The sequence below is a fragment of the Pseudomonas sp. NFPP02 genome (assembly GCF_900119355.1).
GTDB classification, from domain to species: Bacteria; Pseudomonadota; Gammaproteobacteria; order Pseudomonadales; family Pseudomonadaceae; genus Aquipseudomonas; species Aquipseudomonas paracarnis.
On the sequence record NZ_FPJI01000001.1, the window covers coordinates 57672 to 114989 of the forward strand.

Here is a 57318-nt window from a genome sequence, read left to right on the forward strand (position 1 = left end):
GAACCGCATCGAGTTGGACGCCAGCTTCACCATCCCGGCCTGCCCCAACCTGCGCTTCACCCCGCTGCCGTTGCGCAGCGCCGCACCGCCCTATTCGCCGCACCGTTTCGACCCGCACCCCGGTGACAACATTGGCCTGATCGTCGAAGACCTGCGCACCGGCGGCAAATTGTTCTACGCCCCGGGCCTGGGCAAGGTCGACGCACCGCTGCTGGACATCATGGCCGGCAGTGACTGCCTGCTGGTGGACGGCACGATGTGGGACGACGATGAAATGCAGCGCCGTGGCGTCGGCACCCGCACCGGGCGTGAGATGGGCCACCTGGCACAGAACGGCCCCGGCGGCATGCTTGAAGTGCTCGAGCAACTGCCCAAACAGCGCAAAGTGCTTATCCACATCAACAACACCAACCCGATCCTCGATGAAGACTCCCCCGAGCGAGCGGAGCTGGTGCGGCGCAATGTCGAAGTGGCTTACGACGGCATGAGCATTGAATTGTAGGAGCGATCGAAATGACCGACACACCGTTGAGCAAGGCTGAGTTCGAAGCCGCCCTGCGCGCCAAGGGCGCCTTCTACCATATCCATCACCCCTACCATGTGGCGATGTACGAAGGCCGCGCCAGCCGTGAGCAGATCCAGGGCTGGGTCGCCAATCGCTTCTACTATCAAGTGAATATCCCGCTGAAAGACGCGGCGATCCTGGCCAACTGCCCAGACCGTGAAATCCGTCGCGAATGGATCCAGCGCCTGCTCGACCATGACGGCGCGCCCGGTGAAGACGGCGGTATCGAAGCCTGGCTGCGCCTGGGCCAGGCCGTGGGCCTGGACCCCGATCAACTGCGCTCCCAGGAGTTGGTGCTGCCCGGCGTACGCTTCGCCGTGGACGCCTATGTCAACTTCGCCCGCCGCGCCAGCTGGCAGGAAGCCGCCAGCAGCTCGCTGACCGAGCTGTTCGCGCCGCAAATCCACCAGTCGCGCCTCGACAGTTGGCCCCAGCATTACCCGTGGATCGACCCGGCCGGTTACGAATACTTCCGCACACGCCTGGGCCAAGCCCGTCGCGATGTGGAACACGGCTTGGCGATCACCCTGCAGCACTACACCACCCGCGAGGGGCAGGAGCGCATGCTGGAAATTCTCCAGTTCAAACTGGACATCCTCTGGAGCATGCTGGACGCCATGAGCATGGCCTACGAACTCAAACGCCCGCCGTATCACAGCGTGACCGAACAGCGGGTATGGCATAAAGGGATCACCCTATGAGCTTTGATCGCAGCAAAAAACCGACCTGGCGCCAGGGCTATCGCTACCAGTACGAGCCTGCTCAGAAAGGCCACGTATTGCTCTACCCCGAAGGCATGATCAAGCTCAACGATAGCGCCGCATTGATCGGTGGCCTGATCGACGGCGAGCGCGACGTTGCGGCAATCATTGCCGAGCTGGATAAGCAGTTCCCCGGTGTGCCAGAGCTGAGTGACGACATCGAGCAATTCATGGAGGTCGCCCGTGCTGAGCACTGGATCACCCTTGCCTGAAAAGCCAGCCATAGGCCTGCCTCTGTGGCTGCTGGCCGAGCTGACCTATCGCTGCCCGCTGCAGTGCCCGTATTGCTCCAACCCGCTGGATTTCGCCGAGCAGGGCAAAGAGCTGAGCACCGAACAATGGATCAAGGTATTTCGCGAAGCCCGTGAAATGGGTGCTGCGCAGTTGGGTTTTTCCGGCGGTGAGCCGCTGGTGCGCCAGGACTTGGCCGAGCTGATCGGCGAGGCGCGCAAGCTGGGTTTCTACACCAACCTGATCACCTCTGGCATCGGCCTCACCGAACAAAAAATCAGCGACTTCAAGAAAGCCGGCCTGGACCATATCCAGATCAGCTTCCAGGCCAGTGACGAACAGGTGAACAACCTGCTGGCCGGCTCCAAAAAAGCCTTCGCGCAAAAACTGGAAATGGCCCGAGCGGTGAAAGCCCACGGCTACCCGATGGTGCTGAACTTCGTCACCCATCGCCACAATATCGACAAGATCGACCGCATCATCGAGCTGTGCATTGCGCTGGAAGCAGATTTCGTCGAGCTCGCCACTTGCCAGTTCTACGGCTGGGCACAACTCAATCGCGTGGGTTTGCTGCCCACACGCGAGCAGTTGGTGCGCGCCGAACGGATCACCAATGAATACCGCGCCAAACTGGAAGCCGAAGGCCACCCCTGCAAGCTGATCTTCGTGACACCGGATTATTACGAGGAGCGCCCCAAAGCCTGCATGAATGGCTGGGGCAGCATCTTCCTGACAGTCACACCCGACGGCACCGCACTGCCCTGTCACGGCGCGAGGCAAATGCCCGTGCAGTTTCCCAATGTGCGCGACCACAGCATGCAGCACATCTGGTACGACTCGTTTGGCTTCAATCGCTTTCGTGGCTACGACTGGATGCCTGAGCCATGCCGTTCATGCGACGAAAAAGAAAAGGACTTCGGCGGCTGCCGTTGCCAGGCCTTCATGCTCACTGGTGACGCCAGCAATGCCGACCCTGTATGCAGCAAGTCCGAGCAGCACGGCATCATCCTGCAAGCGCGGGAAGAGGCCGAACATGCCACCCAGACCATCGAGCAACTTGCCTTTCGCAATGAGCGCAACTCAAGGCTCATTGCAAAAGGCTGAGGGCCTCAACGCTTGGCGATGATGTACACCGCGTGGATGATGCCAGGGAAGTAACCGCACAGGGTCAGCAGGATATTCAGCCAGAATGCACCGCCGAAACCTACTTGCAGGAACACACCCAATGGCGGCAGCAGAATGGCGATGATGATACGAATGATGTCCATGGGTCAGCTCCAGAAAATCGGCTCGTGTGAGCCGTGTAGCTAATCGACCTTGGCGGTTCGTGAGGGTTCAGTGGATTCTGGCATTGGGCCATCTCATGCCAGATCTCCAGCCATCTTTTCAAACTACAAATTAACCAGACAAAAAAACGCCCCCAGCCAAAAGAGTCAGGCTGGAGGCGCCGCGTATGCCGCGAGACGGTTCAGGAAACTGGGGTCACACCGCGATGCCCTTGCGGCATTGCACTTGAGCGGTACGCACCCTAGAAAAGGCGCGGGCAAGCCGAAGAAGCATTTCGTCGATATGGGTTTTGCTGATGTTCAGCGCAGGGGTAAAGCGCAGGCAGTCAGGTTGCGCGGCAGTGAGAATCAAGCCTTCGTGCAGCGCGGCCTTGACCACTGCAGCGGCGCAATCGTCCGACAGTGTCAGGCCCCAAAGCAGCCCGTTGCCACGCAAGGGGCCATGGCCGTAACGGTAGGCCAGGCGGGCAAGGCCTTCTGCCAGGTACAAGCCCGATTCACGTAGGTGCTCCAGAAAGCCGTTCTCCAATAGAGCGTCGAGTACTGCGATACCCGCAGATGCCATCAGTGCATTGCCATGATGTGTACCGTCCAGCTCGCCCGGTTCGAAGCAACAGGCAGTGCCACGCGCCAGCAGCGCCGCCAGGGGCACACCGCCGCCCAGGCCTTTGCCCAGGGCAATGATGTCGGCGCGCACGCCGTATTGCTGTTCGGCGAGCAAGCTGCCGCAGCGGCCGATACCGGTTTGCACTTCGTCGAAGATCAGCAGGATCCCCAGCTCACGACACAGGCGTTCGACGCCCTTGAGGTAATGTTCTGTCGCAGGGAGGACACCGCCGCCGCTTTGTATCGGCTCCAGCATGATGGCGACGGTCTGCGCATCGACCGCTGCATGCAGGGCCGGCAGATCGTTAAACGGCACTTGGCTGAAACCTGGCAACTGCGGTTCGAATCGGTTTTCGCAGGCCACAGCCGACGCCGACATCGCCCCCAGGCTCCGCCCATGACAGCCACTGTTTACGGTGATGATGTGGTAAGCGCCACCGCGATGCAGTTGGCCCCACTTGCGTGCCAACTTGATGGCCGCTTCACAGGCTTCGGCACCGCTGTTGAGCAAATAGGCCTGGTCGCTGCAGGTGTGGTGGCACAGACGATCGACAAGATCCAGTTGCGCGCGGTTGTGCAAACCCAGGCCAGGGTTGATCACGGTGTGCATCTGTTGGGCAATGGCGTCGCGTACGGCCTGGGGACTGTGACCCAGGCTGTTGGCCCCACCGCCTTGACTGAAATCCAGATAAGCGCGGTCGTCAGCGTCCGAAAGCCAGGAACCCTGCCCCTGTACAAACACCTGGGGCGGGCGCGCCACAGTGGGCATCAGGCACTGGCTGGAAACATCTGCACGCGGGGCATGCACAACCAGGTCATCCAGACTCGGCGCGCAGCGACGGAACAAGTTCACACTTCACCCCCGCTGGCAACCTGACCTTGGTCGATGCCACCTGCCAATGAGGCCTTCAGATTTTTTGCCTTGCCTATGTAAACGCTATCAACAAAAACGCTGTTCATTGTCCGATCCGGCCCTGTAAGCCCTGCGAATAGGCGCTAGACTAGGCGCCTCGGGGGCCAGCGGCCATTTCGATTTTCCAGCTTTTTCGATAAGCAAACCTTATGGATTTCAAGCAACTGCGTTATTTCGTCGCGGTGTATGAGGAAGGCCACGTAGGTCGCGCCGCGGAGCGTCTGTCGATCTCCCAGCCAGCGCTGTCGCAACAGGTTCGCCAACTGGAACAGAACCTCGACGTCAGCCTGTTCGAACGCAGCAGCAAGCGTCTGTTGCCGACCTTGGCGGCCCACACCTTATACAACCACGCATTACCGCTCATTGATGGTATGCAGCAAGCCGTCGAGGCACTGCGCAATTTCAAGGGCCAGGCCATGCGCAGCCTGGCCATCGGCGTGCTGCAAACCGTGCACACCAGCCTGGTACCGCAGATGCTTGAGCGCGTGCGCAAGGCCCAGCCCCATCTGGTGGTGCAGATTTACGAGCTGACCGGGCTTGAGATTGAGCGGCGGTTGCTCAATGGCTCACTCGATATTGGCATCAGCTACCTGCCACCCCGTCAGCCGGGCCTGCATGGCGTGCTGCTGTATGAAGACGAGTTGAAGGTGGTGATACCCGAAGATCATCCGTTGCGCGAGTTCAAGAAAGTCTCGCTCAAACAAGCCGCCGAATTACCGATGTTGCTGCTGGGGGAAGAGTTTCAGGTTAGGCAGATCTGGCAAGGCCAACTGTCCAACCTCGGGCGGCGTCCGCAAGTGCAGGCGGAACTCAATACCATGGTGGGCATTCTCGACAGCCTGCCTCACACCCGCTTGGCGACCGTGCTGCCTGGGCGGTCCCAGGATGAACACAACAGCAAGGCGCTGCTGTGGAAACCCTTGAGCGAGCCCAGGGTACCGCTGAAAGTAGGATTGGTATGCCGCGATGTGCAACGCCAGCAGGCGACGGTGGCGTTGCTGCGTACCCTGCTGGAAGACGTGATGAATGCCCCGCCGGCAACCGCCTGACTTTTTCGCGGGCAAAAGAAAACCCCGCCGAAGCGGGGCTTTGCAGACTGTTTCCCTGACATCCATTTCACTCCGCCGTCCTGGCAGAATCCTACGTGTCCGTGTTGTTGCTTTGCGCTTCCTGCGCGACGTCCATGTGAAGTAGATTAGCCGTGGATCCAATGTGGCGATAGAGGACGATTAGCAGCACGTCATGTAAGAGAATGCTTACACGCCCTCTTCCCCCTTAAAACAGGGCTTCATCCATCAGGAACAGTGATTCGCTACCGGCTTTTACCGATGCACTCAACGAGTGGATACGCGGCAACAGGCGGGCAAAGTAGAAACGCGCAGTCCCCAGTTTGCTGGCGTAGAAATCCTCTTCGCCCTCCTTGCCTAACGCCGCCTTGGCCATGCGCGCCCACATATAGGCATAGGCCATGTAGCCGAACGCATGCAGGTATTCCACCGAGGCTGCGCCGATTTCATTAGGATTGCTCTTGGCGCGGTCCAGCACCCAGGCCGTCAGCTCATCCAGGTTACCTACTGCCACACCCAGCGGCTTGGTGAACTCGGCCAACTCAGGGCCCGATGCGGCGATGAACTGGCGGATCTCATCGGCGAACAAGGTATAGAACGCACCGCCGCTGCCGACGATCTTGCGCCCCATCAGATCCAGGGCCTGAATGCCGTTGGTACCTTCGTAGATCTGGGTGATGCGCACGTCACGCACCAATTGCTCCTGGCCCCACTCGCGGATGTAACCGTGACCACCAAACACCTGCTGGCCGAGTACGGTGGTTTCCAGGCCCAGGTCGGTGAGGAACGCCTTGGCAACTGGCGTCAACAACGCCACCAGGTTATCGGCACGCTCGCGCGCCTGCGCATCGTCGCTGAACTTGGCGATGTCCAGCTGCGTCGCCACGTAGGTGGAAAACGCCCGGCCGCCTTCGTTCGCCGCCTTCATGGTCAGCAACATGCGACGCACATCCGGATGCACGATGATCGGGTCTGCCGGCTTGTCCTTGGCCTGCGCGCCTAGCGGGGAACGGCTCTGCAGACGGTCACGGGCATATTCAATCGCGTTCTGATAGGACCGCTCGCCAGAAGCCAAGCCCTGGATACCGACGCCCAGGCGCTCATAGTTCATCATGGTGAACATCGCAGCCAAGCCACGGTTGGGCTCACCGACCAGGTAACCCACGGCTTCGTCGAAGTTCATCACACAGGTGGCGGAGGCCTGGATGCCCATCTTGTGTTCAATGGAGCCGCAGTTCACCGGGTTACGCGCGCCCAGGCTGCCATCGGCATTTACCAGGAACTTCGGTACCAGGAACAGCGAGATGCCCTTGGGCCCGGCCGGTGCGTCAGGCAGTTTGGCCAGCACCAGGTGGATGATATTTTCAGTGAGGTCATGCTCGCCACCGGTAATGAAGATCTTGGTGCCGCTGACCTTGTAGGAGCCGTCCGCCTGAGGCTCGGCCTTGGTGCGGATCATCCCCAGGTCGGTACCGGCATGGGCTTCCGTCAGGCACATGGAACCGGCCCACTCACCCGAATACATCTTCGGCAGGTAGGTGGCCTTGAGCTCTTCACTGGCATGGGTGTTGATCGATACACAGGCACCGGAGGTCAACATCGGGTACAGGCCGAAAGCCAGGCTCGACGAGTTGATCATCTCTTCAACCTGCGCCGACACCGCCTTGGGCATGCCCATGCCGCCGTAGGTCGGGTCGCCGCCCACGCCTACCCAGCCGCCTTCGGCGTAGGTGCTGTAGGCCTGGGGAAAACCGTCGGGAGTGGTCACGGCGCCGTCCGCCCAGTGGCAGCCTTGCTCATCGCCGCCGCGGCTGAGCGGGGCAATGGATTTGGCGGTGACCTTGCCGGCCTCTTCCAGGATCGCTTCGACGGTTTCGGCGTCAACGCTGTCTGCCAATGCCGGTAACTGGGCCCAAGTATTAGCGACCTCAAACACTTCGTTGAGGACGAAGCGCATATCACGCAACGGCGCTTTGTAATCAGCCATGGCAAACCTCGTGAGAACGTGAAAAGTGATTCGATAGGATCGGTTTTACAGACGTCGAGTGTACCCGAACAACTTTTCAGACACATAGGGTCCGTTCGTGACCATTAAGTATTTATAAGTCACACAAGGAAGCTTTCCTGTAGGAGCGAGCTTGCTCGCGAAAAACTCACAGGCGCCGCGTTCATTCAGCAAGCACGCGTTATCGTTGACGTTCTTCGCGAGCAAGCTCGCTCCTACAGGGAGAAAGCGTCAGCTGGGAGACTCATCAGGCATTCGCTCCCTGCCTCTACCGCAGCACGGTGCATGGCCGTACGCGGCAACAAGCGCTTGAAATAAAAGTCGCAGGTCGCAAGCTTCGCCTGGGCAAACCCTTGGTCGTCCTGGCCGTGCGCCGCGATCGCCATACGCAACCACAGGTAGGCGAGGATGATGTAACCGCTGTACATCAGGTAATCCATGGCCGCCGCGCCCACTTCATCAGGGTTTTTCATCGCCGCCGTGCCGACCTTCAAGGTCAGTTCGCCCCATTGCTGGTTCAGTTCATTGAGTTGCACCACATGGGCCTTGAGTTGCGCATGCTCGGCATTGGCCGCGCAGAACTTATGCACAATTTTGGTAAACCCACGCAGCAACTTGCCCTGGCTGCCCAGCACCTTGCGCCCGAGCAGGTCCAGGGCCTGGATGCCGTTGGTGCCTTCATAGATCGGCGCAATCCGTGCGTCACGGGCCAGTTGCTCCATGCCCCACTCGCGAATATAGCCATGGCCACCGAATACCTGCATGCCGTGGTTGGTCACCTCCAGGCCGGTTTCGGTCATGAAGGCTTTACAGATCGGCGTGAGGAAGGCCAACAGGTCCTCGGCTTCCTGGCGTTGGCCAGCGTCACTGCCAAGGTGCGCGGTATCGATCAGTTGCGCGGTGAAATAGGTCAACGCGCGGTTGCCCTCGTTGAAAGCCTTCATGGTCAGCAGCATGCGGCGTACATCGGCGTGCACGATGATCGGGTCAGCGGCTTTCTCCGGCGCCTTGGCACCGGTCAGCGAGCGCATCTGCAAGCGGTCGTTGGCGTACTTGATCGCGCCCTGGAAGCTCGCTTCACCGTTGCACAGGCCCTGCATTCCCGTGCCCAGGCGGGCGTGGTTCATCATCGTGAACATGCAGTTGAGGCCCTTGTTCGCCTCGCCAATCAAATAGCCTTTGGCGCCATCGAAGTTCAACACGCAGGTGGCAGAGGCCTTGATGCCCATCTTGTGTTCGATGGAGCCGCAGTGCACCGCATTGCGCTCGCCGGAGTCGGCATGGAACTTGGGCACGATAAACAACGAGATGCCCTTGGTACCCGCCGGCGCGTCCGGCAGCTTGGCCAGCACCAGGTGGATGATATTGGCGCTCATGTCGTGCTCGCCGGCCGAGATGAAGATCTTGCTGCCGGTGACCGCGTAACTGCCGTCCGCCTGCGGCACGGCGCGGGTCTTGATCAAGCCCAGGTCGGTGCCGCAGTGGGCTTCGGTCAGGCACATGGTGCCGGTCCATTCGCCAGCGGTGAGCTTGCTCAGGTAGGTGGCTTTCTGTTCGTCGGTGCCGTGGGCGTGGATGGCCGACATCGCACCGTGGGTCAGGCCCGGGTACATGCCCCAGGAGGTGTTGCTGGAGCCGATCATCTCGCTCAACACCAGGCCGAGGGAATGGGGCAGGCCCTGGCCACCGTAGGCCGGGTCTGCCGCCACGCCGTGCCAGCCGCCTTCCACATACTGGGCAAAGGCTTGCTTGAAGCCTTTGGGAGTGGTCACCACGCCATTATCGAAATGGCAGCCCTCTTCATCGCCGCTGCGATTGAGCGGCGCGAGTACGTTTTCGCAGAACCTGGCGCCTTCTTCGAGGATCGCACTGACCATGTCCGGGCTGGCATCCGTGGCGCCCAGGGCCGCGTAGTGGCCGTGGAAATCGAATACGGTGTCGATCAGAAAGCGCATGTCGCGCAAGGGAGCTTTGTACTCAGGCATGGCAATGTCTCCGGCAGCAGATAGGGTTAACCTACTGCCGGCTCTGGCCGCGGACAATCACTGTAGCGCTGCTGAATACAGCGCCATTACTCAACCGGCAGCGCTCTCCATGCGCACCGCGCCACGGCGGGTTTGCCCGGCTGCGACCACACAATTACGCCCCGCCCCCTTGGCGGTGTAAAGCGCCTGGTCGGCGGATTTGAGCACCTCGTCGGGGCTGCGTTGCTCGGCCTGGCGCTCGGCCACGCCGATGCTTACCGTCACCGACACACTGGACGCGCCGCTGCCCGCACGGCGCTGGCGGCCTTGATGATCGTCCTGGGGGCGGTCCGGGTTGCGCAACTTGATGTCGTAGCTGGCGATGATCTCGCGGATTTCCTCCAGGTGGGGCATGCACTCATCCAGGGTCTTGCCGGCAAACACCACGGCAAACTCTTCACCGCCGTAACGATAGGCCCGCCCGCCGCCATTGACCTTGGACAGCTTGCTCGCCACCAGGCGCAGCACCTGGTCGCCCACATCGTGGCCGTGGGTGTCATTGAAACGCTTGAAGTGATCGACGTCGCTCATCGCCAATACATAGTTGCGCCCCAACCGCTGCATGCGCTCGTTGAGGGCACGGCGCCCCGGCAAACCAGTGAGCTCATCACGAAACGCCATTTGATACGCCTCGTGCGCCACCCCCGCAGCGATCATCAGCATCACCTGGCTGCACATGATGTTGAGGGTGAACGGCAGGATGAAGGTTTGCGGCAACATCCAGAACATGCCCAGCAACCCCACCAGTTGTGCGGCGTGCAGCGGGCGCGGCTGGTACCAGTATTGGGCGGCCAGGGTGAGAAAGCCGATCAGGAACATCGGATAGGAAAGTTGGATCAGGCTCATCCAGGCGCCATGCAGCATCGGCCAACGGATCTCCGCCAACCAGCCCAGCAAGGCCTGGGGAAAACTCTGCTCCAGGGCCAGCGCCACACTGCCCACCGCCAGCAGCACCGCACAGCGGGCGACGAAGTCGCGGAACAGATGGGTCTTTTCCTGCCACAGCGCATAAATGCTGAACAGCAAGGGCAACAGCAGGCAGCACAGGTGGAACACCACCGCAGCGTCTTCACGCACGCGACCATTGTCGCGGTAGAAGTCGGTCTGGGTATCCAGCAGGAAATAGGTGACGTAAACCGTGACCATCAGGAACAGTTCACGCTGGCGTCGATACACCGCGCAGTAGGCGCCGCCGAGCAACAGGACCAGGGTGGGCAGCACGTTGAACAGCGAGGTGAAGAAGACGCTGAGGTCCTTGACGTACGCAGCCGAGAGCCCGGCCAGCAACAGCAGCAGCGAAGGGAGAAAATGGCTGAAACGTACAGCGGACACGCGTGACAAGGGTAAAGCTCCGACCCGCTAACAAATAATGGCACTGTGCCTCTAAGCGATCAGTTAAGCACAACCGACCGGCCATGTATCACATTGCCATCACTGTAACGGCAGCTCATCGCAATCCCTGAGCGCATTACTGCGGTTTTTTAGACTCGCTCCTACACACGTACAAAAAAACCGCCGCGTCCCGAAGGAGGCGGCGGTTTTCAGAAGGATCCGGTAAGGCTTAGTAAGCCAGGCCGAAATCTTCTTCTTTCATGTCCATCAGGTTGTTGGCGCCCGACAGCATGGTTGCCACGTGGGTGCGGGTACGCGGCAGGATGCGCTGGAAGTAGAAGCGCGCAGTCTGCAACTTGGCGGTGTAGAACGCCTCTTCGCTGGTACCGGCGGCCAGTTTCTCGGCGGCCAGGCGTGCCATGTCGGCCCAGAAGTAAGCCAGGCAGGCGTAGCCGGAGTACATCAGGTAGTCCACCGAGGCAGCACCGACTTCTTCACGGTCTTTCATCGCGGCCATGCCGACCTTCATGGTCAACTCGCCCCACTCTTTGTTCAGTGCCGCCAGCGGTGCAACGAACTCTTTAACCGCGTCGTTACCTTCGTTGGCCTGGCAGAACTTGTGCACGATCTTGGTGAAGCCCTTGAGCGCTTCGCCTTGGGTCATCAGCACTTTACGGCCGAGCAGGTCCAGCGCCTGGATGCCGGTGGTGCCTTCGTACAGCATAGAAATGCGGCTGTCGCGAACGTTCTGCTCCATGCCCCACTCAGCGATAAAGCCGTGGCCACCGTAGATCTGCACGCCGTGGTTGGCCGATTCAAAACCGACTTCGGTCATGAATGCCTTGGCGATCGGGGTCATGAAGGCCAGCAGGGCATCTGCCTGTTTCTTGGCTTCGTCGTCGGTGCCGTACTTGACGATGTCCACTTGCTTGGCGGTGAAGTACACCATCGCACGGTTACCTTCGGCGAAGGCTTTCATGGTCAGCAACATGCGGCGTACGTCAGGGTGCACGATGATCGGGTCAGCGGCTTTGTCCGGCGCTTTCGGGCCGGTCAGGGAGCGCATTTGCAGGCGATCACGCGCATATTTCAAGCCGCCCTGGAAACCGATCTCGGCGTGAGCCAGGCCTTGCAGCGCAGTGCCCAGGCGAGCGGTGTTCATGAAGGTGAACATGCAGTTCAGGCCTTTGTTCGCCGGGCCGATCAGGAAACCGGTGGCCGCGTCGAAGTTCATCACGCAGGTGGCGTTGCCGTGGATGCCCATCTTGTGTTCCAGGGAACCACAGGTGACCGCGTTGCGCTCGCCCACAGAGCCATCGGCATTGGGCAGGAACTTGGGCACGATAAACAGCGAGATGCCTTTGGTGCCAGCCGGTGCATCCGGCAGGCGGGCCAGTACGATGTGGACGATGTTGTCGGCCATGTCGTGTTCACCGGCCGAGATGAAGATCTTGGTACCGGAGACTTTGTAGGAACCGTCAGCCTGAGGCTCGGCCTTGGTGCGCAGCATGCCCAGGTCGGTGCCGCAGTGTGGCTCGGTCAGGCACATGGTGCCGGTCCATTCGCCCGACACCAGCTTGGTCAGGTAAGCGTCTTGCTGCTCGGGAGTGCCGTGCTCGGAAATGGTATTCATCGCGCCATGGGACAGGCCAGGGTACATGCCCCACGACCAGTTGGCTTCGCCGACCATTTCACTCACAGCCAGGCCCAGGGATTCCGGCAGGCCTTGGCCACCGTGCTCCACGTCGTGGGCCAGGCTTGGCCAGCCGCCTTCGACGAATTGTTTGTAGGCCTCTTTGAAACCCGCAGGGGTCTTAACGCCTGACTCACTCCAGGTACACCCTTCGATGTCGCCCACGCGGTTCAACGGTGCCAGTACTTGCTCACAGAACTTGGCGCCTTCTTCGAGGATGGCGTCGACCATGTCCGGGGTAGCGTCCTGGCAAGCCGGCAGGCTCTGATAGTGCGCTTCATAATCGAGCAGTTCGTCACGAACGAAGCGAATATCACGCAAGGGGGCCTTGTAGTCAGGCATAGCGATAAACCTCTGCTGATGTAACTGGGATGAACAACCGCGTGGATTTGTTATGGCGGTCAAACAGGTGTTTGAAACATACGTTTACCACCCAGGGTTGTCAAGCGTCGGCCAGATGCCGTTTGTCTTGACGCGGGTCAGCCAGGCACGGCGAGGCCTGCGGCGGGATGCCTCATGATTTAAAGAAAGCAGAATGTCGCGGAACGACTGTGGGAGCGGGCTTGCCTGCGATGCAGACGCCAGGGTGTATCAGGCAGTACGCGTTGATGCTATCGCAGGCAAGCCAGCTCCCACAGAGAGGAGCGGGCAAGCGATAGAGAAGTTAAGCGTAGGTATCGATCAAGGTACCGAGCATTTCGTCCGAAGCCTTGGCGACTTTCGCCCCCAGCTCGACTTGAAACTTGCCCTGGGCCATTTCCACCATGTTGCTCGCCGAATTGGACGCTTGGGCGCGGTCATTGGCTTGCAGACGGTCGCTTTGCGCGGCCGATGGCTGGGTGGTCGCGGCGCTGGCAATCTTGCCGGCCGCCTGGTCGACACGGTTCTGTCCGGTCTGAATAGTGCTCAGGCCCGAATAAAACGCGCTGCTTCCAGAGATGTCCATGGCGTAAGCCTGCCTTTAGAGAATCGTGAAGCCCGATTGAACCAGACATCTTGGCAAAAGGCTCGTCAAAAACACTAATGGCATATTGCCTTAGCGATAGCCAAAATCAGTCAAGCAGGTCCAGTTCCAAGTACTCGGCCACCGCGCCAGCCCCGGCGTGCTTGAGTTTCGGCACTCGCCCCAGGCAAGGCGCGGGCAGGCGCTCAGCCAGGGTGGCGAGGTTTTCTTCCAGACGAGAGGTCTTGGGGTCGATGATATTTGCCACCCAGCCCGCCAGCGGCAAGCCATCCCGTGCGATGGCTTCGGCGGTGAGCAACGCGTGGCTGATGCACCCAAGGCGCACGCCTACCACCAGGATCACCGGCAGTTTGAGCGCCATGGCCAGGTCCGACAGGTTGGCCTGGTCGGCCAAGGGCACGCGCCAACCGCCTGCCCCTTCGATCAAGGTGAAGTCCGCGCCCCGTGCCAGGATCTGCTGCATCGGCTTGAGCAGCGATTGCACCGTGAGCCCGACGCCCGCCTCCCGCGCTGCCAGATGCGGCGCGATAGCTGGCTCGAAGGCCACCGGGTTGACCTCGGCATAACTGAGCGGTACGGAACACTCGGCCAGCAACGCCAATGCATCGGCATTGCGCAGGCCCTGGGCCGTCAGTTGGCAGCCCGACGCCACCGGCTTTCCGGCGGCCGTGCTTTTGCCGGAGAGCCTGGCGGCATGCAACAGGCCAGCGGCGATGGTGGTTTTGCCAACATCGGTGTCTGTACCGGTGATGAAGTAAGCGGCGCTCATAACGGTTTCTCCAGTACGGCATACACCACTTGGTACGTGGCGGGCAGGCCCTGGGCCTGGCGGAACTGCTCGTAGGCCTCTACCAGCGCGACAATCCGCGCACGGCCCGTCAACCCTCCCGGGCGGCCTGGGTTGAGGTTGTGGGCGCCCAATGCCTTGAGTTCATGGGTCAGGCTGCGCACATCGGGGTAATGCAATACGTGGGGCTGTCGCTCCAGGCTGATCACGCGCAAGCCACTGGCCGCACACCGTTGCTGATAAACCTCGAAGGTGCGGAAGCGATTGACGTGGACCAGGCCGTCCGCCGCCCGCCAACTCTCTCGAAGCTCATCCAGGGTGCCTACGCACAGGCTGGCAAAGGCCAGCACGCCACCTGGTCGCAGCACACGCCGGGCTTCGCTGAGCACCGCATCAAAATGGGCACACCACTGTACCGCGAGGCTGGAGAAGAGCAGCTCAACGCTGTCAGCTATAAGCGGCAAGCGTTCTGCATCACCGGCTATAAAGTGCACGGCGCCACCCAGCGGACGCGCGTGGTTGAGCATGCCCTCGGCAATGTCCAGCGCCACACCTTGGCTACCGGGCAAACGCTCGCCCAGTACGCGACTGAAGTAGCCCGTGCCGCAGCCCATGTCCAGCCAACGCTGTGGCGCCAGGCCGTGCGGCAAACGGCTGAGCAGTTCATGGCCGACCGCACGCTGCAACTCGGCCACACTGTCGTAACTGGCCGCCGCACGGGAGAACGAGGCCGCAACCTGGCGCTTGTCCGGCAAGCCCCCTGGCAAGGGCGGGTGGGATAGGTCAGTCATCAACACACTCATGCAAAAAAGCCTGGATGGCCCCGGCAACTCCGTGAGGGTCTTCCAGAAGAAACGCGTGACCGGCCTGTTCAATCAGGCCGATTTCTACATCGGGGAGCAAGGCCAGCAGGTCACTGGCGGCTTCAGCAGGCACCAGCCCATCCAGGCCGGCAAACAGGTGCAACTGCGGCCCACGAAAGGCCTGCAAGGCCGCCCGCGTATCCAGTTGGGCCAACAGCTCCAGGCCGGGCATCAAGACGCTGGGAGAGGTATTCGGCGCACCGCTGACCAACAACCGCGACAAGCCACGCGGGTCTTCGGCACCCTTGGCACACAACAGCCCAAAGCGCTTGAGCGTGACCTGGGAATCGGCATGGCAGCCGGCCAGAAATGCGTCGAAGGTTTCCGTAGGCATCCCATGGGGCCAACCGTCATGGGCGACGAAACACGGGTTGCTCGCCAGGGTCAGCAAGCCACAGCACCGCTCGCCACGGCGTGCCGCCAACTCGGACGCGAGCATGCCGCCCAGCGACCAGCCCCCGAGCCAGGCATTGTCCGGCAGCGTCGCATCGAGCTCATCGAGCCATTCACCGAGTTCGCTGGCCTGCAGCGCCGGCAAGGGTTCGATCTGTACCTGTAAATGCTCGTTCAGGCCGTGCAGCGCAGCGGCCAACGGTTCCAGCGGTGACACACCCAGGCCCCAGCCCGGTAGCAGGATCAGTCGATTACGCATAGCCGGGCTCCGAGGCGTCTAACAAGCGAAAACACGCTTGCAACCCGTCTAACAATAGCTGCACCTGCGCTTCGCTGTGGGCCGCCGTCAATGTCACCCGTAGACGAGCACTGCCGGCGGGCACGGTCGGTGGGCGAATGGCAGTCACCATCAGGCCGCGCTCGCGCAGCATCTGCGAGAGGCGCAGTGCCCGGACGCTGTCGCCAATCAGGATCGGTTGGATCGGCGTAAAGCTGTCCATCAACGCCAGGCCTATCTGCTCGGCGCCGCGACGGAACTGGCGGATCAACGCGTTGAGGTGCTCGCGTCGCCAATGTTCGCTGCGCAGCAGTTCCAGGCTTTTGAGGGTGGCGCAGGCCAGTGCCGGTGGTTGGCTGGTGGTGTAGATATACGGGCGTGCGAATTGGATCAGGCTCTCGATCAAGTCCTCACTGCCGGCCACGAAGGCCCCGGCGGTGCCGAACGCTTTGCCCAAGGTGCCAACCAGCACGGGCACGTCGTCCTGGCTCAAGCTGAAATGTTCGACGATGCCGCCGCCATTGGCGCCCAGCGGGCCGAAGCCATGGGCGTCATCCACCATCAGCCAGGCACCTTTGGCCTTGGTTTCACGGGCCAGCGCGGGCAGGTCGGCGAGGTCGCCGTCCATGCTGAACACACCGTCGGTGACTACCAAGGTATTGCCGGTGGCTTTCTCCAGGCGCTTGGCCAGGCTGCCCGCGTCGTTATGCAGATAGCGGTTGAAACGCGCACCGGACAGCAAACCGGCATCCAGCAAGGACGCGTGGTTAAGCCGGTCTTCCAGTACCGTATCGCCCTGCCCCACCAGCGCCGTGACCGCGCCGAGGTTGGCCATGTAGCCAGTGGTGAACAGCAAGGCACGCGGGCGACCGGTCAAATCAGCCAGGGCTTCTTCCAGCTCATGGTGCGGTGTGGCGTGGCCCACCACCAAGTGCGAAGCGCCACCGCCCACGCCCCAGCGGGACGCACCGGCGCGCCAGGCTTCGATCACTTGCGGGTGATTGGCCAGGCCGAGGTAATCGTTATTGCAGAAGGCCAACAACGGTTGCCCGTCCACCACCACGTGCGGGCCTTGGGGGCTCTGCAGCAAGGGGCGCTGGCGGTAAAGATGGTCGGCACGGCGGGCAGCGAGGCGCGCGGCGAGATCGAAAGACATGCTGGCCTCGATTTAACAGGTTCAACTCAATCCGATGGGGGAGCTGGCTTGCCTGCGATAGCGGTCCTTCTGACACTTCAATACTGAAAGTGCCGCCGCCATCGCAGGCAAGCCAGCTCCCACACTGGAATGCATTCCAAAGGTGGTTACACCACAGCGTTGTAGAACTGCTCGCTGCTCTTTTGCTCCACCAGCGCCTGCTCGATCGCCGCCTGATGCACTTCATCGGCATGCTCTTCACGGGCTTCGGGCAGGATGCCCAGGCGTGCGAACAGTTGCATATCCTTGTCCGCCTGGGGGTTGGCGGTGGTCAGCAGTTTGTCGCCGTAGAAGATCGAGTTGGCGCCGGCAAAAAAGGCCAGGGCCTGCATCTGCTCATTCATGGCTTCGCGGCCAGCCGACAGGCGCACGTGGGACTGCGGCATCAGGATGCGCGCCACCGCCAGCATGCGGATGAAATCGAAGGGGTCGATGTCATCGGCGTTTTCCAACGGCGTGCCCGCCACTTTCACCAGCATGTTGATCGGCACCGACTCCGGATGCTCCGGCAGGTTGGCCAACTGGATCAGCAAGTTGGCGCGGTCGTCGAGAGACTCGCCCATGCCAAGGATGCCGCCCGAACAGATCTTCATCCCCGAGTCACGCACGTACGCCAGGGTTTGCAGGCGCTCGCTGTAGGTGCGGGTGGTGATGATCGAGCCGTAGAACTCCGGCGAGGTGTCGAGGTTGTGGTTGTAGTAGTCCAGGCCGGCCTGGGCCAGGGCTTCGGTCTGGTCCTGGTCAAGGCGACCGAGAGTCATGCAGGTTTCCAGGCCCATGGCCTTCACGCCTTTGACCATTTCCAGCACATAGGGCATGTCTTTGGCCGACGGATGTTTCCATGCCGCGCCCATGCAGAAACGCGTCGAGCCGATGGCCTTGGCACGTGCGGCCTCTTCGAGGACCTTCTGCACCTCCATCAGCTTCTCTTTTTCCAGGCCAGTGTTGTAGTGGCCCGACTGCGGACAATATTTGCAATCTTCCGGGCAGGCGCCGGTCTTGATCGACAGCAGCGTCGACACTTGCACGCGGTTGGCGTCGAAATGCGCGCGGTGCACGGTCTGCGCCTGGAACAACAGGTCGTTGAAGGGCTGCACGAACAGGGCTTTGACTTCAGCTAAAGACCAATCGTGACGCAGGGTGGCAGAGGTGCTGGCGCTCATGGGCGATTCCTTGATTATGCTTTGGCAAGCGCTGCGGGAAAGGCAATACCCACAGGCACGACACGGATGCTCGGCATATTTAAGGAAGATTCATGCACTGTCAACCTGAGCACAAACACCAAGTTTACATCTGGTTAAAAAGCATACAGACCTGTTTGATCTGCGATGAGTGCATCGAATCAGACGAGCCCCTGTGCAGCGCCTGCGAAACAGAATTGCCATGGCTGATGGAACAGTGCGAACGCTGCGCACTGCCCTTACCCATGGACGGACTGCTCTGCGGCCAGTGCCAAAAACAGCCACCGGCCTTTCACCAGGTGGTCGCGCCATGGACCTACAGTTTTCCCGTGGACACCTTGATCAGCCGCTTCAAGCATCAGGCGCGTTGGCCGCTAGGGCACTTGCTGGCGCGCCTGCTGGGGCAGCACTTGCAACATCGCTTCGATAACGCCGAACTGGAGCGCCCCGACTGCCTGCTACCGGTGCCCATGGCGCGCAAACGCCTGCGCGAACGCGGCTTTAATCAAGCGTTGATGCTGGCCCGCTGGCTCAATCACACCCTCGACATTCCCTTTGATGAACACGCGCTCTTACGCCCCCATGAAACCGTGGCGCAGCAAGACCTCGATGCCAAGACGCGCAAACGCAACCTGCTCAACGCCTTCGCACTGGCCCCCGGCATCCAGGTTGCAGGGCAACATCTGGCGCTGGTAGACGACGTCCTCACCACCGGCGCCACGGCCCACAGCCTGGCGCGCTTGTTGATAAACGCCGGCGCGCGCCAGGTGGATGTGTATTGCCTGGCCCGTACGCCCAAACCCGGCAGCTGACTTGACTCCCCTGCGCCAGCGCGGCAACGTCGGCGCATCTCACCCAAGCGTATCTGCCATGTCTGTGCCCAGCCCTCTCAGCCAACACATCATCCGCCGCCCCCAGCGTATTGCCTTGCTGGGGCATATCGCCGAGCAGGGCTCCATCACCCGTGCGGCCAAGAGTGCCGGGTTGAGTTACAAGGCCGCCTGGGACGCCATTGATGAACTGAACAACCTGGCGCAAAAACCGCTGGTGCAACGCAGCATCGGTGGCAAGGGCGGTGGCGGCGCCAAACTGACTCAGGAAGGCGAACGGGTGCTGCGCCTCTATCAGCGCCTGCAACTGCTTCAGGCCGAGATCCTTGGCTCGGACGAAGCGGCCAGCGACTTCAACCTGCTGGGCCGCTTGATGCTGCGCACCAGCGCGCGCAACCAATTGCACGGCCAGGTCAGCACCATAGAGAGCCATGGCCACAACGACATGATCCGCCTGCAATTGGCCGGCGGCCTGCACCTCGACGCACAGATCACCCACGACAGCACCCTGCGCCTGGAGCTGCAGACCGGTGTGGAAGTAGTGGCCCTGATCAAGGCCGGGTGGCTTGAATTACTGGCGGACGGACAAGCTGAAACACTTGGACACAATTGCCTGGAAGGCAGGATCGAGACCATTCTCGCCGCCGACGACGGCCCCAGCGAGGTGCGTATTGCCCTAGCCAACGGCCAAGTGTTGTGCGCGCTGGCGCCGCCCGTCGCACTCAAGGCCATTAATGCAGCGCAGGGCCAGCCAATCCGCGTGCAGTTTGCACCCAGCCATGTATTGCTTGGCACCCCGGTGTAACGGGCGCGCGTCTTCAAGCTGCAACAATTCGGTCACAAGCGCTGCTTAAGGTGTCTGCAAAAACCTTAAGGAGCCTGTGATGAGCCTATTAGAAGAAAACCAAGCCACCGACCTTGAACAGATGGTGGGCCTGACCCGCCGTCGCTTTATCGGCGCAGGCGCCCTGTGCGGCGCCGCGATGTTCCTCGGCGGCAACCTGCTGAGCCGCAGCGCCCTGGCCGTGAATGCCGCTACCGCCAGCCCGTTGCTGGGGTTCACCAGCATCGCCGCCGCCACCAGCGACACCATCACCCTGCCACCGGGCTACAGTGCTTCGGTGTTGATCAGTTGGGGCCAGCCCCTGCACAAGAACGCCCCGGCTTTCGACCCGTCCGGCCATGGCACCGCCAAGGCTCAGGAACAACAGTTCGGCGACAACAACGACGGCATGAGCCTGTTTCCATTCCCCGGTGACGACAACCGCGCGCTGATGGCGATCAACAACGAATACACCAACTATCGCTACCTCTACGCCCACGGCGGCGCGCCACAATCTGCCGAAGACGTGCGCAAGGCCCTGGCCAGCGAAGGCGTGTCGGTGATCGAAGTGCGCCGCAAGGGTGACACCTGGCAGTTCGTCCAGGATTCGCGCTACAACCGGCGCATCCACGGCAATTCACCGATTCGTTTGAGTGGCCCTGCCGCCGGCCATGACTGGCTGAAAACCGGCGCCGACAAGAGCGGCAAAAAAGTCCTCGGCACGTTCCAGAACTGCGCCAACGGCAAGACGCCGTGGGGCACCTACCTGACCTGCGAAGAAAACTTCACCGACTGCTTCGGCAGCAGCAACCCGCAGCAAACCTTCGACGCAGGGCAGAAGCGCTACGGCGTGGTGGCCGCCAGCAAAGACATCAACTGGCATCAGCACGACCCGCGCTTTGACATGGCTAAGAACCCCAACGAACTCAATCGCCATGGTTGGGTGGTGGAAATCGACCCGTTCGATCCGCAATCCACGCCAGTCAAACGCACGGCCCTGGGGCGCTTCAAACACGAAAACGCGGCCCTCGCCGAAACCCGTGACGGTCGCGCCGTGGTGTACATGGGCGACGATGAACGCGGTGAATTCATCTACAAGTTCATCAGCCGCGATCAGATCAACCACAACAACCCTAAGGCCAACAAAGACCTGCTCGACCACGGCACCTTGTACGTGGCGATCTTCGACGCAGGCGACGGTGATGCCGACCACCCCAAGGGCAAAGGCCAGTGGGTTGAACTCACCCATGGCAAAAACGGCATCGACGCCAGCAGCGGTTTCGCCAACCAGGCCGAGGTGCTGATTCATGCGCGCCTGGCCGCCAGCGTGGTGAAAGCCACGCGCATGGACCGCCCGGAATGGATCGTGGTAAGCCCTACCGATGGCCAGGTCTATTGCACCCTGACCAACAACGCCAAACGCGGCGAAGAGGGCCAGCCGGTGGGCGGCCCCAATCCACGGGAGAAGAACGTATACGGCCAGATCCTGCGCTGGAAAGCCGACGCCGATAACCACGGTGCCACGGACTTCACCTGGGACCTGTTCGTGGTGGCCGGCAACCCCGGCGTGCATGCCGGCAACCCCAAGGGCGGCTCGTCCAACATCAACCCGCAAAACATGTTCAACAGCCCCGACGGCCTGGGCTTCGACAAAGCCGGGCGCCTGTGGATCCTGACCGATGGCGACTACAGCAACGCCGGCGACTTTGCGGGCATGGGCAATAACCAGATGCTGTGCGCCGACCCGAGCACTGGAGAAATCCGTCGCTTCATGGTGGGGCCGGTGGCGTGTGAAGTGACGGGGATCAGCTTTTCGCCGGACCAGAAAACATTGTTCGTGGGCATTCAGCACCCAGGGGAAACCGGTGGCTCGACCTGGCCGGAACACCTGCCCAATGGCAAACCGCGGTCGTCGGTGATGGCGATTCGGCGGGATGATGGCGGGATCGTAGGCGCCTGATAGACCGCTATCGCAGGCAAGCCAGCTCCCACATCTCGATGTGTAAATACATGCCAGTGTGGGAGCTGGCTTGCCTGCGAAGGCGTCCGCACAGCCACCGCCTATCTATGCTGTTACCATACCCGGCCGGACGCGGCGCCCTGCTGCGCGCAGGAGTTCGCATGGCCCACCCGTTTGAAACACTCACCCCAGACCTGGTGCTCGACGCCGTCGAAAGCATCGGTTTCCTCAGCGACGCGCGGGTTCTGGCGCTCAACAGCTACGAAAACCGCGTGTACCAAGTGGGCATCGAAGACGCCGAACCGCTGATCGCCAAGTTCTATCGCCCCCAGCGCTGGACAAACGAGGCGATCCTCGAAGAACACCGCTTCACCTTCGAACTGGCCGAGTGCGATGTACCGGTGGTCGCCCCATTGATCCACAACGGCGAGAGCCTGTTCGAACACGCAGGTTTCCGCTTCACCCTGTTTCCGCGCCGTGGCGGCCGCGCGCCGGAGCCGGGCAACCTCGATCAGCTTTACCGGCTCGGGCAACTGCTGGGGCGTTTGCACGCGGTGGGCTCCACCCGCCCGTTCGAACACCGCGAAGCCCTGGGGGTGAAGAATTTCGGTCACGACTCCCTCACCACCTTGCTTGAAGGCAACTTCATTCCCAAAAGCCTGTTGCCGGCCTACGAGTCCGTGGCCCGCGACCTGCTCAAGCGTGTGGAAGAGGTTTACAAGGCCACGCCGCACAAGAACATCCGCATGCACGGTGACTGCCACCCCGGCAACATGATGTGCCGCGACGAGATGTTCCATATCGTCGACCTGGATGACTGCCGCATGGGCCCGGCGGTGCAAGACCTGTGGATGATGCTGGCTGGCGACCGCCAGGAATGCCTCGGCCAGCTCTCGGAACTGATGGACGGCTATCAGGAATTCCACGACTTCGACCCGCGCGAACTGGCGCTGATCGAGCCGCTGCGCGCCCTGCGCCTGATGCACTACAGTGCCTGGCTCGCACGACGCTGGGACGACCCGGCGTTTCCCCATAGCTTTCCGTGGTTTGGCAGCGAGCGGTATTGGGGCGACCAGGTGCTGGCGTTGCGTGAGCAACTGTCGGCGCTCAATGAAGAGCCGCTAAAACTCTTCTGAACGCGTTCCATCATCGCGCCCACGCTCTGCATGGGCGCGCATCCTGTGACGCTCCGCGTCACGATTTAAGAGCAGACGCAGAGCGTCCAAGGCGGCGTTACCACGCAGAGCGTGGGAACGAGCGTTGTCTGACAAATATCCTTACAATTGCGCTTTGTTAGCTGCCTGAGCAAGGATTCTGCAATGCAAGCCGCCAACCCCCGCAAGGGGTACATCCTGGGCCTGAGCGCCTATGTCATCTGGGGTCTATTCCCGCTCTACTTCAAAGCCATCGCCAGCGTGCCCGCCGCCGAGATCATTGTGCACCGCGTATTGTGGTCGGCACTGTTCGGTGGGCTGTTGCTGATGGTGTGGAAACATCCCGGCTGGTTTCGCGAACTGCGCGACAACCCCAAGCGCCTGGCGATCCTGGCTCTCAGCGGTTCGTTGATCGCCGCTAACTGGCTGACTTATGTGTGGTCGGTGAACACCGGGCGCATGCTCGAAGCGAGCCTGGGTTACTACATCAATCCGCTGGTGAATGTGCTGCTGGGCATGCTGATCCTCGGCGAGCGACTGCGCCGTTTGCAATGGGTGGCGGTGGGGTTGGCAGCGGTAGGTGTGGCGCAGCAGGTGTGGCAAGTCGGTAGCCTGCCGTGGGTGTCGCTGGCGCTGGCGTTGACGTTCGGCTTCTACGGTTTGATCCGCAAGCAGGCGCCGGTCAAGGCGCTGCCAGGCCTGGTGGTGGAAACCTGGATGCTGGTACCCATTGCCGTCGCCTGGTTGCTGTTCAACCCGACCGCCCACAGCGCGCAACTGGCGTTCTGGAGCACCTCCGAGGCCTGGTGGCTGGTGGCCGCAGGCCCGGTGACGCTGATTCCCCTGGTGTGCTTCAACGCCGCTGCACGGCACTTGCCCTACACCGCCCTGGGCTTTTTGCAGTATGTGGCGCCGACGCTGGTGTTGCTCGAAGCCGTGCTGTTGTTCGGTGAACACCTGGCGCCGAGCACCCTGATCGCCTTCGCCTTCATCTGGGCCGGGTTGGTGGTGTACAGCCTGGATGCCTGGCTGACCGTGCGCAAACGCTGATCAAATAACGTACAAACCTCTGCAAGCCACGGCTTTCGTGGCTTGCAGCGTTCCACCCAAAGGTTATCCACAACCTGATCCCCGCCATTTGTGCACAAGCCCTTGAAACTGCTCGTTTTTTGCTCAACTTACGCAGAAGGCCGGCGGGCGTGGCCTGGCGTCGGGTCTCTACAGGTTATCCACAGGCCCATGCAAGATTTCCCTGCATAACCTTGTGGATCGTTATTCCTCCTGACGCAACTCCACCATCAAATCATCGGCCAAGGTTTCCAAAGCCTCTTGCAGGGTTTCCAGCGACAGCGTGGCCGGCACTTGCAACAACGCCTCGGCATTGAACAGCGGATCACCGCTCATGGGCGCCGGGCGCACATCGGTGCTCAGGCGTTCCAGGTTGACGCCCTGCTGGCTCAGCAGCGCGGTGATCTCACGCACGATGCCCGAGCGGTCATTGCCCACCAGGGTCATCAGGATCGGCTTGGACGCCGATGCCTGCCCGCTGCTGCCCTCACCCACCAACACGCGAATGCCATGGGTGGATAAATCCTCCAATGCCCCCACCAATGCCTGTCGCTGCTCGCTCGGCACGCTCACCCGCAGGATCCCGGCAAACTGCCCGGCCATGTGCGCCATGCGGCTTTCTAGCCAGTTACCACCATGACTGGCAATGTTCTGCGCGATGCGTTCAACCAGGCCGGGTTTGTCGGCGGCGATAATAGTGAGTACAAGATGGTCCATGGCGCAGTCCCTCGGTTGGTTGATCCTCGATTATAGACATGCCGCGTATATCCAGAAGGTACGCGTGATCGTTAACGTCCATCCCAGGCAAGCCAGCTCTCACAGACAAATCGTGTACCATTTTGATATTTATCTGGAACAATCCAATAGTTTTTTGAGAACATCCTGTTCTCCGCTGTGACCGTACGACCAAAGTGGGTCGCTAAACGACGTATTTAGTCTAATTTTCACAACCGCAAGTCATCATGTAGTATGCCCAACCGTGCACTACATAATGAAAATCTGAAAAAGCGCATAAGCTCCGCAGAGTGAGGCAAGCAATGACTGAACACGTTCAAGTCGGTGGCCTGCAGGTCGCCAAAGTCCTGTTCGACTTCGTGAACAACGAAGCCATTCCCGGTACCGGCATCACTGCCGACCAGTTCTGGGCCGGTGCCGACAAGGTCATCCATGACCTGGCCCCGAAGAACAAAGCCCTACTCGCCAAACGCGACGACTTCCAGGCGCGGATCGATACCTGGCACCAGACCCACGCCGGCCAGGCCCATGACCCGGTGGCCTACAAAGCCTTCCTGCAAGACATCGGCTACCTGTTGCCAGAAGCCGCAGACTTTGAGGCCTCGACCCAAAACGTCGATGATGAGATCGCACGCATGGCCGGCCCACAGCTGGTCGTGCCGGTGATGAACGCCCGCTTCGCCCTCAATGCCTCGAATGCGCGCTGGGGCTCGCTGTACGACGCGCTCTATGGCACCGACGCCATCAGCGAAGCCAACGGCGCCGAGAAAGGCAAGGGCTATAACAAAGTGCGTGGCGACAAGGTCATTGCCTTCGCCCGCGCTTTCCTCGACGAGGCCGCACCGCTCAGCGCCGGCAGCCATGTCGATTCCACCGGCTACAAAATCGTCGATGGCAAGCTGATCGTCAGCCTCAAAGGCGGTAGCAACAGCGGCCTGCGTGACGATGCCCAGTTGATCGGTTTCCAGGGCCCTGCGGCCGAGCCGATTGCGATCCTGCTCAAGCACAATGGCCTGCACTTCGAAATCCAGATCGACGCCAGCACCCCAGTCGGCCAGACCGACGCTGCCGGCGTCAAAGACGTGCTGATGGAAGCTGCGCTGACCACCATCATGGACTGCGAAGACTCCGTCGCCGCCGTCGACGCCGATGACAAAGTGGTGATCTACCGCAACTGGCTCGGCCTGATGAAGGGCGACCTGGCCGAAGAAGTGGCCAAGGGCGGCCAGACCTTCACCCGCACCATGAACCCTGACCGCGTCTACACCGGCGTGGATGGCAGCGACGTGACCCTGCACGGCCGTTCGCTGTTGTTCGTGCGCAACGTTGGCCACTTGATGACCATCGACGCGATCCTCGATAAAGACGGCAACGAAGTACCCGAAGGCATCCTCGACGGCCTGATCACCAGCCTGGCGGCGATCCACAGCCTCAACGGCAACAACACCCGCAAGAACAGCCGCACCGGTTCCGTATACATCGTGAAACCGAAGATGCACGGCCCGGAAGAAGCCGCGTTCACCAACGAACTGTTCGGTCGCATCGAAGAGGTGCTGAACCTGGCGCGCAACACCCTCAAGGTCGGGATCATGGACGAGGAGCGCCGCACCACGGTCAACCTCAAGGCCTGCATCAAGGCGGCCAGTGAGCGCGTGGTGTTTATCAACACCGGTTTCCTCGACCGCACTGGCGATGAAATCCACACCTCCATGGAAGCCGGCGCGATGGTGCGCAAGGCGGCCATGAAGGCAGAAAAGTGGATCGGCGCCTATGAGAACTGGAACGTCGATATCGGCCTGAGCACCGGCCTGCAAGGTCGTGCACAGATCGGTAAAGGCATGTGGGCCATGCCCGACCTGATGGCGGCGATGCTCGAGCAGAAAATCGCCCACCCGTTGGCCGGTGCCAACACCGCCTGGGTACCGTCGCCGACCGCCGCAGCCCTGCATGCGTTGCACTACCACAAGGTTGATGTGTTCGCCCGTCAGGCCGAGCTGGCCAAACGCGAGCGCGCTTCGGTGGACGATATCCTCACCATTCCTCTGGCCAGCAACACCGATTGGTCCGAGGAAGAGATCCGCAACGAGCTGGACAACAACGCCCAGGGCATCCTCGGCTATGTGGTGCGTTGGATCGACCAGGGTGTGGGCTGCTCCAAGGTGCCGGACATCAACGATGTCGGCCTGATGGAAGACCGCGCCACCCTGCGTATTTCCAGCCAGCACATCGCCAACTGGCTGCGCCACGGCATTGTCAACGAAGACCAGGTGATGGAAAGCCTCAAGCGCATGGCGCCCGTGGTAGACCGCCAGAATGCCGGGGATGCGTTGTACCGCCCACTGGCTCCGGACTTCGACAGCAACATCGCATTCCAGGCAGCGGTGGAGTTGGTGATTGAAGGGACCAAGCAGCCTAATGGCTATACCGAGCCGGTGTTGCACCGCAGGCGTCGGGAGTTCAAGGCCAAGAACGGCCTGTAATGGAAAAAGCCCTGATCGAAAGATCAGGGCTTTTTTATCAGTGTCAGTTAGACCGCGTTGCCTGAATCGCAGGCAAGCCAGCTCCCACAGGGGAATGCATTTCAAATGTGGGAGCCGGGCTTGCCCGCGAAGAGGCCAGGCCAGTCACCTCACACTCAGGGCACCATCCCCAACTCCCGCTTTACCAACTTCGCCAACTTCACGCTATCAATCGGCTTGAGCAAGAAATCCACCACGCTCAAATGCATCGCATCAATCACATCCGGCGCTTCCGCGTCTCCAGACATGATGATGATCGGCAACGCCGCACGGGTGGACTCACGCACCTGGCGGATCAATTCCAGGCCATTGCTGGGCGCCATGCGCAGATCGGTGATCAGCAAACCGATGGAACTGCTCGTCTTCAACAAATCCCACGCAGCCTCGCCACTTTCGGCAGTCATGCAGCGAATACCATCGAGCCCAAGGATTTCCGCCAGCAATTCACGCGCGTCCTTGTCGTCGTCCACGATCAAAACGCGTTGGGGGGGTAAATCGGGCTCCAGCATCACGGCGCTCAGCGCCTCGCGCTCGGCATCACTCAAAATATCGTGGTCGGACATACGTTTCTCAGCAGTTCTCATCAATCTCCCAGCACACTCGTCAGACATCTGCGGAAGGGCGAACAATGTGCACTTCGTCGGAAAGTTTGCCTAGTGGGCTTTCTACGGGTTTTGGACGATTGTCATGTAAGGTTTTTCCCTAGTTTTGCGCGGTACTCCTCGACCTAGACTTACGTCCAATGGGCACCCACTGCGCAGGAGTCGACCATGCAGCACGATAACGACAAAAACACTGCGGTCACTGTTATGAGTAAAGCTGATGCATTCGCACAGGCGGGTAAAACCGCTGTGTTGCAGAACATCCACGGCACCCTGCAATTCCTGCAACGCTTCCCGCCGTTCAACCAGATGGAACAGGCGCACCTGGCTTTCCTGGTGGAGCAGTGCCAACTGCGTTTCTACGGCCCCGGCGACAGCATCCTCAAACCGTCGGGCGGCCCGGTCGAGCACTTTTATATCGTCAAGCAGGGGCGGGTCGTGGGTGAGCGTCCAGACTCGGCGGACACCACCTTTGAAATCGCCACCGGCGAATGCTTCCCCCTCGCCGCCTTGCTGGGTGAGCGCGCGACCCGTACAGAACACAAAGCCGCTGAAGACACCTTCTGCCTGCAATTGAACAAACCGGCCTTTATCAAACTGTTCGCGCTGTCCAGCCCGTTTCGTGATTTCGCCTTGCGCGGGGTCAGCAGCCTGCTCGACCAGGTCAACCAGCAGGTACAGCAAAAAGCCGTGGAAACCCTCGGCACCCAATACTCCTTGAATACCCGCCTGGGTGAATTGGCCATGCGCCACCCGGTCACCTGCAGCCCGCACACAGCGTTGCGCGAAGCGGTGACCTTGATGCACGAACAACAGGTCGGCAGCATTGTGATCGTCAACGAACACAAGGCGCCCCTGGGCATCTTCACTCTGCGCGATCTGCGCCAGGTGGTCGCCGATGGCGCCAGCGACTTCAGCCAGAGCATTGCCGGGCACATGACCCAGGCGCCGTTTTACTTGAGCCCGGAGCACAGCGCTTTCGACGCAGCCATCGCCATGACCGAGCGACATATCGCCCATGTGTGCCTGGTGCAAGACCAGCGCCTGTGTGGCGTGGTCTCCGAGCGTGACTTGTTTTCCTTGCAGCGTGTGGACCTGGTGCACCTGGCCCGCACCATCCGCAACGCGCCCCGGGTGGAAAACCTGGTGGCGATTCGCGGTGAAATCGGCCAGTTGGTGGAGCGCATGCTCGCCCATGGCGCCTCATCCACCCAGATCACCCACATCATTACGCTGCTCAACGACCACACCGTGTGCCGGGTGATCGAGCTGACCCTCGCGGAAAAAGGCGACCCCGGCGTGCCCTTCAGTTGGCTGTGTTTTGGCAGTGAAGGCCGCCGCGAACAAACGCTGTACACCGACCAGGACAACGGCATCCTGTTCGAGGCCAAGGACGCCGTCGAAGCCGCCGAAAGGCGTGAGCGCTTGCTACCGCTGGCGCAGCACATCAACCAAAGCCTGGCGCTGTGCGGCTTCAGCCTGTGCAAGGGCAATATCATGGCCGGCAACCCCGAGCTGTGCTTGTCCCGCGTGGAGTGGGCGCGGCGCTTCGGCGCGTTCATTCGTGAGGCGACGCCGGAAAACCTGCTGGGCTCAAGCATCTATTTTGACTTGCGCGTGGTATGGGGCGACGAGCGCGGGTGCGAGCAACTGCGTCAGGGCATTCTCGATCAGGTGGCGGATAACCGCTTGTTCCAACGGATGCTGGCCGAAAATGCACTACTGCGGCGCCCGCCGGTGGGGCGTTTCCGCGAGTTCGTGCTGACCCGCAAACATGGCGAAAAGGCCACCCTCGACCTCAAGGTGCAGGGCCTTACACCTTTTGTAGATGGCGCGCGCCTGTTGGCCCTGGCCAATGGCATCCACGCCAACAACACCCTGGAACGCCTGCGCCAGTTGGTGGACAAGGCCGTTATCGAACCCCTGGATGGCGCCGCCTATGAAGAGGCCTACCACTTTATCCAGCAGACCCGCATGCAGCAGCACCAATTGCAGACCCGCGAGAACCTGCCCTATTCCAACCGCGTCGACCCCGACAGCCTCAACCACCTGGACCGGCGCATCCTGCGTGAGTCCCTGCGCCAGGCCCAACGCCTGCAAAGCAGCCTGAGCTTGCGGTATCAGCTATGAGTTTGTTTGGCTGGCTGCGCGCGAAAAAGCCCGGGCTCAACGCTGCGCAACAGCAGCGCCTGGAGCATTTACCCAAGCCCGCCGAACTGGGCAACGGCCCATTGCGCAGCCAGCGCTGGGTAGTGGTGGACCTGGAAACCAGCGGCCTGAACCTTCACCGCGACCAGGTGCTGTCCATCGGCGCCGTGGTCATCGAAGACGGTGCGGTGGATTTCTCCCAACTGTTCGAACGTACCCTGCAGCGCACCGACACCAAGCTCAGCCCCAGTGTGCTGATCCACGGGCTGGGGCCCAGTGCAATTGCCGCCGGCAGCGACCCGGCCGAGGCGTTGCTGGATTTCATGGCGTTCGTGGGCGATAGTCCGCTGCTGGCCTTCCATGCGCCGTTTGATCAACACATGCTGTGCCGGGCGCTCAAGGACAGCCTGGGTTATCGCCTGGCCCATCCGTTCCTGGATGTAGCAGACCTGGCCCCGCTGTTATGCCCAGAGGCGCATATCCGCGAAGCCGGGCTGGACGACTGGCTCAACCACTTCAGGCTACAGGCCGGCGAACGCCACCATGCCAGCGCCGATGCACTGGCGACGGCGGAGCTGATGTTGATCCTGTTCAGCCGGGCGCGGCAGCAACAGATCGATACGCCCCAGGCGCTGTATGAGCGTTTGGCCCAATGGAAACGACGCAAGCAGTCCCCTTCCCTTTAACGCTTCGCGCCCGACGCGGAGCATCGCGGGATGCATTCCTACGCAGAGCGCGGGAACGATCACCCGACAGACGCCAATTGCGCCCACCCTACGCCTCTGACACAATCGCGAATAATTCTCGTTAGTTTAAACCTTATTCGGTGATGCCTTGTCGTCGGTCCATACCCCACGCAGTGAGCTTGTTGGTGCGTTGTATCGCGACCACCGTGGCTGGCTGTTGGCGTGGCTGCGACGTAATGTGGCGTGCCCAAGCCGTGCCGAAGACCTGAGCCAGGACACCTTCATGCGCCTGTTGGGCCGTGATGAGTTGCGCGAGCCCCGCGAACCGCGGGCGTTCCTGGTGGCCATCGCCAAGGGTTTGCTGTTTGACTATTTCCGTCGTGCGGCCCTGGAACAGGCCTACCTCACCGAATTGATGCTGATCCCGGAAAACGAACAGCCTTCGCCGGAAGCCCAGCAACTGATCCTCGAAGACCTCAAGGCCATCGACCGCCTGCTCGGCAAGTTGTCGAGCAAGGCCCGCGCCGCGTTCCTCTATAACCGCCTCGACGGCCTGGGCCATGCCGAGATCGCCCAGCGCCTGGGGGTTTCGGTGCCGCGCGTGCGCCAATACCTGGCCCAGGGCATTCGCCAGTGCTACATCGCACTGTATGGCGAGCCGTCGTGACCGCGATCGGCTCCAAACCGGTGTCGTCGCGCGTGCTGGATGCCGCGATTGCCTGGCAACTGTCCCTCGACTCGGGCGACGGCAGCGCGGTGGAACAGGAAGAGTTCAGCAAGTGGCTGGCCAGCGATGAGGAACACGCTCGCGCCTGGCGCCAGTTGGGCATGCTAGACCAGCGTTTCAGTGTGGCCTCGGGCCCGGCTCGGGCGGCGCTGCTGCAGTCGCGCCACGGCATTCGCCAGCGCGTGCGCAAGCTGGGCCGGGGCCTGGCCAGTATCGTGCTGGTGTGCGGCCTGGCGCTGTTTGCCGGTGAGCGTTACGTGCCTATTCACTATTGGCTGGCCGACCAGCGCACTGCTACCGGTGAACAGCGCACGCTGAAGCTGGCGGACGGCACGCGAATAAACCTCAACACCCACAGCGCCATTGATGTGCGCTTCGACGAAGCACGCCGCTTGATCGTGTTGCAGGCAGGCGAAATTCTCGTCGAAACCGGCCACGACGATTCGCGCCCTTTCTACGTGCAAACCCGCGACGGCAGCCTGCGGGCGCTGGGTACCCGGTTTATCGTCAAGCGCGAAGACGACGCTACGCGCCTGAGTGTGTTGCAGTCTGCCGTGGCCGCCCAGCCCGAGGCGCTGCACCAGGAACAAGTGTTCAAGGCGGGCCAGCAAGTGCTGATGCGCGGCGACGGGCTCGGGCCACTGTTGGCCGTCACCCCCGCCACCGATGCCTGGACCCGCGGCATGCTGGTAGTGGACAACGCTCGGCTGGGGGATGTGATCGAGGAATTGGCGCGCTATCGCACCGGCTACCTGGGGGTGGATAAGAACGTGGCCGACCTGCGCATCACCGGCAGTTTCCCGCTGCGCGACACCACGTTGGCATTGAATGCGCTGTTGCCGACCTTGCCGGTGCAGATCGAGCAGCACACGCCGTGGTGGGTGACCGTCAAGGGTAAGCCTTAGGCTTGATCGTTCCCACGCTCCGCGTGGTAATGCAGCCCGGACGTTCTGCGTCCCAGGCCGTGACGCAGAGCGTCACACGAGGCGTTCCCACGCGGAGCTTGGGAACGATCACAGCACACCGCAAAAAATATTTTCACCCGGCCCTATCACTTTTCGATTCTCGCTCGGCACCTAGGCAATTGAGAAATATTTCCATTCAGGAGCCGCCCGTATGTCCCGCACGCTAGACACCTTGTTGCGCCCCAGCCTGTTAGCCATGGCGATCGCCCTCAGCGCCCCGCTCGCCAGCACCCCGCTGATCGCCGCCGAACAAGCCTCCAGCGTGCGCGCCTATAACCTGCCCGCTGCGCCCCTGGCCACCACCCTGAACCAGATCGCCAGCCAGGCCGGCCTGGCGCTGACCCTCAACCCTGCACTCGCCGCCGGCAAGACCTCGGCGCCGGTCCAAGGCCAGTTCGATGCGCAGGGCGCGTTGCGTGAGGCGCTGCGCGGTACTGGCTTGCAGTTGGAGCAGAGCAGTGTGGGCACTTACACCCTGATGCCGGTTCCGGAGGGCGTCGTTGCCTTGCCGACCACCAACATCACCGGCCAAGGCAGCTATGAAAGCGCTTGGGGGCCGGTGGAGGGATATGTAGCAAAGCGTACCGCCGCCGGCACCAAAACCGATACCGCGCTGGTCGAGGCACCACGCTCGATCTCGGTAGCCACCCGCGAGCAAATGCAGGACCGTAACGTGCAGAACCTCGACGATGCGGTCAAATACATGCCCGGTATCGTGTCTGCCAGCTACGGCAGCGACACCCGTTACGACTGGATGCGCGTACGCGGCTTCGAGCCGACGCAATTCCTTGATGGCCTGCCACTGCCCCGTGGCGTGTACGCCAACCCGAAAGCCGAAACCTGGAACCTCGACCGCCTCGCCCTGCTGCGCGGTCCGGCCTCGTCAGTCTATGGCCAGACCCCTCCGGGCGGCCTGCTGGATATGGTCAGCCGCCGCCCCAGCGCTGAATCGAGCCACGCCATCCAGATGCAATACGGCAGTGACAACTACCGCCAGATCAATTTCGAAAGCACTGGCAAGATCGATGATGAGGGCCAGTTTCTCTACAGCGTTGGCGGCGTGGTACGCGATGCCGGTACCCAGGTCGATCACATCGACAACAAGCGGTACAACATCGCACCGAGCTTGACCTGGAATATCGACACCGATACCAAGCTGACCTTGCTGTCACAGTTCACCCGTGACGATACCGGCACCACCAGCCAGTTCCTGCCGATCCAGGGCACCAAAATCAAATCACCGCTAGGCGAGGTTTCCCACCACAAGAACCTCGGCGACCCGGACTACGACTTCTACGACCGCACCTACTACGCATTGGGCTACGCGTTCGAGCACCGCTTCAACGATACCTGGCAATTCAAGCAGAACCTGCGCTACACCAAATCCGAATTGGCGTTCCAGCAACTGACGGTAGGCTCGTTTGCCTTCTCCCCCGCCGATGCCAATGGCGACATCAGCCGCTCTTCGACCAATGTGGACGAGGACATCAGCCAGTTCGCGGTGGACAACAACTTCCAGGCTGACTTCGCCACTGGCGACATCTCCCACACCGTGCTGCTGGGCCTGGATCATCAACGCACCGACACCTCGTACCTGGCGATTTTCGGCGACGGTGGCACCACGAACATCTTTAACCCGGTCTATGGCCAGCCGATCGTGCGCCCGGCGCGCTCCACCGCGTTCTACGATTACAACCAGAAAACCGTGCAGACCGGCCTTTACGTGCAGGACCAGATGGCCCTGGACAACTGGCGCCTGACTCTTGGTGGTCGTGAAGACTGGGTGCACCAGGGCACCACCTACTTCAACAAGAACGACGCGACCAATACCGACCGCAGCAAGAATTTCAGTGGCAATGCGGCGCTGAGCTATGTGTTCGACTCGGGCTTCGTCCCCTACCTCTCGTACGCCGAGTCGTTCCAGCCTGCGAGCAACGCCAGCGTCGACCCCCTCCAGTCGTTCAAGCCGACGGAAGGCAAGCAGTGGGAGTTGGGGATCAAATACCAGCCACCCGGCTCCAACACCCTGCTGAGTGCAGCGGTCTACGACCTGACCCAGAAGAACGTGCAAGTCACCAGCTTCCAGTCCGGTGGTGCCTCCGTGACCGACCAGACCGGAGAAGTAAAGGTCAAGGGACTGGAGCTGGAAGCCGTGTCTGATGTGACCGAAAACCTCAAGGTCATCGCGGCCTACACCCTGGCCAAGTCTGAGGTGCAAAAAGGTCAGTACAAAGGCAACCGCCTGCAACTGATGCCTAACCAACAAGCGTCCTTGTGGACCGACTACACCTGGCACACCGGTGCCCTCGACGGTTTCGGTATCGGCTTCGGCGCACGCTACACCGGCAATACCTATGGCGACCAAGCCAATACCTGGGCCGGCAAGGCCAACGCCTACACCGTGTTCGACGGCTCCGTGCATTACGACCTCGGCCGCCTGGACAACAGCCTCAAGGGCGCGTCGGTGAAAGTGAACGCGACCAACCTGTTCAACAAAGACTACATGTCCACCTGTGATGGCTCCTATTGCTACTTCGGCGACCAACGCAGCGTCGTCGCCAGCGCCACCTACCAGTGGTAATCAGCTGAGCTAACCACCAGGCCGCCCAACAAGGCGGCTTTGGTGCATCTGAAGGCTAGACAATGAAAAGCAAAACCATCCGCCGCTGGTCCTTCATCCACACCTGGACCAGCCTGATCTGCACCGTATTCCTGCTGCTGCTCGCCCTCACCGGCCTGCCGTTGGTGTTTCACCACGAGATCGACCACCTGCTGGGCAATGAGCCCGAACTGGCGCAGATGCCTGCCGATACGCCCCGGCTCAACCTTGAGCAGCTTGTGGCCAAAGCCCAGGCCCATCGCCCCGGCGAGGCCATGCAGTACCTTGCCTGGGACGAAGACGACAATAACGGCGTGATCGCGATCATGGCGGCCACAGCCAGTACTGAGCCGAACTCGTCGCACACCTTCATGCTCGATGCCCGCACTGGCGAAACCGTCGAAATGCCGTCTGCCAATGGGGGCTTCACTCTGTTCCTGCTGCGCCTGCATGTGGATATGTTTGCCGGACTGCCGGGCAAGTTATTGCTGGCGTTCATGGGCCTTCTGTTTGTGCTGGCGATTATCTCGGGCACGGTGTTGTACCTGCCATTCATGCGTCGCTTGAAGTTCGCCACCGTGCGCCAGGACAAGTCCACCCGTTTGCGCTGGCTCGACCTGCACAACCTGATCGGCGTGGTCACTTTGACCTGGGCGCTGGTAGTGGGGGTAACCGGCGTGATCAGCGCCTGCGCCGACTTGATCATCGCGGCGTGGCGCGAGGACAGCCTCAGCGCCATGATCGAACCCTACAAGAACGCCCCGCCGCTGACCCAACGCGCGCCCGCCACGGAGCTGTTGAGCATTGCGGCCAAGGCCGCGCCCGGTATGGAACCGGACTTTATCGCCTTCCCCGGCACGCGTTTTTCCAGCGAACATCACTACGCCGTGTTCATGAAGGGCAGCACCCACCTGACCTCCCATTTGCTGACACCGGTGCTGATCGACGCCAGCACCCTGGCCGTCACCGCCATCGCCGAACGGCCGTGGTACATGGATGCCATGGGCATGTCCCAACCCCTGCATTTCGGTGATTACGGCGGCATGCCGATGAAGATTTTGTGGGCGGTGCTGGATGTGCTGACCATCATCGTGCTGGTGAGCGGCATTTACTTATGGATCGTACGGCGCAAGGCGGCCAAGGTATGAAGCCGCGGCAGTCGAATGTCTGGAAGGTCTTTGCCATACCGCTGGGGATTGGCCTGCTCAGTGCCGCCGGGTTGTTTGCCGCGTTGCTGGGCGATGGGTGGTGGGATTCGTTGAGTTGGATCGGGCTGGGCATACCCGCGGCCATTGCCGTCTACAAACTACTGTAGGAGCGAGCTTGCTCGCGAAAAACCTGAGAGCACCGCGTTAAACCAGGCGAGCTGCGTTATCGTTGGCGTTATTCGCGAGCAAGCTCGCTCCTACAGAGGAATGCCCATGTCCGCCCCCAGCATGACCTTGTTCCACAACCCCGCTTCGCCCTTCGTGCGTAAAGTGCGCGTGCTGCTGATCGAGACCGGCCAGCAGGATCGTGTGGCCCTGCACGCGTGCCTGCCCACGCCGGTCAACCCGGATGCCGAAGTGCTGCAAGGCAACCCCGTGGGCAAGATCCCGGCCCTGCGCCTGGCCGACGGTTCGGTATTGCACGACAGCCGGGTGATTCTCGACTACCTCGACCACCAGCATGTCGGCAGCCCGCTGATCCCCCGCGACGGCTCGACCCGCTGGCGGCGCCTGACCCTGGCCTCGATGGCTGACGGCATCATGGATGCCGCCGTGCTGGTACGTTACGAGACCGCCATGCGTCCGGTGGAGAAACACTGGGACCAATGGTTGGACGAACAGCGCAACAAGATCCGCCGCGCCCTCGCCGAACTGGAGCGGGACGCCATTGCCGAACTGGCCAGCCACTTCGACATCGCCGCCATCAGCGTGGCCTGTGCCCTGGGCTACATAGACTTTCGCCACCCGGATCTGCAATGGCGCATAGATAACCCCAAGCTCGCCGCCTGGTACGCCGAAGTCAGCCAGCGGTCTTCGATGCACCAGACCCAACCCCCGGTTTGACCAGCCCCCTGCAGGAGCGAGTTTGTTGTGGCGAGGGAGCTTGCTCCCGCTCGACAGCGCAGCTGGAGCCGGCTTTATCAGGGGCGCTTCGCACCCCAGCGCAAGCAAGCTTGCTCGCCACAACAAGCTCGCTCCTACAGTGAAAGGTGGCGTTGGTGAGGAAGTCGACCATCCTCGCTTTCATCTGCTGATCTTCGCGCAATCCGATCATTGCCCTTGCTCCACCTTGCGTTTACCCACCCCGTACCAATCCAGCTTGCGCGTCAGCACCATCACCGTGCCCAGCAGGCCAAACAGCAGCAGCGAGCCCATCAACAGCGCGTAATCCTCGGCACTGAGCAAGCCGTACAGCAAGCCATACAACGCCGCCAGCCCGGCCGAAAACCCCAGGCCGTGGGCGACGCTACGCAGCACATGGCATACGTAGAAGCCGATCAACACCACACAGGCGCTGGCGGATATCAGGTAGGCCAGGGCAAAGCCCAGATGCTCGGACAACGACAACAGCAGCAGGTAGAAGAACGCCAGCGCCACGCCCACCAGGGCGTACTGGATAGGGTGCACCGCCAGACTCTTGAGCACCTCGAAGAGAAAGAAGCCGGCAAAGGTCAGGGCGATAAACAACAGCGCATATTTGATCGCCCGATCGCTCTTGAGGTACTGGTCTACCGGGTCGATGAAGTTCACCCCAAAGCTGCGGTTGCTGAAGTCTTCACAGCCTTGCCCGTCCAGGCAGTTCTGCAGGGCTTGTTCGAGGTTGGTGGAGAAGAATGTCGTCTGCCAATTGGCGCTGAAGCCCTGGTCGGTCACCTCACGTTGAGCCGGCAGGAAGTTGCCGACAAAGCTCGGGTGCGGCCAGTTGGACGCCAGTGTTACCTGGCTGGTCTTGCCCACCGGCACCACTTGCAGTTGCTCGGTGCCTTGCAGGCGCAGGTCGAAGGCGAACTCCAGCACGGCGGGTTTCTTGCCGTCCTGCGCCGGCAGCGTCACATGCACGCCCTCGCCCAGCCAGTCGACTTGGGAGCCTGGCGAGAACTCCAGCCGCTGGTCACCCAGCTCCAGTTTCAGCGCGTTTTCAATACCACGAATATCACTGATGCCCACCGCCAGAAACGCCGGCTCAAAGCGGTAGTCGGCAAAGTCTTCGGTGATCCCCAACTGCGCCGGCAAGTCGAAACGCCCGCTGATACGGTTGTCGGCATGGAACAGCCGCGCCTGGTAAATGCCCCGCGCACGCAGTTCGGTTTGCACCTTGCCGTCGAGCTCAAACCGGTCCGGCAGGAAATACAGACGGCCGCGTTCTTCACGGGTTTCTTCGTAGCGCTTGTTGAGCTTTTCATTGAGCTTCCACTCACGCACGGTCTTGCGATACGGCACCACCATCACCGGCCCGGTGAGGCGCTGGGCAAAGCTTGAGCTGCGGGCAATGTCCATCAGTACGCCGTCGCGCAGTTGCTGACGGTCGCTGATGATGCCGTTGATCATCAACAATGGAATCAGCAACAGCAGGATCAGCAGCGCAATCGCGCCCAATTTGAAAAGCAGGTTGCGGTTCATGGGTCTCTCCCTGTTTTGATGGGGAGAGTCTGCCCAGTGGGTATGGGAGATTTATGTGGGCAATGTGGAGACTGTGTGGAGATGCAGCACCGCTTGCACGCCGCCCGGTACGTTGCCGATCTGCAACGAGCCGCCGTGCAGCTTCATCACCTCCTCGACAAAGTTGAGCCCCAGGCCCGTACTTTTGCGCCCGCTGGCCGGGCGCGGCAGCGAGTAGAAGCGCTCGCTCAGGCGCGGCAAGGCGTAATCGGGAATCGCCTCCGCCTGGTTGAACAGGCTGACCTGCACCTCGTTATGCCGCACCTGCGCGCTGAACCGCAGCGTGCCGCCGGGCGGAGTAAAGTCCAAGGCATTGTCCAGCAGGTTACCCAGGGCCTGGCGTAGCAGGAAAGGTTCGCCAAATACCTTCACATCAGCGGCAATCGCCTGCTCGACGTGCAAGCCGGCGCCTTCGACCCGCGCACATTGAGCCTTGAGCACATCCTCAACCAGGGCGGCCAAAGGAATGCTCGATTGCTCTTCCAGACCCTGTCGCTGCTCCACCTGGGCCAGGTTCAACAGGCGTTCGATCAACTGTTGCAGGCGCGCACTTTCGCTGTCGATATTGCCGACAAACCGCTGCTGCTGCTCGCGGCTCATGTCACCCTGCAACAGCTCTGCTGCACCGCGAATCGCCGCCAACGGGCTCTTCAGTTCATGGGTCAGCGTATGCACGTAGCGCTCTACGTAAGCCTTGCCTTCCAGCTGCGTGCGCATGTGTTCCACGGCGGTGGATAACTGCTTGAGCTCGCCGCCGCGATAATGCGGCAACTCGGCGCGGCGGCCCTCGCTCACGGCTTCGGCATAGGCGGTAAGGCGTCTGAGGGCCGCCGTCAGCCACCATGACAATAGCGCGCCCAGCAGCAGCCCCAGGGTGACCAGCCCGGCGCCGTACCACAGCAGGCGCCGCTCGGTGCGATCCACGTAGGGTTGCAACGAGCTGTTGGGCTTGGCCACCGTGACCACGCCGATGATCTGCCCGTTATCGCGAATCGGCGCCCCCACGTGCATCACCGATGAGGTGGGGTCGTCTGCATCGCTGCGGGTGGAGCGCGCACCGTATTCGCCACGCAGGGTCAGGTACACGTCGTTCCATTTCGAATAGTCCTGGCCCACCGCTTCACCGCTGGAGTCGAGCAATACCCTACCCTTGGCGTCGGTCACGTAGATGCGATGGTTGACCTGGTTTTTCGGCAGCCCCCAGATCACCGCACCCGGCTGACGGTTGCCGTAGGCCTTGAGCATCTCGGGCCAATGGCTCTGGCCGAGGGTGCCGTTTTTAACGTCTGCACGCAGGATTTCAGCCAGCAGGTTGGCGGTGTCCACCAATGTTTCTTCGGTGGACTGGCGCACGCCGGGGCGGATTTCCTTCATCACGGTGTTGAGCACGAAGTAGCCGGTCAGGCCGATAAACAGCGCATACACCAGGAAAATCCGCAGCCCAAGACGCATCAGCTGTGGCTCGGGCTGTAGCTATAGCCGAGGCCACGATGGGTCTGGATCGGCTCGGCATCCGCCGCCACACTCCTGAGTTTGCTGCGCACACTCTTGATATGGCTGTCGATATTGCGCTCGTAACCGGCATCAACGGGTACGCCCACCGCGTCCAGCAGTTGCTCGCGGCTGAACACGCGCTCGGGTTGGTCCAGCAGACTTTGCAGCAGGCGGAACTCATGCCGCGTGAGGCTCAAGGGTTGGCCGCGATAAAGAATCTGCATGCGTTCCAGATCCACTTGGAACAGGGTTGGCGCCACACACGGGCCGACCCGCTTGAGAATCGCCCTGACCCTCGCCGCCACTTCCCGCGGGCTGAAAGGCTTGACCACATAATCGTCGGCACCGATCTCCAGCCCTACCACCCGGTCGATCTCCGCATCCCGGGCACTGAGGAACATCACCGGCACTTCGCTGAAGCGGCGCAATTGCTTGCAGGTTTCAAAGCCGGTGATGTCCGGCAGGCCGATGTCGAGCATGACCAGGTCGGCCGGGGTCTGGCGCTGATGCTCCAGCGCCGCCTGGCCGAGCGTCAGCCAGGTGGTGGTGAAGCCTTCGCCTTGCAGGGCAAAGATCAGCGTGTCGGCTATCGCCGCTTCGTCTTCGACAATCAGGATGTGCGGCATGGGCTCAATCAGCAGTCCGGTTTGTCGGCAGTGTAGCGACGTGCCGGGTTTACCGCAGCGCCAAATTCACGCAGGGCCTTGGCGCCGATCAGCAGCGGGTAGTTGAAGCTGCTGCGGTCGGTGAGGTTGACCTCGACGGTGCGCTTGACGTCGCCCAGGCACATCTCCAGATCGATCACCGGGCGCTTGGCCACACTGGCTTCGTCCTTGTCATCATCTTCGTCGGCGCGGCTCTTGATCTTGCTGATGCGCGACACCTTGTGCTCATAGACCTTGTTACCCGCGTCTTCACCGCCGAGGCGGAAGCGCACCCAGTCATCGCCGTCGCGCTGAAAGGTTTCGATGTCGCGCGCCGACAGCGAGGCGGTCAGCGCGCCGGTGTCCATCTTGGCCTTGAACGTCTGGCCGATCTCCGGCAACTGGATGTATTCGTAGCGACCGTAGAGGGTCGGTTCGGCGGCCATGACAGGCACAGCAACCAGGGCGAACGCGGCAAGGAGCAATTTCACGGCAGGATTTCCTCGAAAGAAGTGGGCGGAGTCTAGACCGCAAACACAGCACTTAGTTGGATGACCGAGCATATCGCGCACAGTGTGAAACATTCGTCGGGCAATTTGCGATTTGGCCTCTAGACTCACCTTGCTTATCATGGCCCGCCCACAGAATTCCAAGAGTTGCTTATGCGCCGCCTGCTCACCGGCTGTCTGGTTACACTGCTGCTGTTATTCAACACGCTGATCCTGATCGGCCCCTTGATGGTCTTCGCCCTGCTCAAGCTGGTGGCGCCAGGGCGCTCGCGTGACTATGCCTCATGGGCGGTGATGTGGATCGCCGAAACCTGGGCCGAGATCGACAAGCTGATCTTCGCCGCGTGCATCCCCACCCAATGGGATATTCGCGGTGGCGAAGACCTGCGCGGCGATACCTCTTACCTGGTGATCAGCAACCACCAATCCTGGGTCGATATTCCCGCGCTGATCCAGGCATTGAACCGGCGCACGCCGTTCTTCAAGTTCTTCCTGAAAAAAGAACTGATCTGGGTGCCCTTCCTCGGCCTGGCCTGGTGGGCGCTGGATTACCCCTTTATGAAACGCTACACCAAGGCGTTCCTGGCCAAGCACCCGGAGCTGGCGGGGCAGGATTTGAAGATCACCAAAGAGGCCTGCGAGCTGTTCAAGCGCCAGCCGGTCACGGTGGTCAATTACCTGGAGGGCACGCGGTTCAACGAGGCCAAGCGCAAGCAGCAGGCGTCACCGTTTACCCGATTGCTCAAGCCCAAGGCGGGCGGCGTGGCATTTGTGCTCGCGGCGATGGGCGAACAACTGGACGCGATCCTCGACGTGACCGTGGTGTATCCGCAGCAAAAGATTCCGGGGTTCTGGGACTTGATCAGCGGCGCAGTGCCGAAGGTGATCGTGGATATCCGTACCCGCGAACTGGACCCGGCGTTGTGGCAAGGGGATTACGAGAACGATCCGGCGTTTCGCCAGACCGTCCAGAACTGGGTCAACCAGCTCTGGATGGAAAAGGATGCGCGCATCGAACAACTGCGCCAACAACCTTAGCTGCCGGTGCCCCAGGCCTGAGCCAATTTGCCCAGCACGGAACTGCTGGCCCCCTCGCCGCCCAGGTATTTCAGGATCACCGGGGCAAACTGGCCGACCATGCCGCTGTCCATGCCCAATGCGCTGAAGGCGGTGTTCAAGTCATTGGTGCTTTTCACGTTGCCCAACAGGCCGTCCAGGCCGCTGGTCTTGCTGCCACCGGTTTGGCCGAGCATCCCGCTCAGGGCTCCGAGGCTGCCCAATGCGTTATTACCTGACAACTTGTCGAGGCCCGGTACAGTGCTGCTCAACTGCGAGAAGTCGTTGCCGCTGAGTTTGTTCTTGGCCAGACCCAGCATGGCGCCCGTGCCGCCCACTGCTTGCTCGGGGGTGATGTTCAGTTGCGAGGTCAAGGCCGTCAGCAGGTCGGCCGTCTCCGAGGTGGGCGCGGCGGCGGCAGCCTTGTTGTTGCCACCCTGCATGCCGGAAATGGCATTGGCTGCATCGCCAAGGCTGAAACCTGCGGCGAACACCGGGCCGGCGGCCACGGTCAACAGGCAGGACAGGGCAAAACCGCGTGAAATCTTCATCGACACAACCTCTGGGTATAGGGGTAAACGCAGGCGTTGGACTGGGTATCCCGTCGGTTGTTCCGGAGCCCCTGAGGAACCCATCGGGGATAAGCGGGTCCATGAACTGACTACAAAATTTGTCGAGAAGAGACTTATGACTGCGATCCAACCCCCAGTGATTGAGCACAAGCCTGCGTTCTGGAGCCGCCCTCGCCTGTTCATCGGCGCCTGCGTGGTGGTGGTTGCCGGTATCGGCGGCGCGCTCTACACCCAGGACAGCGTCAAATCCGCGGCGACATTGGTGACCACGACCCAGCAGCCAGCCGCACAAATCATGGCCCACAAGGATTACCTGGAAGTGCAGCCGATTGCCTCCACGGCGCCAGCACCGGACCAAAGCCTTGAACTCTGGGCGCTTCCCAAAGACGGCACACCGGTATCCCTTGGCCTGCTGCCGGAGGATGGCAAAGGCATCATCGGCCTGAATCCGCGCCAGCAAGAAAGCATCAGCAAGCCGGTGGAGCTGATGGTGAGTTCGGAAACCAAGGGTGGCTCGGTGAGCAAGCAACCGACAGGGCCGACCGTCTACCAAGGCGCCCTGGCCACGCGCTAATCACCGGCTGACACTCGGTTTAAATGTAGGAGTGGGCTTGCCTGCGAAAGCGATAATGCAGTGACTGACACATCGCCTTCGCGGGCGAGCCTGCTCCCAGAGATGGTCTCATTTGCAGACTCACCGGCCGACCCGTTGCATGTCCCGTAACCTGCTGTAGCAGCTTCCAAGGAACCTAACCCGTGTAACGCCCCACCCAGATCGGCCTCCCAACGCAGAGCAGGGAGGACTACCTCGTGGACAAGGAGTTATAACGATGATCGGATGGGTACCTAATCTCTTTTCCCTAGTCACCGCCTACAACCTGCCAGCCAGCAACGCAGCCGTCGACACGGGCCAATGCCCTGCCGTCAGCGACATCCATTCAAAACCCTACACAGACCCCGACCTGCCGCCGCCCTATGGCGAGGGCTATCAGTATTCAGCCCAAACCCAAGGCAAAACATGGACGGGGCAAACCGCCGGGACCAACGATGATTTTCTGGACCCGGAATACGCACTGCAGGCAGAAGCCATCAACGTGCGCGACGGTAAGGTGCACTGTGATTACGGTGGAAAACGTTTGATAAAAAACGGTGAGGTGGCCGATCCCTATTTGCGGTTGACGGCGCTTAAGTGATGCAAAGGGCGACTCGCAGGTCGCCCTTTGTTTGCTTGCGCATCAACTGGCAGTTTCCAAAGAACCTGTAGAAGCGGGTTTGCTGGAAATAGCAAACCTCAGACAAGTCCTACTTAACTAACAATAGAAAACTATCAGACTGCAGCCAACCCGTTCTAACAACAACCAAGCCACGGGCCAGGCCCCTCACGAAGTGCCGAAAACAGCAATGAATTTTTCGGAGAACGACATGTTTAAATCCTTCTTAAAACCCGGACTACTTGCAATTGCGCTGTTCGGCCTTCCGGCCGTTGCAAGTGCGAGCGGGTTAGCGAGCGCTATCGGCACCATCACTGTTCCGATTGGAAACTCTTTCTCAAATCAAGCTGTCACTGAATCAGCATTTTCTCATTCATGCAGCACTGGGAAGTTTGTCGGCTACGTTCAAGGCGTTATTGCCGGTAGCGGAAGTACCATACATTACGTGCGCGTAGACAGGTACCGAATTGTGAAAACCGACGGGCACACCGACAGAAGCAAAGCCAATGTCAATATAAAGACCGTCAGCCGAAATGGAACCCGCGTGACAAAGTCAGCAGATGCCATGAAGCAGGACAGGCAATGGCATGATTTGAAAATGGCCAACTATAACCCCGGTTTGCGAAGTGCAGAAATTGAGATGATATTTGATAAGTCCGGGTCCGACCCTAGATGCTTTATCTCGATCTAAGCCGCTGATTGTTCGCCGCTGGTGCTCTTGCATTTACAAAAGCACCGGCGTCAGGCACCTAGCCCAATGAAAAGACAACTCGCACACGGTTTTTTGTTTGCATGCGAACAGTCAAATACATTGTCGCCATCCCGCCTCCTTTATCGAACATCCTGAACTTCAAATGCTCGTGATTCCTGCCCCCCCGCTCGCCCTCTCGCTGCAGGGCGTATGCAAGCATTATCAACTTGCCAAACAGCCCATCTCAATTCTTGAGAACATAAACTTGCAGATAAACGCAGGTGACCACTGTGCCGTACTTGGCACTTCGGGCTCAGGTAAGAGCACATTACTTAACATACTCGGCCTCTTGGACCGGGCTGATGAAGGGCGGTATGAGTTTTACGGACACGACACATCCAAGGCGACACCGGATCAACTGGCCGTGTTACGCAACCGACACCTAGGTTTCATCTACCAGAACTTCAACCTGATGCCACGCCTCAGCGCACTGGACAACGTCGCCTTGCCTCTCTCCTACCGTGGCCTTGGCCGGCGAGTAGCCCTGCAGCGTGCCATGCACAGACTCGACCAGGTCGGCCTCAGCCACCGGGCACATCACCTCCCCGCCGATCTGTCTGGCGGCCAACGACAGCGAGTCGCAATTGCGCGAGCTCTCGTGGGGGAGCCTTCCCTGATTCTCGCGGACGAGCCCACTGGCAATCTGGACAGCCGCACGGCAAACGACATTCTGGAATTGTTGCTGGCAATCAATCGTGAGCACCGCGTCACGCTGATTGTCGTCACCCATGATTTAGACATCGCCGCGCGCCTGGACAGACAAATCTTCGTTCAGGACCGAACCCTGCGTGAGCACGAACCGTGTCAGAACTGATGAGCGGCGGGAGCCAAACTTTTCGCGACCTGATACATGACGTCAGAACAAACCTGCGGACCTTGGGCAAACGCGCAGTGCTCACCCTTCTCGGCGTCGTCATGGGGAGCTGCTCGGTGGTCGCCCTCATCAATATCGGTCACAACGCCGCCGAAGAAGCCGCTGCAATCTTCCAGGGAATGGGTGTCGATACACTAGTTGCACAGGTTTCAAATGCCGCAGATACGAGGCAAACCTCGCCGCTGCCCGCAGGCATTACTCAACTGCGCAATAAAGTCCCTGATTTAGTGAACATTGCACCCGTTGCCCTGATGGGCAACTCAGTGACGTTCAAGGGGCGCGACATTTCTATCCAACTGATCGGCTCAACGCCCCCACTGAAACAGGCGTTGGGCTTGGAAGTGCATGAAGGGCGTTTTCTGAGCGAATTCGATGACCAAACCACTCATGCAGTGATAGGCCGCCAGCTCGCCGATGAACTCTCCAGCGCTGGCACGCCGGTGCGCATAGGCGACACACTACGAGTGCAACATGCACTGTTCCAAGTCATAGGCGTTCTGCATCCACGGTTTGCGTCGGCGATTGCTCCGTTCGACCCCAACACCTCCATGTTTATTCCACTGCAAGGTGTCAGCCGACTACAAGCTTGGGCGCCAGTCACCCACGTTTTCGCACGTGCTCCGGGCGCGCGTCCTATTGGTAGCGTAGCGTCCGACTTCAAACACGGATTAAGACAGCTATTTCCCGGCCAGGACATCGACGTTCTTGTCCCCCAGCAGATCATCGACGGCCTGTCCCAACAGAATCGAACCTTCACCTATCTGCTAGCCGCCCTCGCTGGCATTTCGCTTATCACCAGTGGTGTCGGGGTGATGAACGTCATGCTGATGAGCATCGCGCAACGGCGTCGAGAAATCGGTTTGCGCATGGCCATGGGCGCTCGTCCCCGCGATATCCGCAACCTGTTCATGATCGAAGCACTGACCTTGACCACCTTGGGAGCACTTACCGGAGCCATCCTGGGCGTCGGCTTGGCCCTCATTTATGCCCGTGTATCGGGATGGAGCTTCGCGCTGTCGCCAATGTCGGTGCCGTTGGGCATTGGCAGCGCGATAGTAGTCGGTATGTTTTTTGGGCTTTACCCCGCCCTTTCCGCCTCGCGGCTACAACCTGTGGAAGCGCTGCGTGAAGACGAGTAGATACTTGGTGCTGACCGCAGCGTTTTTCTTGTGTGTCCAGAATGCCAAAGCCTCCTCGCTGTTAAGCGAGCAGACTATCGGCATGAGTCTGGCGGATGCCCTTTACCTTGGCCTGCGCAACAACCGTGAAATACGCAGCGCTTACTTGCAAAGGGAGGGCCAAAAATTCGACCTGCGCGTGGCTGAGGACGCGTTCAAGCCAAAACTCTTGCTCAAGAGTGAATACACAAACATCAGAAGCAGCGAAGACCAAGCTCGTCAACTCGCACTTACCCCCACGGCTACGTTGCTCGGACAGTACGGCACGCGCTTGAACGTGGGATGGGCCCAGCAGCTCAACCATTCCGAGCAGGTGGGCCACCTGCGCAGCGACGGGATAAACCTGGAAATAATCCAACCGTTATTGCGCGGATCCGGCCCGGATGTCACCACCGCCCCCCTGCGGCTCGCAAGACTGTCAGAGCAAGCCAACCGCCTGAACCTCAAGGCGAATGTTTCTCAAACGGTCTCCACCATCATCACAACCTATCGGGAGCTGATCAGGGCTCAGGAGCAACTGGGCATCGTCCAGGCGTCGCTTCAAAGGGCGCAGGCCTTGTTGACGGTGAACAAAGCACTGATCAACGCCGGGCGCATGGCTCAATTTGAAATCGTGCAGACCGAAGCTGACATCGCCGTCCAGGAACTGAGTGTCGAAGAAGCGCAAAACCAGCTGGATATTCAACGCCTCGCCCTGCTGCGTCTGCTGGCACTGGATTTGTCCACGAACATTCAGGCCACCGAGGCCGTACAGGCAACTCCACTGGAGGTCGATCTGCCACAAGCCATACACCTGGCGCAAGCTCAGCAACCTCAGTACCTCTCCACATTGCTCAATGGCCAGCAGGCCGCGTTGGACATGATCCTCGCCAAGGATGCCGCTCGCTGGGACCTCTCTCTGGTGGCGGGTGCCAGTCAGGTGCGTGAGCACCCAGGCACCGGCTCTGCTCGGCGCTGGGAAAGCTATACCGGCCTTCAGTTGGAAATCCCCATCGGCGACATCAGCACCCGCCAAGCGCAGACACGTGCGCGTATCAATGTAGAACAACAGCAGTTGCTAATCGCCGACGCCCGTCAAGAATTGGAACGCAACGTCAGCAACGTAGTGCGCGAACTTGGCACCCGCTGGCGTCAATATGAAATCGCCCTGCGTGCCAACGAACTGTCCACGCGCAAGCTGGACATCGAGCGCGAAAAACTCAGCGTCGGGCGCTCCAGCAATTTTCAAATCATCAGTTTCGAAAACGATCTGCGCGATGCGGAAAATGCACGTATCAACGCACTCATCGCTTATCTGAACGCCCAGACGCAATTGGACGAAACCCTCGGCATGACCTTGGAAAAATGGGAGATTGCACTTGAAGGCCCACACTGAAAAGGCCTGTCACTCGCACTATTGGCGCATAGGTTCGATGATGCTGATAGCGTTGATTGGCGCTGCATTGATCGTGAAAAAAGTTGCGATTGCGCCGCCCCCCGCACCGCAATGGGTGAGCGTGCAAACCAAGCCAATGACACTACATATCGGCCTGGTCGGAAAATTCGAGCCTATCCAAACCATAGTGCTCAACGCACCATTCGAAGGCGTTATCCAGTCCCTCGAAGCCGAACAGGGCCAGTGGGTACAGAAAGGCCAAGCGCTTCTGAGCATGGACCCTACGCTGATCGAGCTGCAGTTACGCGAAGCCCTGTCCGGGCAACTCAAAGCCCAACGAACCGTGCACGAGTTGAACAATTGGGAAAATGGCACTCAAGTCACACGAGCGCGTCGTGCGTTACGCACCGCCGACATCTCACTGAGCAACCTGGAAGGCAGGCTACGAGAAAACCGCCATCTGTTCGAACGCGGCATTATTGCGCGCAACGAACTTGACGAACTGGAGCAGCAAACGAAGTTGCAACGACTTGAACGCAGCAGCGCTCAAAACGAGCTGAACGCGTTATTAGACGAAGGGAAAGGGCAGGCTCGGCAGATTGCCGAAATGGAGCTGACCAATGCCACGGTGAGGTACGAACAGCTGCAACGGTTGATTGCCAAACAAGTCGTGGTAGCACCGTTCACCGGCGTTATTGTTCCTGTAAATGCCGCACAAGGGGCCGAAGTAACGCCTCTCGTACAGACCGGCTCAAGGGTCAGTCAGAATCAGGCTCTGCTGGGTTTGGCCAATACCGAAACACTGAAGATCGTCACTACGGCATCCGAGCTGGATATCAACCAGCTGCAACCGGGACAGCGCGTTGAAATCCTGGGTGATGGATTTCTCGGCGAGCCGCTGCTTGGCCATGTGCAAGCGGTCGGCAACCTGGCCTTGCCCAGCGATGACCCCGGTGACAGTGCACTGTTTCCCGTCACACTGAGCGTGGCGGCATTGACGCCAGGACAGGCCAAGCGTATCCGTCCCGGTATGAGCGCACGCCTGAACATCACGACCTACCACAATGAACAGGCCATCATCGTGGCGCCCGAAGCGATAAGCCAGGAAGGCAGTGAAATGGTCGTGATTTACCGTAAAGGCGAGGGCCAGCCGATTGAACGCCGGATCGTAGAGGTGGGCCATGCCAACGCCGAGGGCGTAGAAGTTTTTGGTCTTGCACCCGGACAGGTGAGCCTTGGCAGCTCATCGCGAGAATGATGCGCGTCTTTGTTAAACAAAGGGCGACCCGCGGGTCGCCCTTTGTTTGCTTTGCCTTTACGCCGCACTGAACAGCTTGTGCGGATCAATCACAAACTTCTTCGGTACACCCGCATCGAACTCGCCATAGCCACGTGGCGCATCATCAAGGCTGATCACCTGCACGCCGACGATCTCAGCGATGTTGATACGGTCCCACATGATCGCCTGCATCAGTTGGCGGTTGTACTTCATCACTGGCGTCTGCCCGGTGTGGAAGCTGTGGGATTTGGCCCAGCCCAGACCAAAGCGAATGCTCAGGCTGCCCATTTTTGCGGCGGCATCGACAGCACCTGGATCTTCGGTCACATACAGGCCTGGGATACCGATCTTGCCTGCCACACGTACCACGCCCATCAGCGAGTTGAGCACGGTGGCCGGGGCTTCGGCCTTGACGCCGTCGTGGCCGTGGCCGCGTGCTTCGAAGCCCACGCAGTCAACGGCACAGTCCACTTCGGGCTCGCCCAATAGCGCGGCGATTTGTTCGTGCAGCGGGGTGTCGGTGGACAGGTCGACCACTTCAAAACCCTGAGCCTTGGCGTGGGCCAGGCGGATCGAGTTGACGTCGCCGATGATCACCACCGCTGCACCCAGCAAGCGAGCGGAGGCGGCAGCCGCCAGACCCACCGGGCCGGCACCCGCGATGTAGACAGTGCTGCCTGGGCCGACGCCGGCAGTAACAGCGCCGTGGTAGCCAGTGGGCAGGATGTCGGAGAGGCAGGTCAGGTCACGGATTTTCTCCATGGCCTTGTCACGGTCCGGCAGTTTCAGCAGGTTGAAGTCGGCATACGGCACCAGCACGTACTCGGCCTGGCCGCCGGTCCAGTCGCCCATGTCCACGTAGCCGTAGGCGCCACCGGCACGGGCCGGGTTGACGGTCAGGCAGACGCCGGTGTGTTGTTCCTTGCAAGAACGGCAGCGGCCGCACGCGACGTTGAACGGCACGGACACCAGGTCGCCGATTTTCAGGTTCTCGACGTCGCTGCCCTTCTCGATGACTTCACCGGTGATTTCATGACCGAGCACCAGGCCGGTCTGGGCCGTGGTGCGCCCGCGCACCATGTGTTGGTCGGAGCCGCAGATGTTGGTGGAGACCACGCGCAGGATGACGCCGTGCTCAATCTTCCTGCCACGGGGGTCCTGCATTTTGGGATAGTCGATTTTCTGTACTTCGACCTTGCCGTTGCCGAGATACACGACACCACGATTACCAGACATGCTTTCACCTCGCTGTTGTTTTTATGGAACTGCGTTGCCCTTGGGGCAGCGCGTTAAGTGCTCGGGTACAGATGCTGTTTCTTGTGTTGCTTGTAAGAGCCTCATCGCAGGCAAGCCAGCTCCCACAGTGGATCGGGTTCCAACCTTGGAATGCTGTCGAATGTGGGAGCGGGCTTGCTCGCGAAGGCGTCAGTCAGAGCACCACCGTGCGATTGGCGTTCAAGAACACCCGCCGCTCGATGTGATACCCCACCGCCCGCGCCAATGTGAGCCCTTCGATATCCCGCCCCTTGGCGATCAAATCCTCGGGATAGTGGCTGTGATCCACCACTTCCACGCCTTGGGCGATGATCGGCCCTTCATCCAGATCGTTGTTGATGTAATGCGCCGTGGCGCCCACCAGTTTCACGCCCTTGTTGTACGCCTGGTGATAAGGCTTGGCGCCCTTGAAGCCCGGCAGCAATGAGTGGTGAATGTTGATGGCCTTGCCGTCCAGCTTGCGGCACAGCTCTGGTGACAGCACTTGCATGTAGCGCGCAAGGATCACCAGTTCGGCGCCGGTGTCTTCCACCACTTGCCACACCTGGCGCTCCTGGGACGGTTTGTCGTTGGGGTCGAGGGGGAAATGGTAGTAGGGAATCTGGTGCCAATCAGCCAAGGGCTTCAGATCGGGATGGTTGGACACCACCGCGACTACGTCCATCGACAACTGGCCGATGCGCTGGCGATACAGCAGGTCGTTGAGGCAGTGATCGGCCTTGGAGACCATGATCACCACTTTGGGCCGGTAGTTCGGCGCCGTCAGTTCGAAGATCATGCCAAAGGCTTCACCACGGGTGGCCAAGCCATCGCGGAACGCCTGTTCGTCAAAGCCGTCAGGCTGACGGAACTCAACACGAATGAAAAACCGACCCGAGAGGCGGTCATCAAACGAGTGGTGCTCGGTGACGTAGCAGCCTTGCTCAAACAGGTAGCGGGTGACCGCGTCCACCGTGCCGAGCACGCTGGGGCAGTCGGCGGTCAAAATCCATGTATCGGGTGCGCGGCTCATGGGTCACTCCTCAGGCTGATCGTTCCCACGCTTTGCGTGGGAATGCCGCCATGGACGCTCTGCGTCCGCTTTTGGGACGCAGAGCGTCCCGGTATGCATTCCCACGCGGAGCGTGGGAATGATCATCATGCGACAACGCTCAGGCCGAACTCAGCCGAGGCATCCTGCAACCACAACCACCAGTAATCCGAGAAGCTGCGACGGATCAGCAGTTCCCAGGTGTCTTCAGCCGTATGACGGATCACCAGTTGCGACTTGGCGAACACCGTACCCACGGCTTTGCCGACCGGGAAGTTGTTGGGGTGTACGTCGTAGCTGGTGGACTTCATCAGCACATCGCGTACATTCGGGCCGCTCAGTTCAAGAATCTGCTGGCCGCCGCTGACGTTGACGATCTGGATATGCAGGTCGCCCAGGGCGGCGCGCAGGTTTTGCTCGGCGGCAAACTCTTCACCGCTCGGCACGATCAATAGCCACTCATCCGGGCCGAGCCACTGAAGGCTGGTTTCACCTTTGAAGACCACACTCAGCGGGCCGGGCAGTTCGATACCGACGGCCTTGTGTACGCCGGCGGCGAAGGCGGCGTCGTGGCCATCGCCACGGATAGTCAGGTGGCCGAGGAGTTTCTTTTCACGCACGGTCACGCCGGCATTCTTGCGGCCCTTGCCGACCAGGCTGGCAAGGTCGGCATGGTGCAGCGACGACTCGGCCTTGGCGCCGGTGGTGGGGCGTTGTTGGTAAACATTGGCTGCTGTCATAAAGCACCTGTTCTGAATTCTGTTGATCGTTCCCACGCTCCGCGTGGGAATGCCGCCATGGACGCTCTGCGTCCGCCCTTGGGGCGCAGAGCGCCCCGGAATGCATTCCCACGCAGAGCGTGGGAACGATCAGGTGTCAGACGTTCTGCCGATCACCTTTGGGATCAAAGAACACCGAAGACACAATCTCGGCCTCGATCACGCTGCCATCCGCTTGCGGCGAGAACACCCGCTCACCGATGCGCTTCAAGCCGCCCTTCACCACACCCATGGCAAACGAATAGCCCAGGGAGTTATGCGCATAACTTGAGGTAACGTGACCCACCATCTTCATCGGAATCGTCTGCTTCGGATCGAACACCAACTGCGCGCCTTCCGGCAGCCACACGTTCGGGTCGATCGGCTTGAGCCCCACCAACTGCTTACGCTCTTCACGCACGCAGTCTTCACGGTTCATCCCGCGCCAGCCGATCCACGAGAACGGCTTGGTACGGCCAACGCACCAGCCCATGTTCAGGTCGTCCGGGGTCATCGAGCCGTCGGTGTCTTGCCCGACGATGATGAAGCCCTTCTCGGCCCGCAGGACGTGCATGGTCTCGGTGCCGTACGGGGTCAGGTTGTACTTTTTGCCGGCCTCGACGATCTTTTCCAGCACGCCCATGGCGTAGTCGGCCTGCACGTTGACTTCGTACGACAGCTCACCGGTAAACGAGATACGGAACACCCGCGCCGGCACGCCGCCCACCATGCCTTCCTTCCAAGTCATGAACGGGAAGCCGTCCTTGTCCAGGTCGATGTCGGTGACTTCCGCCAGCAGCTTGCGGCTGTTGGGGCCCGACAGGGTCATGGTTGCCCAATGGTCGGTGACCGAGGTGAAGTACACCTTGAGGTCCGGCCATTCGGTCTGCTGATAGATTTCCAGCCATTGCAGCACGCGGGCGGCGCCGCCGGTGGTGGTGGTCATCAGGAAGTGGTTATCGGCCAGACAGGCCGTCACGCCGTCGTCGAAGACCATGCCGTCTTCCTTGCACATCAGGCCGTAGCGCGCCTTGCCCACGTCGAGCTTGGTCCAGGCGTTGGTGTAGATGCGGTTGAGGAACTCGCGGGCATCCGGGCCCTGAATGTCGATCTTGCCGAGGGTGGACGCGTCCAGCAGGCCGACACTGTCACGCACGGCCAGGCATTCGCGCTTCACTGCGGCGTGCAGGTCTTCACCGTTACGCGGGAAATACCACGGGCGTTTCCACTGGCCGACGTCTTCAAACTCGGCGCCGTTCTTCACGTGCCAGGCCTGCAGCGCGGTGTAGCGTACCGGCTCGAAGATATGCCCACAGTGACGGCCCGCTACGGCGCCGAACGTCACCGGCGTGTAGTTGGGACGGAACATGGTGGTGCCCATCTGCGGGATGGTCACGTTCAGCGAACGGGCGGCGATGGCCAGGCCGTTGACGTTACCCAGCTTGCCCTGATCGGTGCCGAAGCCCAGCGCGGTGTAGCGTTTGACGTGCTCCACCGACTCGAAACCTTCGCGGGTGGCCAGTTCGATGGCGGCGGCGGTCACGTCGTTTTGCAGGTCGACAAATTGCTTTGGCGCCCGTGCGGTAGCCTTTTCGTGGGGCACCTGGAACAGCGCCAGGGTGGGTTCTTCAAGACGGCTCAAGGCTTTTGGCAGCGTGCCTTCAACCGGGGCAAAACCGGCTTCGCTGGCCGCACGCACGCCGCCTTCAAAGCCATCGGCGAGGGAATCGCCAAGGCCATAGACACCGTTGATGCCACCCACGCACACGCGCTTTTGCGGTGCTTCGCCCGGTACAAACCCGAGAATATCTTCACGCCAGGTCGGCTTGCCGCCCAGGTGCGAGGCCAGGTGCACCACCGGGCTGTAACCGCCGGAGCTGGCGACCAGGTCGCAGTCCAGCCACTCGCCGGGGCTGGTGACTTTGTGCGCCTTGACGTCGATGGCTGCCACGCGGGCACCGGTCACGTGCTTACTGCCACGGGCCTCGATCACGGCGCTGCCGGTGAGGATGCGAATGCCTTTGGCGCGAGCTTCTTCAACCAGAGCCCCGCGTGGGTTGTGGCGCGCATCGGCCACCGCAACAACGGTGAGGCCCGCATCGAACCAATCCAGCGCAACGCGGTAGGCATGATCGTTGTTGGTCGACAGCAGCAGCTTTTTACCCGGTGCCACGCCGTAGCGACGCACGTAGGTAGACACCGCACCCGCGAGCATATTGCCCGGCACATCGTTGTTGCCATACACCAGCGGACGCTCGCACGCACCGGTGGCCAGCACCACACGCTTGGCACGTACGCGGTGGATACGCTGACGCACCACGCCAATCGGCGCACGATCACCGAGATGGTCGGTGAGACGCTCGTGAATGGTCAGGAAGTTATGGTCGTGGTAACCGTTGACGGTGGCGCGGGGCAGCAGCACCACGTCCGGCAGGGCTTTCAATTCGGCAATGACGCTGGCAACCCATTCAGTGGCCGGCTTGCCGTCGAGGCTTTCGCGGGAATCGAGCAGCGAACCACCGAACTCTTCCTGCTCGTCGGCGATGATCACACGGGCACCGCTGCGCGCAGCGGCCAGCGCAGCCGCGAGGCCCGCAGGGCCTGCGCCCACGACCAGCACGTCGCAATGACGGTTGAAGTTGTCGTAGGTGTCCGGGTCGTTCTCGGTGGGCGAGCGACCAAGGCCCGCCGCCTTGCGGATGTACTTCTCGTAGGTCATCCAGAACGATTGCGGGTACATGAAGGTTTTGTAGTAGAAACCCGGCGGCATCAGCTTGCCGCCGACCTTGCCGAGAATCCCCATCATGTCGTTGTTCACGCTCGGCCAGCCGTTGGTGCTGGTAGCAACCAAGCCTTGGTACAGCGCCTGTTGGGTGGCGCGCACGTTGGGGATCTGCGTGGCTTCGGTGGCGCCGATCTGCAGCACCGCGTTCGGCTCTTCGGCGCCCGCGGCAAAGATGCCCCTTGGGCGCGAGTACTTGAAGCTGCGGCCAATGATGTCGACACCGTTGGCCAGCAGGGCTGCGGCCAGGGTGTCGCCTTCAAAACCCTTGTAGCTCTGACCGTTGAACGTAAACGTCAGGACTTTATTACGGTCGATGCGGCCACCGTTGGACAGGCGATTGATCTGGCTCATACCTTCTCTCCAGAGGCCTTGGCGGTGAACTGAGGCTTCTCACCGATTTTGTAGGTTTCAAGAATTTCGTAGGTCACAGTGTCGCGGGTGGCGTTGAAATACTGGCGGCAACCGGCGGCATGGATCCACAGTTCGTGGTGCAGGCCGCGCGGGTTATCGCGAAAGAACATGTAGTCGCCCCACTGCTCGTCGGTGCAGGCATTCGGGTCCAGCGGGCGCGGGATGTGCGCTTGGCCGGACGCGTGGAATTCCTCTTCGGAGCGCAGTTCGCCACAGTGAGGACAGAAGATATGCAACATAGGGGATTTCTCCTGTTAGTGGGCGACGGCCGCAGCGCCGTGTTCGTCGATCAGCGCACCGTTGTGGAAACGGTCGATGGAAAAAGGTGCGGCCAGCGGGTGCATTTCACCCTTGGCCAGGCTGGCGGCAAACACGTTGCCTGAGCCTGGGGTGGCCTTGAAGCCACCGGTGCCCCAACCGCAGTTGAAGAACATGTTCGGTACCGGCGTCTTGGAGATGATCGGGCAGGCGTCCGGCGTGGTGTCGACGATGCCGCCCCACTGGCGGTTCATGCGCACCCGCGACAGCACCGGGAACATCTCGACGATGGCCTGGATGGTGTGCTCGATCACCGGGTACGAACCGCGCTGGCCGTAACCGTTGTAGCCGTCGATACCGGCGCCGATCACCAGGTCGCCCTTGTCGGATTGGCTGATGTAACCGTGCACCGCGTTGGACATGATCACGCTGTCGATAATCGGCTTGATCGGCTCCGACACCAGGGCTTGCAGCGGGTGGGATTCGATCGGCAGGCGGAAGCCCGCCAGCGAAGCCATGTGCCCGGAATTACCGGCAGTGACCACACCGACGCGCTTGGCGCCGATAAAGCCCTTGTTGGTTTCCACGCCGATGCACACGCCGTTTTCCTTGCGGAACCCGATCACTTCGGTCTGCTGGATCAGGTCCACGCCCAAGGCATCGGCAGCACGGGCAAAGCCCCAGGCCACGGCATCGTGCCGGGCCACGCCGCCGCGACGTTGCACGGTGGCACCCAACACTGGGTAGCGGGTGTTTTTCGAGCAGTCCAGGTAAGGAATCTCGTCAGCCACTTGCTGGGCATTCAGCAGCTCGCCGTCCACACCGTTGAGGCGGTTGGCGCTCACTCGGCGCTCGGAATCACGGATGTCTTGCAGGGTGTGGCACAAGTTGTACACGCCACGCTGGGAGAACATCACGTTGTAGTTCAGGTCCTGGGACAAACCTTCCCAGAGTTTCATGGCGTGTTCGTACAGGTGCGCCGACTCGTCCCACAGGTAGTTGGAACGCACGATGGTGGTGTTGCGCGCGGTGTTACCGCCGCCCAGCCAGCCTTTCTCGACCACCGCCACGTTGGTGATGCCGTGTTCCTTGGCCAGGTAGTAAGCGGTCGCCAGACCATGCCCGCCGCCGCCGACGATGACCACGTCGTAGACCTTTTTAGGGGTCGGCGTGCGCCACATCTTCTGCCAGTTTTCGTGATGGCTGAGGGAGTGCTTGAAGAGGCCGAAGCCTGAGTAGCGTTGCATAGTCA

General features: G+C 60.8%; 52 protein-coding genes (1 of these 52 cut by a window edge). 27 read left to right on the forward strand and 25 right to left on the reverse strand.

From position 1 onward, the window contains the following. The 4 genes in view from pqqB to pqqE are tightly spaced (at most 11 nt apart) and all read left to right on the forward strand, a layout consistent with a single transcriptional unit that may run on beyond the window. On the forward strand, nt 1-502 hold the 3' portion of the coding sequence (gene pqqB / locus BT204_RS00260) for a pyrroloquinoline quinone biosynthesis protein PqqB (protein ID WP_034128837.1). It extends 410 nt beyond the left edge of the window; the window shows 502 of its 912 coding nt (coding positions 411-912); the start codon falls outside the window, past its left edge; the stop codon is at nt 500-502. Between the two features lie 11 nt (nt 503-513). Beyond that, a complete protein-coding gene (gene pqqC / locus BT204_RS00265; RefSeq protein WP_003194770.1) occupies nt 514-1266 on the forward strand; it encodes a pyrroloquinoline-quinone synthase PqqC in 753 nt (250 codons plus the stop codon). Continuing rightward, the gene (pqqD, locus tag BT204_RS00270) at nt 1263-1538 is read left to right on the forward strand and encodes a pyrroloquinoline quinone biosynthesis peptide chaperone PqqD (protein WP_034128838.1); all 276 of its coding nucleotides are present in this window, start codon (nt 1263-1265) and stop codon (nt 1536-1538) included. The genes pqqC and pqqD overlap by 4 nt, the downstream gene beginning before the upstream one ends. Beyond that, complete coding sequence (gene pqqE, locus BT204_RS00275) at nt 1510-2661, forward strand: pyrroloquinoline quinone biosynthesis protein PqqE (protein ID WP_034128839.1); 1152 nt, start codon at nt 1510-1512, stop codon at nt 2659-2661. The genes pqqD and pqqE overlap by 29 nt, the downstream gene beginning before the upstream one ends. Nucleotides 2662-2666: 5 nt before the next feature. Here the strand turns inward: pqqE and BT204_RS00280 are convergent, their stop codons facing one another. Then, complete coding sequence (locus tag BT204_RS00280; protein WP_003194776.1) at nt 2667-2825, reverse strand: YqaE/Pmp3 family membrane protein; 159 nt, start codon at nt 2823-2825, stop codon at nt 2667-2669. A 214-nt stretch (nt 2826-3039) separates the two neighbouring features. Beyond that, nucleotides 3040-4302 (reverse strand): aspartate aminotransferase family protein, encoded by a 1263-nt coding sequence (locus BT204_RS00285; RefSeq protein WP_072445554.1) that lies wholly within the window; start codon nt 4300-4302, stop codon nt 3040-3042. Between the two features lie 209 nt (nt 4303-4511). Between BT204_RS00285 and BT204_RS00290 the strand changes: the two genes are divergently transcribed. Next, nucleotides 4512-5411 (forward strand): LysR family transcriptional regulator, encoded by a 900-nt coding sequence (locus BT204_RS00290; protein WP_034128841.1) that lies wholly within the window; start codon nt 4512-4514, stop codon nt 5409-5411. Nucleotides 5412-5637: 226 nt separating this feature from the next. On the opposite strand, the gene BT204_RS00295 is transcribed toward BT204_RS00290, so the two are convergent. The 10 genes from BT204_RS00295 to bioB form a co-directional block, all read right to left on the reverse strand. Then, nucleotides 5638-7416, reverse strand: coding sequence for an acyl-CoA dehydrogenase C-terminal domain-containing protein (locus BT204_RS00295; RefSeq protein WP_057976569.1), 1779 nt, complete (start codon nt 7414-7416; stop codon nt 5638-5640). Between the two features lie 233 nt (nt 7417-7649). After that, nucleotides 7650-9419 carry an acyl-CoA dehydrogenase C-terminal domain-containing protein gene (locus tag BT204_RS00300; protein ID WP_072445555.1) on the reverse strand — a complete coding sequence of 590 codons (1770 nt, stop codon included), beginning with the start codon at nt 9417-9419 and terminating at the stop codon, nt 7650-7652. A gap of 90 nt (nt 9420-9509) precedes the next feature. Further along, nucleotides 9510-10799: a GGDEF domain-containing protein gene (locus BT204_RS00305; RefSeq protein WP_054896781.1), complete on the reverse strand. Its 1290-nt coding sequence runs from the start codon at nt 10797-10799 to the stop codon at nt 9510-9512. 220 nt (nt 10800-11019) lie between these two features. Further along, entirely contained in the window at nt 11020-12825 is a 1806-nt protein-coding gene (locus tag BT204_RS00310; protein ID WP_072445556.1) for a phenylacyl-CoA dehydrogenase, read from the reverse strand. A gap of 322 nt (nt 12826-13147) precedes the next feature. Next, the gene (locus BT204_RS00315; RefSeq protein ID WP_020302162.1) at nt 13148-13429 is read right to left on the reverse strand and encodes a hypothetical protein; all 282 of its coding nucleotides are present in this window, start codon (nt 13427-13429) and stop codon (nt 13148-13150) included. 106 nt (nt 13430-13535) lie between these two features. Then, nucleotides 13536-14216, reverse strand: a complete 681-nt coding sequence (gene bioD, locus BT204_RS00320) for a dethiobiotin synthase (protein ID WP_034128848.1) — start codon at nt 14214-14216, stop codon at nt 13536-13538. Continuing rightward, nucleotides 14213-15025: a malonyl-ACP O-methyltransferase BioC gene (gene bioC, locus BT204_RS00325; protein WP_072445557.1), complete on the reverse strand. Its 813-nt coding sequence runs from the start codon at nt 15023-15025 to the stop codon at nt 14213-14215. Before bioC ends, bioD begins: the two co-directional genes overlap by 4 nt. Further along, nucleotides 15018-15749 carry an alpha/beta fold hydrolase gene (locus tag BT204_RS00330; RefSeq protein ID WP_054896778.1) on the reverse strand — a complete coding sequence of 244 codons (732 nt, stop codon included), beginning with the start codon at nt 15747-15749 and terminating at the stop codon, nt 15018-15020. Before BT204_RS00330 ends, bioC begins: the two co-directional genes overlap by 8 nt. Then, nucleotides 15742-16923 carry an 8-amino-7-oxononanoate synthase gene (gene bioF / locus BT204_RS00335; protein WP_054896777.1) on the reverse strand — a complete coding sequence of 394 codons (1182 nt, stop codon included), beginning with the start codon at nt 16921-16923 and terminating at the stop codon, nt 15742-15744. The genes BT204_RS00330 and bioF overlap by 8 nt, the downstream gene beginning before the upstream one ends. 146 nt (nt 16924-17069) lie before the next feature. Further along, nucleotides 17070-18125: a biotin synthase BioB gene (gene bioB / locus BT204_RS00340; RefSeq protein ID WP_014720209.1), complete on the reverse strand. Its 1056-nt coding sequence runs from the start codon at nt 18123-18125 to the stop codon at nt 17070-17072. A 92-nt stretch (nt 18126-18217) separates the two neighbouring features. Here bioB and BT204_RS00345 point away from each other — a divergent pair, with 92 nt between their 5' ends. The 5 genes from BT204_RS00345 to rarD all read left to right on the forward strand — a co-directional run bounded on the left by BT204_RS00345 (nt 18218) and on the right by rarD (nt 23960). After that, a complete protein-coding gene (locus BT204_RS00345) occupies nt 18218-18955 on the forward strand; it encodes a ComF family protein (protein WP_072445558.1) in 738 nt (245 codons plus the stop codon). A gap of 58 nt (nt 18956-19013) precedes the next feature. Then, nucleotides 19014-19778 (forward strand): TOBE domain-containing protein, encoded by a 765-nt coding sequence (locus BT204_RS00350; protein WP_072445559.1) that lies wholly within the window; start codon nt 19014-19016, stop codon nt 19776-19778. A gap of 79 nt (nt 19779-19857) precedes the next feature. Continuing rightward, complete coding sequence (locus BT204_RS00355) at nt 19858-21756, forward strand: PhoX family protein (RefSeq protein ID WP_072445560.1); 1899 nt, start codon at nt 19858-19860, stop codon at nt 21754-21756. A 161-nt stretch (nt 21757-21917) separates the two neighbouring features. Then, complete coding sequence (locus tag BT204_RS00360; RefSeq protein ID WP_034128855.1) at nt 21918-22892, forward strand: serine/threonine protein kinase; 975 nt, start codon at nt 21918-21920, stop codon at nt 22890-22892. Nucleotides 22893-23075: 183 nt separating this feature from the next. Beyond that, nucleotides 23076-23960: an EamA family transporter RarD gene (gene rarD / locus BT204_RS00365; protein WP_034128856.1), complete on the forward strand. Its 885-nt coding sequence runs from the start codon at nt 23076-23078 to the stop codon at nt 23958-23960. Between the two features lie 222 nt (nt 23961-24182). Here the strand turns inward: rarD and BT204_RS00370 are convergent, their stop codons facing one another. Further along, the gene (locus BT204_RS00370; protein ID WP_003194815.1) at nt 24183-24695 is read right to left on the reverse strand and encodes a glycine cleavage system transcriptional repressor; all 513 of its coding nucleotides are present in this window, start codon (nt 24693-24695) and stop codon (nt 24183-24185) included. Nucleotides 24696-25015: 320 nt separating this feature from the next. On the opposite strand from BT204_RS00370, the gene BT204_RS00375 reads away from it, so the two are divergent. Continuing rightward, entirely contained in the window at nt 25016-27193 is a 2178-nt protein-coding gene (locus BT204_RS00375) for a malate synthase G (RefSeq protein ID WP_054896773.1), read from the forward strand. 155 nt (nt 27194-27348) lie between these two features. Here BT204_RS00375 and BT204_RS00380 read toward each other — a convergent pair whose 3' ends face one another. Next, the gene (locus BT204_RS00380) at nt 27349-27795 is read right to left on the reverse strand and encodes a response regulator (protein WP_019817416.1); all 447 of its coding nucleotides are present in this window, start codon (nt 27793-27795) and stop codon (nt 27349-27351) included. Nucleotides 27796-28041: 246 nt separating this feature from the next. Here BT204_RS00380 and BT204_RS00385 point away from each other — a divergent pair, with 246 nt between their 5' ends. From BT204_RS00385 to BT204_RS00415, 8 genes are all read left to right on the forward strand, one after another. After that, nucleotides 28042-29964: a putative nucleotidyltransferase substrate binding domain-containing protein gene (locus tag BT204_RS00385; protein WP_072445710.1), complete on the forward strand. Its 1923-nt coding sequence runs from the start codon at nt 28042-28044 to the stop codon at nt 29962-29964. Beyond that, nucleotides 29961-30668 carry a 3'-5' exonuclease gene (locus tag BT204_RS00390; protein ID WP_072445561.1) on the forward strand — a complete coding sequence of 236 codons (708 nt, stop codon included), beginning with the start codon at nt 29961-29963 and terminating at the stop codon, nt 30666-30668. The genes BT204_RS00385 and BT204_RS00390 overlap by 4 nt, the downstream gene beginning before the upstream one ends. 148 nt (nt 30669-30816) lie before the next feature. Then, the gene (locus BT204_RS00395) at nt 30817-31335 is read left to right on the forward strand and encodes an RNA polymerase sigma factor (protein ID WP_034128860.1); all 519 of its coding nucleotides are present in this window, start codon (nt 30817-30819) and stop codon (nt 31333-31335) included. Next, the gene (locus BT204_RS00400; RefSeq protein WP_072445562.1) at nt 31332-32300 is read left to right on the forward strand and encodes a FecR domain-containing protein; all 969 of its coding nucleotides are present in this window, start codon (nt 31332-31334) and stop codon (nt 32298-32300) included. The genes BT204_RS00395 and BT204_RS00400 overlap by 4 nt, the downstream gene beginning before the upstream one ends. Nucleotides 32301-32511: 211 nt before the next feature. Continuing rightward, entirely contained in the window at nt 32512-34941 is a 2430-nt protein-coding gene (locus BT204_RS00405; RefSeq protein WP_072445563.1) for a TonB-dependent siderophore receptor, read from the forward strand. 62 nt (nt 34942-35003) lie between these two features. Further along, entirely contained in the window at nt 35004-36107 is a 1104-nt protein-coding gene (locus tag BT204_RS00410) for a PepSY-associated TM helix domain-containing protein (RefSeq protein ID WP_054920747.1), read from the forward strand. Then, nucleotides 36104-36274 carry a hypothetical protein gene (locus BT204_RS27810; RefSeq protein WP_175550951.1) on the forward strand — a complete coding sequence of 57 codons (171 nt, stop codon included), beginning with the start codon at nt 36104-36106 and terminating at the stop codon, nt 36272-36274. The genes BT204_RS00410 and BT204_RS27810 overlap by 4 nt, the downstream gene beginning before the upstream one ends. Before the next feature lie 106 nt (nt 36275-36380). Continuing rightward, complete coding sequence (locus BT204_RS00415) at nt 36381-37010, forward strand: glutathione S-transferase (protein WP_072445564.1); 630 nt, start codon at nt 36381-36383, stop codon at nt 37008-37010. A 207-nt stretch (nt 37011-37217) separates the two neighbouring features. Here BT204_RS00415 and creD read toward each other — a convergent pair whose 3' ends face one another. From creD to BT204_RS00435, 4 genes are read right to left on the reverse strand one after another with little or no spacing between them, the layout of a single operon-like run. Then, nucleotides 37218-38567: a cell envelope integrity protein CreD gene (gene creD, locus BT204_RS00420; RefSeq protein ID WP_072445565.1), complete on the reverse strand. Its 1350-nt coding sequence runs from the start codon at nt 38565-38567 to the stop codon at nt 37218-37220. 51 nt (nt 38568-38618) lie between these two features. Next, a complete protein-coding gene (gene creC / locus BT204_RS00425) occupies nt 38619-40058 on the reverse strand; it encodes a two-component system sensor histidine kinase CreC (protein WP_072445566.1) in 1440 nt (479 codons plus the stop codon). Continuing rightward, nucleotides 40058-40726: a two-component system response regulator CreB gene (gene creB / locus BT204_RS00430; RefSeq protein WP_072445567.1), complete on the reverse strand. Its 669-nt coding sequence runs from the start codon at nt 40724-40726 to the stop codon at nt 40058-40060. The genes creC and creB overlap by 1 nt, the downstream gene beginning before the upstream one ends. Nucleotides 40727-40734: 8 nt before the next feature. Further along, nucleotides 40735-41235, reverse strand: coding sequence for a retropepsin-like aspartic peptidase RloA2 (locus BT204_RS00435; protein ID WP_014720226.1), 501 nt, complete (start codon nt 41233-41235; stop codon nt 40735-40737). Nucleotides 41236-41406: 171 nt separating this feature from the next. Here BT204_RS00435 and BT204_RS00440 point away from each other — a divergent pair, with 171 nt between their 5' ends. After that, on the forward strand, nt 41407-42291 hold the full coding sequence (locus BT204_RS00440) for an acyltransferase (protein WP_072445568.1): 885 nt from the start codon (nt 41407-41409) through the stop codon (nt 42289-42291). Here the strand turns inward: BT204_RS00440 and BT204_RS00445 are convergent. Further along, nucleotides 42288-42860, reverse strand: coding sequence for a DUF2780 domain-containing protein (locus BT204_RS00445; protein WP_034128869.1), 573 nt, complete (start codon nt 42858-42860; stop codon nt 42288-42290). The genes BT204_RS00440 and BT204_RS00445 overlap by 4 nt on opposite strands. A gap of 136 nt (nt 42861-42996) precedes the next feature. On the opposite strand from BT204_RS00445, the gene BT204_RS00450 reads away from it, so the two are divergent. From BT204_RS00450 to BT204_RS00480, 7 genes are all read left to right on the forward strand, one after another. Next, a complete protein-coding gene (locus BT204_RS00450) occupies nt 42997-43455 on the forward strand; it encodes an anti-sigma factor domain-containing protein (protein ID WP_325168280.1) in 459 nt (152 codons plus the stop codon). Between the two features lie 256 nt (nt 43456-43711). After that, a complete protein-coding gene (locus BT204_RS00455; RefSeq protein WP_054920761.1) occupies nt 43712-44074 on the forward strand; it encodes a hypothetical protein in 363 nt (120 codons plus the stop codon). Between the two features lie 229 nt (nt 44075-44303). After that, entirely contained in the window at nt 44304-44783 is a 480-nt protein-coding gene (locus tag BT204_RS00460) for a hypothetical protein (protein WP_054896760.1), read from the forward strand. A gap of 163 nt (nt 44784-44946) precedes the next feature. Further along, complete coding sequence (locus BT204_RS00465) at nt 44947-45657, forward strand: ABC transporter ATP-binding protein (protein ID WP_034128873.1); 711 nt, start codon at nt 44947-44949, stop codon at nt 45655-45657. Then, a complete protein-coding gene (locus tag BT204_RS00470) occupies nt 45657-46856 on the forward strand; it encodes an ABC transporter permease (RefSeq protein ID WP_072445569.1) in 1200 nt (399 codons plus the stop codon). The genes BT204_RS00465 and BT204_RS00470 overlap by 1 nt, the downstream gene beginning before the upstream one ends. Nucleotides 46857-46860: 4 nt before the next feature. After that, nucleotides 46861-48270: a TolC family protein gene (locus tag BT204_RS00475; protein ID WP_072445570.1), complete on the forward strand. Its 1410-nt coding sequence runs from the start codon at nt 46861-46863 to the stop codon at nt 48268-48270. Between the two features lie 40 nt (nt 48271-48310). Beyond that, the gene (locus BT204_RS00480; RefSeq protein WP_072445712.1) at nt 48311-49528 is read left to right on the forward strand and encodes an efflux RND transporter periplasmic adaptor subunit; all 1218 of its coding nucleotides are present in this window, start codon (nt 48311-48313) and stop codon (nt 49526-49528) included. Nucleotides 49529-49585: 57 nt separating this feature from the next. Here the strand turns inward: BT204_RS00480 and fdhA are convergent, their stop codons facing one another. From fdhA to BT204_RS00510, 6 genes are all read right to left on the reverse strand, one after another. Further along, entirely contained in the window at nt 49586-50785 is a 1200-nt protein-coding gene (gene fdhA / locus BT204_RS00485) for a formaldehyde dehydrogenase, glutathione-independent (RefSeq protein ID WP_014720230.1), read from the reverse strand. Nucleotides 50786-50978: 193 nt separating this feature from the next. Beyond that, nucleotides 50979-51836, reverse strand: a complete 858-nt coding sequence (purU, locus tag BT204_RS00490) for a formyltetrahydrofolate deformylase (protein WP_005792124.1) — start codon at nt 51834-51836, stop codon at nt 50979-50981. A 125-nt stretch (nt 51837-51961) separates the two neighbouring features. Beyond that, nucleotides 51962-52594 (reverse strand): sarcosine oxidase subunit gamma, encoded by a 633-nt coding sequence (gene soxG / locus BT204_RS00495; protein WP_014720232.1) that lies wholly within the window; start codon nt 52592-52594, stop codon nt 51962-51964. A gap of 136 nt (nt 52595-52730) precedes the next feature. Next, nucleotides 52731-55748, reverse strand: coding sequence for a sarcosine oxidase subunit alpha (locus BT204_RS00500; protein WP_072445571.1), 3018 nt, complete (start codon nt 55746-55748; stop codon nt 52731-52733). Further along, nucleotides 55745-56047: a sarcosine oxidase subunit delta gene (locus BT204_RS00505; RefSeq protein WP_003194855.1), complete on the reverse strand. Its 303-nt coding sequence runs from the start codon at nt 56045-56047 to the stop codon at nt 55745-55747. The genes BT204_RS00500 and BT204_RS00505 overlap by 4 nt, the downstream gene beginning before the upstream one ends. Before the next feature lie 15 nt (nt 56048-56062). Then, nucleotides 56063-57313 (reverse strand): sarcosine oxidase subunit beta, encoded by a 1251-nt coding sequence (locus BT204_RS00510; RefSeq protein ID WP_003176546.1) that lies wholly within the window; start codon nt 57311-57313, stop codon nt 56063-56065. Nucleotides 57314-57318: the final 5 nt, after the last annotated feature.

What these genes read in the sequence shown, in the direction of transcription:
- BT204_RS00330 (WP_054896778.1), bottom strand. Translation starts at nt 15,749, where the DNA reads ATGCGTAATCGACTGATCCTGCTACCGGGCTGGGGCCTGGGTGTGTCA.
- bioF (WP_054896777.1), bottom strand. Translation starts at nt 16,923, where the DNA reads ATGTCTTTCGATCTCGCCGCGCGCCTCGCTGCCCGCCGTGCCGACCAT.
- bioC (WP_072445557.1), bottom strand. Translation starts at nt 15,025, where the DNA reads ATGACTGACCTATCCCACCCGCCCTTGCCAGGGGGCTTGCCGGACAAG.
- BT204_RS00510 (WP_003176546.1), bottom strand. Translation starts at nt 57,313, where the DNA reads ATGCAACGCTACTCAGGCTTCGGCCTCTTCAAGCACTCCCTCAGCCAT.
- BT204_RS00345 (WP_072445558.1), top strand. Translation starts at nt 18,218, where the DNA reads ATGCACTGTCAACCTGAGCACAAACACCAAGTTTACATCTGGTTAAAA.
- bioD (WP_034128848.1), bottom strand. Translation starts at nt 14,216, where the DNA reads ATGAGCGCCGCTTACTTCATCACCGGTACAGACACCGATGTTGGCAAA.
- BT204_RS00350 (WP_072445559.1), top strand. Translation starts at nt 19,014, where the DNA reads ATGTCTGTGCCCAGCCCTCTCAGCCAACACATCATCCGCCGCCCCCAG.
- BT204_RS00410 (WP_054920747.1), top strand. Translation starts at nt 35,004, where the DNA reads ATGAAAAGCAAAACCATCCGCCGCTGGTCCTTCATCCACACCTGGACC.
- BT204_RS00300 (WP_072445555.1), bottom strand. Translation starts at nt 9,419, where the DNA reads ATGCCTGAGTACAAAGCTCCCTTGCGCGACATGCGCTTTCTGATCGAC.
- BT204_RS27810 (WP_175550951.1), top strand. Translation starts at nt 36,104, where the DNA reads ATGAAGCCGCGGCAGTCGAATGTCTGGAAGGTCTTTGCCATACCGCTG.
- BT204_RS00390 (WP_072445561.1), top strand. Translation starts at nt 29,961, where the DNA reads ATGAGTTTGTTTGGCTGGCTGCGCGCGAAAAAGCCCGGGCTCAACGCT.
- BT204_RS00280 (WP_003194776.1), bottom strand. Translation starts at nt 2,825, where the DNA reads ATGGACATCATTCGTATCATCATCGCCATTCTGCTGCCGCCATTGGGT.
- BT204_RS00315 (WP_020302162.1), bottom strand. Translation starts at nt 13,429, where the DNA reads ATGGACATCTCTGGAAGCAGCGCGTTTTATTCGGGCCTGAGCACTATT.
- BT204_RS00480 (WP_072445712.1), top strand. Translation starts at nt 48,311, where the DNA reads ATGCTGATAGCGTTGATTGGCGCTGCATTGATCGTGAAAAAAGTTGCG.
- pqqD (WP_034128838.1), top strand. Translation starts at nt 1,263, where the DNA reads ATGAGCTTTGATCGCAGCAAAAAACCGACCTGGCGCCAGGGCTATCGC.
- BT204_RS00295 (WP_057976569.1), bottom strand. Translation starts at nt 7,416, where the DNA reads ATGGCTGATTACAAAGCGCCGTTGCGTGATATGCGCTTCGTCCTCAAC.
- BT204_RS00500 (WP_072445571.1), bottom strand. Translation starts at nt 55,748, where the DNA reads ATGAGCCAGATCAATCGCCTGTCCAACGGTGGCCGCATCGACCGTAAT.
- pqqC (WP_003194770.1), top strand. Translation starts at nt 514, where the DNA reads ATGACCGACACACCGTTGAGCAAGGCTGAGTTCGAAGCCGCCCTGCGC.
- creC (WP_072445566.1), bottom strand. Translation starts at nt 40,058, where the DNA reads ATGCGTCTTGGGCTGCGGATTTTCCTGGTGTATGCGCTGTTTATCGGC.
- BT204_RS00310 (WP_072445556.1), bottom strand. Translation starts at nt 12,825, where the DNA reads ATGCCTGACTACAAGGCCCCCTTGCGTGATATTCGCTTCGTTCGTGAC.
- BT204_RS00355 (WP_072445560.1), top strand. Translation starts at nt 19,858, where the DNA reads ATGAGCCTATTAGAAGAAAACCAAGCCACCGACCTTGAACAGATGGTG.
- BT204_RS00380 (WP_019817416.1), bottom strand. Translation starts at nt 27,795, where the DNA reads ATGTCCGACCACGATATTTTGAGTGATGCCGAGCGCGAGGCGCTGAGC.
- BT204_RS00405 (WP_072445563.1), top strand. Translation starts at nt 32,512, where the DNA reads ATGTCCCGCACGCTAGACACCTTGTTGCGCCCCAGCCTGTTAGCCATG.
- BT204_RS00470 (WP_072445569.1), top strand. Translation starts at nt 45,657, where the DNA reads ATGAGCGGCGGGAGCCAAACTTTTCGCGACCTGATACATGACGTCAGA.
- purU (WP_005792124.1), bottom strand. Translation starts at nt 51,836, where the DNA reads ATGAGCCGCGCACCCGATACATGGATTTTGACCGCCGACTGCCCCAGC.
- BT204_RS00385 (WP_072445710.1), top strand. Translation starts at nt 28,042, where the DNA reads ATGAGTAAAGCTGATGCATTCGCACAGGCGGGTAAAACCGCTGTGTTG.
- BT204_RS00290 (WP_034128841.1), top strand. Translation starts at nt 4,512, where the DNA reads ATGGATTTCAAGCAACTGCGTTATTTCGTCGCGGTGTATGAGGAAGGC.
- BT204_RS00450 (WP_325168280.1), top strand. Translation starts at nt 42,997, where the DNA reads ATGACTGCGATCCAACCCCCAGTGATTGAGCACAAGCCTGCGTTCTGG.
- BT204_RS00375 (WP_054896773.1), top strand. Translation starts at nt 25,016, where the DNA reads ATGACTGAACACGTTCAAGTCGGTGGCCTGCAGGTCGCCAAAGTCCTG.
- BT204_RS00360 (WP_034128855.1), top strand. Translation starts at nt 21,918, where the DNA reads ATGGCCCACCCGTTTGAAACACTCACCCCAGACCTGGTGCTCGACGCC.
- BT204_RS00370 (WP_003194815.1), bottom strand. Translation starts at nt 24,695, where the DNA reads ATGGACCATCTTGTACTCACTATTATCGCCGCCGACAAACCCGGCCTG.
- BT204_RS00505 (WP_003194855.1), bottom strand. Translation starts at nt 56,047, where the DNA reads ATGTTGCATATCTTCTGTCCTCACTGTGGCGAACTGCGCTCCGAAGAG.
- BT204_RS00455 (WP_054920761.1), top strand. Translation starts at nt 43,712, where the DNA reads ATGATCGGATGGGTACCTAATCTCTTTTCCCTAGTCACCGCCTACAAC.
- BT204_RS00445 (WP_034128869.1), bottom strand. Translation starts at nt 42,860, where the DNA reads ATGAAGATTTCACGCGGTTTTGCCCTGTCCTGCCTGTTGACCGTGGCC.
- BT204_RS00440 (WP_072445568.1), top strand. Translation starts at nt 41,407, where the DNA reads ATGCGCCGCCTGCTCACCGGCTGTCTGGTTACACTGCTGCTGTTATTC.
- BT204_RS00460 (WP_054896760.1), top strand. Translation starts at nt 44,304, where the DNA reads ATGTTTAAATCCTTCTTAAAACCCGGACTACTTGCAATTGCGCTGTTC.
- fdhA (WP_014720230.1), bottom strand. Translation starts at nt 50,785, where the DNA reads ATGTCTGGTAATCGTGGTGTCGTGTATCTCGGCAACGGCAAGGTCGAA.
- creD (WP_072445565.1), bottom strand. Translation starts at nt 38,567, where the DNA reads ATGAACCGCAACCTGCTTTTCAAATTGGGCGCGATTGCGCTGCTGATC.
- BT204_RS00415 (WP_072445564.1), top strand. Translation starts at nt 36,381, where the DNA reads ATGTCCGCCCCCAGCATGACCTTGTTCCACAACCCCGCTTCGCCCTTC.
- soxG (WP_014720232.1), bottom strand. Translation starts at nt 52,594, where the DNA reads ATGACAGCAGCCAATGTTTACCAACAACGCCCCACCACCGGCGCCAAG.
- bioB (WP_014720209.1), bottom strand. Translation starts at nt 18,125, where the DNA reads ATGAGCGCCAGCACCTCTGCCACCCTGCGTCACGATTGGTCTTTAGCT.
- rarD (WP_034128856.1), top strand. Translation starts at nt 23,076, where the DNA reads ATGCAAGCCGCCAACCCCCGCAAGGGGTACATCCTGGGCCTGAGCGCC.
- BT204_RS00465 (WP_034128873.1), top strand. Translation starts at nt 44,947, where the DNA reads ATGCTCGTGATTCCTGCCCCCCCGCTCGCCCTCTCGCTGCAGGGCGTA.
- creB (WP_072445567.1), bottom strand. Translation starts at nt 40,726, where the DNA reads ATGCCGCACATCCTGATTGTCGAAGACGAAGCGGCGATAGCCGACACG.